The 56,035-nt window shown below is 59.3% G+C and carries 57 protein-coding genes and 4 pseudogenes (2 of these 61 cut by a window edge); 31 read left to right on the forward strand and 30 right to left on the reverse strand.

Annotated features, from left to right (window positions below):
* From JQK88_RS17110 to JQK88_RS17155, 10 genes are all read right to left on the reverse strand, one after another.
* Positions 1-226: the beginning of an aspartate ammonia-lyase gene (locus tag JQK88_RS17110; protein ID WP_192250364.1), read on the reverse strand. 1,190 nt of this gene lie to the left of the window's left edge; only the first 226 of its 1,416 coding nucleotides appear in the window; the start codon lies at positions 224-226; its stop codon lies off the left edge, out of view.
* Positions 227-240: 14 nt separating this feature from the next.
* Positions 241-1,119, reverse strand: a complete 879-nt coding sequence (gene dapA, locus JQK88_RS17115) for a 4-hydroxy-tetrahydrodipicolinate synthase (RefSeq protein ID WP_203278915.1) — start codon at positions 1,117-1,119, stop codon at positions 241-243.
* Positions 1,120-1,167: 48 nt separating this feature from the next.
* On the reverse strand, positions 1,168-2,583 hold the full coding sequence (locus tag JQK88_RS17120) for an aldehyde dehydrogenase family protein (RefSeq protein WP_192250369.1): 1,416 nt from the start codon (positions 2,581-2,583) through the stop codon (positions 1,168-1,170).
* On the reverse strand, positions 2,583-3,644 hold the full coding sequence (locus JQK88_RS17125) for a homoserine dehydrogenase (protein WP_192250371.1): 1,062 nt from the start codon (positions 3,642-3,644) through the stop codon (positions 2,583-2,585). The genes JQK88_RS17120 and JQK88_RS17125 overlap by 1 nt, the downstream gene beginning before the upstream one ends.
* Before the next feature lie 282 nt (positions 3,645-3,926).
* A complete protein-coding gene (locus tag JQK88_RS17130; protein WP_192250374.1) occupies positions 3,927-5,153 on the reverse strand; it encodes a trans-sulfuration enzyme family protein in 1,227 nt (408 codons plus the stop codon).
* Between the two features lie 28 nt (positions 5,154-5,181).
* The gene (locus tag JQK88_RS17135) at positions 5,182-5,883 is read right to left on the reverse strand and encodes an ABC transporter permease (protein WP_192250377.1); all 702 of its coding nucleotides are present in this window, start codon (positions 5,881-5,883) and stop codon (positions 5,182-5,184) included.
* Between the two features lie 11 nt (positions 5,884-5,894).
* Positions 5,895-6,617 (reverse strand): ABC transporter permease, encoded by a 723-nt coding sequence (locus tag JQK88_RS17140; protein WP_192250380.1) that lies wholly within the window; start codon positions 6,615-6,617, stop codon positions 5,895-5,897.
* Between the two features lie 73 nt (positions 6,618-6,690).
* On the reverse strand, positions 6,691-7,452 hold the full coding sequence (locus tag JQK88_RS17145; RefSeq protein ID WP_192250383.1) for a transporter substrate-binding domain-containing protein: 762 nt from the start codon (positions 7,450-7,452) through the stop codon (positions 6,691-6,693).
* A 35-nt stretch (positions 7,453-7,487) separates the two neighbouring features.
* Positions 7,488-8,270, reverse strand: a complete 783-nt coding sequence (locus tag JQK88_RS17150; protein WP_376740424.1) for an ABC transporter ATP-binding protein — start codon at positions 8,268-8,270, stop codon at positions 7,488-7,490.
* Positions 8,271-8,460: 190 nt separating this feature from the next.
* Positions 8,461-9,150 carry a B3/B4 domain-containing protein gene (locus JQK88_RS17155; RefSeq protein WP_192250389.1) on the reverse strand — a complete coding sequence of 230 codons (690 nt, stop codon included), beginning with the start codon at positions 9,148-9,150 and terminating at the stop codon, positions 8,461-8,463.
* Positions 9,151-9,194: 44 nt separating this feature from the next.
* Here JQK88_RS17155 and JQK88_RS17160 point away from each other — a divergent pair, with 44 nt between their 5' ends.
* The 3 genes and pseudogenes from JQK88_RS17160 to JQK88_RS17170 form a co-directional block, all read left to right on the forward strand.
* Positions 9,195-9,818 (forward strand): XRE family transcriptional regulator, encoded by a 624-nt coding sequence (locus JQK88_RS17160; protein WP_192250392.1) that lies wholly within the window; start codon positions 9,195-9,197, stop codon positions 9,816-9,818.
* 111 nt (positions 9,819-9,929) lie between these two features.
* Positions 9,930-10,121, forward strand: a pseudogene (locus JQK88_RS17165) (LysR family transcriptional regulator); the annotation flags it as partial.
* 274 nt (positions 10,122-10,395) lie between these two features.
* Positions 10,396-11,140, forward strand: a pseudogene (locus JQK88_RS17170) (helix-turn-helix domain-containing protein); the annotation flags it as partial.
* Positions 11,141-11,508: 368 nt separating this feature from the next.
* Here JQK88_RS17170 and JQK88_RS17175 read toward each other — a convergent pair.
* On the reverse strand, positions 11,509-12,399 hold the full coding sequence (locus tag JQK88_RS17175) for an alanine-tRNA synthetase second additional domain-containing protein (protein ID WP_203278917.1): 891 nt from the start codon (positions 12,397-12,399) through the stop codon (positions 11,509-11,511).
* Between the two features lie 412 nt (positions 12,400-12,811).
* Between JQK88_RS17175 and JQK88_RS17180 the strand changes: the two genes are divergently transcribed.
* The 6 genes from JQK88_RS17180 (at position 12,812) to JQK88_RS17195 (ending at position 17,045) form a co-directional block, all read left to right on the forward strand.
* Positions 12,812-13,999, forward strand: a complete 1,188-nt coding sequence (locus JQK88_RS17180; protein ID WP_203278918.1) for an amidohydrolase — start codon at positions 12,812-12,814, stop codon at positions 13,997-13,999.
* A 245-nt stretch (positions 14,000-14,244) separates the two neighbouring features.
* Positions 14,245-15,207, forward strand: a complete 963-nt coding sequence (locus JQK88_RS17185; protein WP_203278919.1) for an ornithine cyclodeaminase family protein — start codon at positions 14,245-14,247, stop codon at positions 15,205-15,207.
* A gap of 136 nt (positions 15,208-15,343) precedes the next feature.
* Positions 15,344-15,514: a hypothetical protein gene (locus JQK88_RS37455; RefSeq protein ID WP_376740429.1), complete on the forward strand. Its 171-nt coding sequence runs from the start codon at positions 15,344-15,346 to the stop codon at positions 15,512-15,514.
* A complete protein-coding gene (locus JQK88_RS37460) occupies positions 15,468-15,626 on the forward strand; it encodes a hypothetical protein (RefSeq protein WP_376740425.1) in 159 nt (52 codons plus the stop codon). The genes JQK88_RS37455 and JQK88_RS37460 overlap by 47 nt, the downstream gene beginning before the upstream one ends.
* Positions 15,627-15,639: 13 nt before the next feature.
* Positions 15,640-16,050 carry an amino acid ABC transporter ATP-binding protein gene (locus JQK88_RS37465; protein ID WP_376740427.1) on the forward strand — a complete coding sequence of 137 codons (411 nt, stop codon included), beginning with the start codon at positions 15,640-15,642 and terminating at the stop codon, positions 16,048-16,050.
* A gap of 14 nt (positions 16,051-16,064) precedes the next feature.
* Positions 16,065-17,045 (forward strand): pyridoxal-phosphate dependent enzyme, encoded by a 981-nt coding sequence (locus JQK88_RS17195; protein ID WP_203278920.1) that lies wholly within the window; start codon positions 16,065-16,067, stop codon positions 17,043-17,045.
* 42 nt (positions 17,046-17,087) lie between these two features.
* Here the strand turns inward: JQK88_RS17195 and JQK88_RS17200 are convergent, their stop codons facing one another.
* From JQK88_RS17200 to JQK88_RS36265, 3 genes and pseudogenes are all read right to left on the reverse strand, one after another.
* Positions 17,088-17,729, reverse strand: a complete 642-nt coding sequence (locus JQK88_RS17200; RefSeq protein WP_203278921.1) for a helix-turn-helix transcriptional regulator — start codon at positions 17,727-17,729, stop codon at positions 17,088-17,090.
* A gap of 28 nt (positions 17,730-17,757) precedes the next feature.
* A pseudogene (locus tag JQK88_RS36260) lies at positions 17,758-17,892 on the reverse strand (AsnC family transcriptional regulator); the annotation flags it as partial.
* 184 nt (positions 17,893-18,076) lie between these two features.
* Positions 18,077-18,271, reverse strand: a pseudogene (locus tag JQK88_RS36265) (GntR family transcriptional regulator); the annotation flags it as partial.
* A gap of 524 nt (positions 18,272-18,795) precedes the next feature.
* Here JQK88_RS36265 and JQK88_RS37200 point away from each other — a divergent pair.
* The 6 genes from JQK88_RS37200 to JQK88_RS17235 all read left to right on the forward strand — a co-directional run bounded on the left by JQK88_RS37200 (position 18,796) and on the right by JQK88_RS17235 (position 23,397).
* Complete coding sequence (locus tag JQK88_RS37200) at positions 18,796-19,008, forward strand: arginase family protein (RefSeq protein ID WP_312037295.1); 213 nt, start codon at positions 18,796-18,798, stop codon at positions 19,006-19,008.
* Positions 19,009-19,493: 485 nt separating this feature from the next.
* Positions 19,494-19,862, forward strand: a complete 369-nt coding sequence (locus JQK88_RS17215) for a PAS domain-containing protein (RefSeq protein ID WP_246749878.1) — start codon at positions 19,494-19,496, stop codon at positions 19,860-19,862.
* Positions 19,863-20,054: 192 nt separating this feature from the next.
* Positions 20,055-20,867, forward strand: a complete 813-nt coding sequence (locus JQK88_RS17220) for an ABC transporter ATP-binding protein (RefSeq protein WP_203278924.1) — start codon at positions 20,055-20,057, stop codon at positions 20,865-20,867.
* A 54-nt stretch (positions 20,868-20,921) separates the two neighbouring features.
* Positions 20,922-21,716, forward strand: coding sequence for a transporter substrate-binding domain-containing protein (locus JQK88_RS17225; protein ID WP_203278925.1), 795 nt, complete (start codon positions 20,922-20,924; stop codon positions 21,714-21,716).
* A gap of 158 nt (positions 21,717-21,874) precedes the next feature.
* On the forward strand, positions 21,875-22,588 hold the full coding sequence (locus tag JQK88_RS17230; RefSeq protein ID WP_312037296.1) for an ABC transporter permease: 714 nt from the start codon (positions 21,875-21,877) through the stop codon (positions 22,586-22,588).
* Positions 22,588-23,397: an ABC transporter permease gene (locus tag JQK88_RS17235; RefSeq protein ID WP_192252704.1), complete on the forward strand. Its 810-nt coding sequence runs from the start codon at positions 22,588-22,590 to the stop codon at positions 23,395-23,397. Before JQK88_RS17230 ends, JQK88_RS17235 begins: the two co-directional genes overlap by 1 nt.
* A gap of 522 nt (positions 23,398-23,919) precedes the next feature.
* On the opposite strand, the gene JQK88_RS17240 is transcribed toward JQK88_RS17235, so the two are convergent.
* Positions 23,920-24,591 carry a GntR family transcriptional regulator gene (locus JQK88_RS17240; RefSeq protein ID WP_203278926.1) on the reverse strand — a complete coding sequence of 224 codons (672 nt, stop codon included), beginning with the start codon at positions 24,589-24,591 and terminating at the stop codon, positions 23,920-23,922.
* Positions 24,592-25,370: 779 nt separating this feature from the next.
* Between JQK88_RS17240 and JQK88_RS17245 the strand changes: the two genes are divergently transcribed.
* From JQK88_RS17245 to JQK88_RS17255, 3 genes are read left to right on the forward strand one after another with little or no spacing between them, the layout of a single operon-like run.
* Positions 25,371-26,384 carry an Ldh family oxidoreductase gene (locus JQK88_RS17245; RefSeq protein WP_203278927.1) on the forward strand — a complete coding sequence of 338 codons (1,014 nt, stop codon included), beginning with the start codon at positions 25,371-25,373 and terminating at the stop codon, positions 26,382-26,384.
* The gene (locus JQK88_RS17250; protein ID WP_192255840.1) at positions 26,385-27,599 is read left to right on the forward strand and encodes an iron-containing alcohol dehydrogenase; all 1,215 of its coding nucleotides are present in this window, start codon (positions 26,385-26,387) and stop codon (positions 27,597-27,599) included.
* 45 nt (positions 27,600-27,644) lie between these two features.
* Positions 27,645-29,123, forward strand: a complete 1,479-nt coding sequence (locus JQK88_RS17255; RefSeq protein WP_203278928.1) for an NAD-dependent succinate-semialdehyde dehydrogenase — start codon at positions 27,645-27,647, stop codon at positions 29,121-29,123.
* Between the two features lie 202 nt (positions 29,124-29,325).
* Here JQK88_RS17255 and JQK88_RS17260 read toward each other — a convergent pair whose 3' ends face one another.
* Positions 29,326-30,015: a GntR family transcriptional regulator gene (locus JQK88_RS17260; RefSeq protein WP_192255836.1), complete on the reverse strand. Its 690-nt coding sequence runs from the start codon at positions 30,013-30,015 to the stop codon at positions 29,326-29,328.
* A 148-nt stretch (positions 30,016-30,163) separates the two neighbouring features.
* Between JQK88_RS17260 and ehuB the strand changes: the two genes are divergently transcribed.
* The 6 genes from ehuB to JQK88_RS17290 are packed head-to-tail and all read left to right on the forward strand — an operon-like array spanning position 30,164 to position 35,526.
* Complete coding sequence (gene ehuB / locus JQK88_RS17265; protein ID WP_203278929.1) at positions 30,164-31,030, forward strand: ectoine/hydroxyectoine ABC transporter substrate-binding protein EhuB; 867 nt, start codon at positions 30,164-30,166, stop codon at positions 31,028-31,030.
* Positions 31,031-31,088: 58 nt separating this feature from the next.
* Complete coding sequence (gene ehuC, locus JQK88_RS17270; protein WP_192255832.1) at positions 31,089-31,751, forward strand: ectoine/hydroxyectoine ABC transporter permease subunit EhuC; 663 nt, start codon at positions 31,089-31,091, stop codon at positions 31,749-31,751.
* Positions 31,748-32,401, forward strand: coding sequence for an ectoine/hydroxyectoine ABC transporter permease subunit EhuD (gene ehuD, locus JQK88_RS17275; protein ID WP_192255830.1), 654 nt, complete (start codon positions 31,748-31,750; stop codon positions 32,399-32,401). Before ehuC ends, ehuD begins: the two co-directional genes overlap by 4 nt.
* Positions 32,388-33,185 carry an ectoine/hydroxyectoine ABC transporter ATP-binding protein EhuA gene (ehuA, locus tag JQK88_RS17280; protein WP_192255829.1) on the forward strand — a complete coding sequence of 266 codons (798 nt, stop codon included), beginning with the start codon at positions 32,388-32,390 and terminating at the stop codon, positions 33,183-33,185. Before ehuD ends, ehuA begins: the two co-directional genes overlap by 14 nt.
* 38 nt (positions 33,186-33,223) lie before the next feature.
* A complete protein-coding gene (locus JQK88_RS17285; RefSeq protein WP_203278930.1) occupies positions 33,224-34,312 on the forward strand; it encodes an aminotransferase class V-fold PLP-dependent enzyme in 1,089 nt (362 codons plus the stop codon).
* A 23-nt stretch (positions 34,313-34,335) separates the two neighbouring features.
* Positions 34,336-35,526, forward strand: coding sequence for a M24 family metallopeptidase (locus JQK88_RS17290; RefSeq protein WP_281401921.1), 1,191 nt, complete (start codon positions 34,336-34,338; stop codon positions 35,524-35,526).
* 763 nt (positions 35,527-36,289) lie between these two features.
* Here the strand turns inward: JQK88_RS17290 and JQK88_RS17295 are convergent.
* From JQK88_RS17295 to JQK88_RS17320, 6 genes are all read right to left on the reverse strand, one after another.
* A complete protein-coding gene (locus tag JQK88_RS17295; RefSeq protein WP_192255826.1) occupies positions 36,290-37,078 on the reverse strand; it encodes an amino acid ABC transporter ATP-binding protein in 789 nt (262 codons plus the stop codon).
* Positions 37,079-37,211: 133 nt separating this feature from the next.
* Positions 37,212-37,886 (reverse strand): amino acid ABC transporter permease, encoded by a 675-nt coding sequence (locus JQK88_RS17300; protein WP_203278931.1) that lies wholly within the window; start codon positions 37,884-37,886, stop codon positions 37,212-37,214.
* Positions 37,886-38,545 (reverse strand): amino acid ABC transporter permease, encoded by a 660-nt coding sequence (locus JQK88_RS17305; protein WP_192255824.1) that lies wholly within the window; start codon positions 38,543-38,545, stop codon positions 37,886-37,888. The genes JQK88_RS17300 and JQK88_RS17305 overlap by 1 nt, the downstream gene beginning before the upstream one ends.
* 107 nt (positions 38,546-38,652) lie before the next feature.
* Positions 38,653-39,510: a transporter substrate-binding domain-containing protein gene (locus JQK88_RS17310; RefSeq protein ID WP_203278932.1), complete on the reverse strand. Its 858-nt coding sequence runs from the start codon at positions 39,508-39,510 to the stop codon at positions 38,653-38,655.
* A 565-nt stretch (positions 39,511-40,075) separates the two neighbouring features.
* Positions 40,076-41,029, reverse strand: a complete 954-nt coding sequence (locus JQK88_RS17315; protein ID WP_192255820.1) for a PDR/VanB family oxidoreductase — start codon at positions 41,027-41,029, stop codon at positions 40,076-40,078.
* Positions 41,030-41,033: 4 nt separating this feature from the next.
* A complete protein-coding gene (locus tag JQK88_RS17320; RefSeq protein WP_192255819.1) occupies positions 41,034-41,531 on the reverse strand; it encodes an MOSC domain-containing protein in 498 nt (165 codons plus the stop codon).
* A 149-nt stretch (positions 41,532-41,680) separates the two neighbouring features.
* On the opposite strand from JQK88_RS17320, the gene JQK88_RS17325 reads away from it, so the two are divergent.
* From JQK88_RS17325 to JQK88_RS17345, 5 genes are all read left to right on the forward strand, one after another.
* Positions 41,681-42,286: a helix-turn-helix domain-containing protein gene (locus JQK88_RS17325; RefSeq protein WP_192255817.1), complete on the forward strand. Its 606-nt coding sequence runs from the start codon at positions 41,681-41,683 to the stop codon at positions 42,284-42,286.
* A gap of 262 nt (positions 42,287-42,548) precedes the next feature.
* Positions 42,549-43,265 (forward strand): amino acid ABC transporter ATP-binding protein, encoded by a 717-nt coding sequence (locus JQK88_RS17330; RefSeq protein ID WP_192255844.1) that lies wholly within the window; start codon positions 42,549-42,551, stop codon positions 43,263-43,265.
* A gap of 109 nt (positions 43,266-43,374) precedes the next feature.
* Entirely contained in the window at positions 43,375-44,001 is a 627-nt protein-coding gene (locus tag JQK88_RS17335) for a 2-hydroxychromene-2-carboxylate isomerase (protein WP_192255814.1), read from the forward strand.
* Positions 44,002-44,106: 105 nt separating this feature from the next.
* Complete coding sequence (locus tag JQK88_RS37470; RefSeq protein ID WP_192255813.1) at positions 44,107-44,553, forward strand: glutathione S-transferase N-terminal domain-containing protein; 447 nt, start codon at positions 44,107-44,109, stop codon at positions 44,551-44,553.
* On the forward strand, positions 44,436-44,771 hold the full coding sequence (locus tag JQK88_RS17345; protein ID WP_376740428.1) for a glutathione S-transferase C-terminal domain-containing protein: 336 nt from the start codon (positions 44,436-44,438) through the stop codon (positions 44,769-44,771). Before JQK88_RS37470 ends, JQK88_RS17345 begins: the two co-directional genes overlap by 118 nt.
* A 664-nt stretch (positions 44,772-45,435) precedes the next feature.
* On the opposite strand, the gene JQK88_RS17350 is transcribed toward JQK88_RS17345, so the two are convergent.
* From JQK88_RS17350 to mdeB, 7 genes are all read right to left on the reverse strand, one after another.
* Positions 45,436-45,780, reverse strand: a complete 345-nt coding sequence (locus tag JQK88_RS17350) for a RidA family protein (RefSeq protein WP_192255809.1) — start codon at positions 45,778-45,780, stop codon at positions 45,436-45,438.
* Positions 45,781-46,136: 356 nt separating this feature from the next.
* A complete protein-coding gene (locus JQK88_RS17355) occupies positions 46,137-47,120 on the reverse strand; it encodes a zinc-dependent alcohol dehydrogenase family protein (protein WP_203278933.1) in 984 nt (327 codons plus the stop codon).
* 444 nt (positions 47,121-47,564) lie between these two features.
* Positions 47,565-47,816, reverse strand: coding sequence for a RidA family protein (locus tag JQK88_RS36275; RefSeq protein ID WP_312037297.1), 252 nt, complete (start codon positions 47,814-47,816; stop codon positions 47,565-47,567).
* Entirely contained in the window at positions 47,743-47,955 is a 213-nt protein-coding gene (locus JQK88_RS36280) for a RidA family protein (protein ID WP_246749882.1), read from the reverse strand. Before JQK88_RS36280 ends, JQK88_RS36275 begins: the two co-directional genes overlap by 74 nt.
* A gap of 64 nt (positions 47,956-48,019) precedes the next feature.
* On the reverse strand, positions 48,020-49,735 hold the full coding sequence (gene lpdA / locus JQK88_RS17365) for a dihydrolipoyl dehydrogenase (RefSeq protein ID WP_203278934.1): 1,716 nt from the start codon (positions 49,733-49,735) through the stop codon (positions 48,020-48,022).
* Positions 49,736-49,743: 8 nt separating this feature from the next.
* Complete coding sequence (gene aceF, locus JQK88_RS17370) at positions 49,744-51,042, reverse strand: dihydrolipoyllysine-residue acetyltransferase (RefSeq protein WP_192255803.1); 1,299 nt, start codon at positions 51,040-51,042, stop codon at positions 49,744-49,746.
* Between the two features lie 33 nt (positions 51,043-51,075).
* Complete coding sequence (gene mdeB / locus JQK88_RS17375; RefSeq protein WP_192255801.1) at positions 51,076-53,745, reverse strand: alpha-ketoglutarate dehydrogenase; 2,670 nt, start codon at positions 53,743-53,745, stop codon at positions 51,076-51,078.
* Positions 53,746-53,866: 121 nt separating this feature from the next.
* Here mdeB and JQK88_RS17380 point away from each other — a divergent pair, with 121 nt between their 5' ends.
* Both JQK88_RS17380 and JQK88_RS17385 read left to right on the forward strand, forming a co-directional pair.
* Complete coding sequence (locus JQK88_RS17380) at positions 53,867-54,355, forward strand: Lrp/AsnC family transcriptional regulator (RefSeq protein ID WP_192255799.1); 489 nt, start codon at positions 53,867-53,869, stop codon at positions 54,353-54,355.
* A 37-nt stretch (positions 54,356-54,392) separates the two neighbouring features.
* A complete protein-coding gene (locus JQK88_RS17385) occupies positions 54,393-55,301 on the forward strand; it encodes a LysR substrate-binding domain-containing protein (protein WP_192255797.1) in 909 nt (302 codons plus the stop codon).
* A gap of 214 nt (positions 55,302-55,515) precedes the next feature.
* On the opposite strand, the gene JQK88_RS17390 is transcribed toward JQK88_RS17385, so the two are convergent.
* On the reverse strand, positions 55,516-56,035 hold the 3' portion of the coding sequence (locus JQK88_RS17390; RefSeq protein ID WP_192255795.1) for a hypothetical protein. The gene runs 143 nt beyond the window's last position; only the last 520 of its 663 coding nucleotides appear in the window; the start codon falls outside the window, past its right edge — the gene reads right to left on this strand; the stop codon is at positions 55,516-55,518.

Genomic DNA, 56,035 nt, shown 5'->3' on the forward strand with positions numbered 1-56,035 from the left:
ATATCACTTGCGCCTTTTCCGGCGAGAGCAGTCCGAGCTCCATGTTCGCCAGTGCCGCTGCCTTCTTCACCATGGCCATGGACTGGATGAGTTCAGGAAAGTCCTTCAGGCGCAGCCCCGACACATCGAAGTTCAGTTCGGCGCGACGGGTATGCACGCCGTAGAGCACGTTGCCAGGGATTGCGAGCGGTCCGATCAGATCGGATTCGATGCGTTCAACAGACATCGCTCTTGCCCCGCTCAAGACAGGATTCCGGCGTGCAGCATCGCCTGATCGATCGCCTCCTGGACCGGGAGGCTGACCGTGACCAGCGGCAGTCGCAAGTCCCCGCCCATCCGACCCAGCCGCTGCAATGCATACTTTGGTCCGGCAGGGTTGGTTTCCAGGAAGAGAGCCCGGTGGAGCGGCATCAGACGGTCCTGCAACTCCAAGGCAGCGGCAAAATCAAAGTTCAAGCAAGCTTGCTGAAAGTCGGCGCACAGGCGGGGGGTGACATTTGCCGTGACTGAGATGCAACCATGTCCTCCGTGCGCCATGTAGCCAAGCGCTGTCCCGTCCTCGCCGGAAAGAAGGTTGAAGTCCCTTCCACAGGCCATCCTTTCGAGAGACGGGCGCAGAATGTTGCCTGTCGCGTCCTTGACCCGCGTCACATTTTGGCAGTCCTTATAAATGCGCGCCAACGTTTCGACCTGGATATCGACGACGCTTCGCCCGGGAATGTTGTAGACGATGATTGGAACTGTCGCCTCGGCATCGATTGCCTTGAAATGCTGATAGAGGCCTTCCTGGGTCGGCTTGTTGTAATACGGCGAGACAATCAGCAAGCCGTCGGCTCCAGCCTTTTGCGCATGACGCACAAAGTCGATCGCCTCGTCTGTGCTGTTGGAGCCGGCCCCAGCAATCACGGGGACCCGGCCCTTGGCTGTTTCGATCGTGATCTCGACAACCTCCTTGTGCTCGGCGTGGCTGAGCGTTGGACTTTCGCCTGTCGTTCCGCAGGGAACCAATCCGGAGGATCCTTCCTTGATCTGCCAGTCGATGTGGTTGCGCAGGACAACCTTGTCTACACGACCATCAGTGAACGGTGTAACGAGCGCGGTAATGGAGCCTTTGAACATGGAATACCTCTGGATGCGCTGATTGAATGTGCTAGCCGATGGCAGCGGTCACCGTCTCAAGCGGTTTATGCACACGACCTTGGGCTGCGTCATGTCTTCATAGGCAAACCGCACCCCCTCACGGCCCATGCTGCCATACTTGAAGCCTCCGAACGGCATAGCGTCGAACCGGTAGTCCGAAGAGTCGTTGATCATGACACCACCAGCCTCGATTTCCTTCGCAGCCTCGAGGGCGCCCTCCAGGTCGTTGGTGAAAATGCCGGCGTGGAGGCTGTATTCCGGGCTGTTTGCAAGGACGATCGCATCGGCGAGCTCGTCGAACGGCTCGAGAATAACGATCGGAGCGAAGACCTCCTCGCTCCACGCGTCGCAAGACGCGGGAACGCTCTCCAGGACGGTCGGCGGAAAGAGATTGCCGACGGGTTCGTGGCCGCAAAGCAGCGTGGACCCAGCAGCCAGCGCCCGGTCGATCATGGCGGTAGCGCGACCGACGGCCTTGGTCGATATCATAGGGCCCACGTCGGTATCTGCATCGAGGGGATTGCCAGTCTTGAGCTTTCTTGATGCAGCGACGAATTCGATCCTGAACCGATCGTAGATGGGCCGCTGAATCAGGATCCTTTGTGTGCCGATGCAGTTTTGGCCGGCTGCCCAGTAGGCGCCCGACACGCAACTCTCGACAGCGGCATCGAAGTCGCAATTCTCCATCACGATGACTGGTGCATTGCCGCCGAGATCCATCGCCAGCTTTTTGATGCCTGCGGTCTTTGCTATTGCCTCGCCGGTGGCGAAGCCGCCGGTGAAGGAGATCATGCGAACATCTTTCGCCGAAACAATAGCCTTCCCCAGCTCAGGTCCGCCAACCGCAACTGTCACGATTTCCTCAGGAAGACCGCTCTCGACCAGAACCTCGACGAGCTTGATCGCCGAGAGGGGTGTGAGCTCGGAAGGTTTCAAAAGCACTGCGTTTCCGCCGGCGATCGCAGGGCCGAGTTTGTGGGCAACCAGGTTGAGAGGGTCATTGTAAGGAGTGATGGCGGCAATGATGCCCAGCGGTTCTCGCGTATACCAGCCTTGGCGGGACTCTGAGCCCGCGTAGGAGTCGAACGGAATGACTTCGCCGGCGTTGTGTTTGGCCTCGTCGGCGGAAAGTTTCAGCGTGTTGATGCAGCGGGTCGTCTCTTTGCGCGCCTGGGTGATCGTCTTGCCCGCCTCCTTCACGATAAGCAGCGCGAACTCCTCGCTGGCAGCTTCGATAGCGGCCGCGGCCTTTTCAAGGATTGCCGACCGCTTGTGCCGGGGGAGGGTCTTTGCGATCTGTGCGCCGCGCTTCGCCCGCCCCAAAAGCGTGTTCACGCTTGCAGCGCCAATTTCCGGGACCGCTCCGACAACAGAGCCGTCAAAAGGATTGCTGACGACGATTTCTTCAGGAAATGTCGTTTCGCTGAGAGCAAGATTGCGCATTACGCGGCCTCCTTCACAACAGGCGACGAGGTGGCGGTGTGAATGGCAACGATGTCGGAAAGAAGCGCGTACGCTGTCTCGATCCGGCCGGCGCCCGGGCCGGTGATTGTCACAGCGCCCAGCAGCTCGGTGTTCAGCGACACGGCGTTGGTGGCTCCATTCACTGCTGCCAGCGGATGCTCCATGGCAAGCCGTTTCGGCGCGACGCTGCCAGTAACCTTGCCATCGTCGCCCCGTACAGCTGATCCAATCAGCTTCCAGCGGCTGTTTGCCTTTGCCGCCGCCTCGATGTCGGACAGCGAGAGATCTGATATGCCCTTGCAGGTCACGTCGTCCGGCTTGAGATCTGCCCCCAGCAGCTCGTTAGCCAGAATGACCACTTTGAGGCGTACGTCGAAGCCCTCGACATCGGCGGTGGGGTCCGCTTCGGCATACCCGAGTTGCTGCGCCTCCTTGACAGCGGAAGCGAAATCCAGACCGCCTTCCATACGGCCGAGCACGAAGTTCGACGTCCCGTTCAGAATTCCCTCGAAGCCCGTTACTTCAGCGCCAGCGAGGGTTTTCTCAGCCATCCGTATGACTGGGGTTCCGCTCATGACAGAACCTTCGTACTCGAAACGAACCCCGTTTGCGCTCGCCAAGGCCTTTAGTTCATGAGCTGCAATCGCCACCGGGCCCTTGTTCGTGGTGATGACATGCTTGCCGGTCTGCAGGGCCCACCGGCAATGGGAAACTGCGGGCTCGCCATCCTTCGGATTGGTGAAAGTCGCTTCGACAACTATGTCCGCAGGCGCTGTCTTGATGATGGTCTCATTGTCTGCTTCCGAGCTTCCGCCCGAAAGTTGCCCAAAGCCGCCTTTTGCAAAGTTCGCTTCGACAAGCGTCTTGGCATCAAGGCCGTTGGGTGAAACGACTGAACCCAGATAGAGGTCGCTGACTGCGACGATGTTCAAACGGAAGCCCAGATCGCGCTCCCACAGGTGGTTTTTCGTTGCGATGAGTTCGGCCAAAGCGCGGTTAACGCCGCCGAAGCCGATCAGGGCGATGTTGTAGATTGTCATGACGGTCCTCCGGTGAAGGTCTAGATTCCGCGATTGTGAGGTGCGGACCGCCAAGCCGGAAGCAGGCAAACGGACCAAACTGCTGCGCATGTTGCTCAATCTGCTGCCCGTCTTGGACGCCAGTGCGAGGCTGCTTGGAGCACTGATCGGCTTGGACAGAGGAGTTATGTCAGATTGCATCCGGGGGCCGGAGGATGTCTCGTTCCGGCGAACCCTCCGGGCCATGAGCGAAGACAGCGTCGTGAATAGCGCGCGAGGGGCAATTCACGACGCATACAAACTTTAAGCTTGGTCGCTGCCAGTCCCGACTGACATTTCCTCGAGGGCGTTTTTGATGTCGGCGATGAGGTCCTCGGGGTCTTCGAGACCGATCGAAAGACGCAGGTGGCCATACTTCTGGAAGTTGGGCGGATAGCGATCGGAGCCGCCGCGGCCGCTGCCGCCGACGTGAACGATCAGGCTCTCGTCGTGACCGAGCGAAACGGCGGAGGTGATCACCTTCAGATTTGCGACGAACCGATTTTGTGTATCGGGATCGCCTTCGAGCGCGAAGGCCATCATCGCACCATAGCCCTTGCCGGCGAACTGTTTTTTCGCCAACTGGTGCTGGTCGTGGCTTTCGAGGCCGGGATAGGCGACATAAGCGACGCGCTTGTCGGTGGCGAGGTACTGAGCAACAAGCTCCGCGCTCGACAACTGCTGCCTGAGGCGAAGCGGCAAGGTGACCGAGCCGCGCGTGATCAACCAGGCATTGAAGGGGGAGATCGTCCCCCCCAAATCGACCAGGGCGTCTGCCTTGACGTGATGGATGAGTTCCTTTGAGCCGATGACGACGCCGCCCATCGCATCGCCATGGCCGTTGATGTACTTGGTCAGCGAATGCATGACGAGATCCGCTCCCAGCGCCAGCGGCCGGAAGAAGGGCGGAGGGGTGAAGGTCGAGTCCACGCTCAGTAAAGCGCCGGCTTGCTTGGCGATCGAGACCAGGGTTGCGATATCGGCGACCTTCGTGGTCGGGTTTGCGATCGTTTCGGTATGGATCAACCTGGTGTTCGGCCGCACGGCGGCTCTCACTGCGTCCATGTCCCCCATGTCGACGAACGTCGCCTCGATCTGGTAGCGCTGCGGCAGCAGTTCGCCAAAGAGACGCCAAACCGCCTGATAGGTGACATCGCCGACGATCACGTGGTCGCCAGTCTTCAGGAAGGTGAAGAAGACGGCGTGGAGGGCTGCGATGCCGGTCGCAAAAACGGCAGCATCCTCGCCGCCTTCGAGTGCTGCCAGCTTACGCTGCAGGCAAATCTGGTTGTGGCCGGAATTGCGCGTATAGGACAAGGTTTCGGTGTCGGACCAGTCCATGGTGGAAGGGTCATAAGGAAGGAGATAGGAATTGGCCATGACGATCGGCGTGCGAACGGCACCGGACGTCTTGTCGATCTCATTGCCGCCATGGACCGATAGCGTATTGACTGACAGTGTCGAAAGCTTGTGCTTGTCTGGTCTGGACATTGAATAACCTCTCTATTTATTGAGTGTCTTAAATACTGTGTTGCCGCTGGACCGGCACGGTTTTTTCCAGTTTCTGGAAGGCCTGGGTGATTGCGAAGGTTAGGCCAACGTAAAAGAGGGTGACGAGGAGGAGCGGCTCGTAAATCAGGAGCGTATCTTGGCGGATCTTGTAGGCGGCGCCATAGAGATCCATGACCGTCACCGAAAATACGATCGGGGTGGCCTTGAGCTGAAGGATGACCTCCCCAGCAAACGTCGGCAGTCCGATCCGAATAGCTCTCGGCAGCCAGATCCGGCGCAGGATCATTCTCGCAGACATGCCGACTGCCCTAGCCGCTTCAAGCTCCCCCTTCGGCACAGCCAACATCGCGCCCCGGAGAATCTCCCCTTGATAGGCAGCAAAGTTCAGCGTGAGGGCCAGCGCTGCAAAGAACAATCCCTCACGCATGACAGGCCAGAGAAAGCTAGCCCTAAGCCCGGGGATATAAGGAAGATACGAGCCGAGGCCGTAATAGATAAGCCACAGCTGGATCAGCAAAGGAGTGCCACGGAAGAATGTGCAGTAGCCTCGGGAAATCCATCGGACGATTGCGTTATCGCCTACCTGCGATACCGCGAGAATTATTGCCAGTGAAAATCCGAAAACGACAGAGATAACCAGCAATACGCATGTGAGAAAAGCACCATGCAACAGCAGGTCTCTGTATTCCAAAACCCAGCCGAATTCCATCTCCGCCTCCCTTACGATAGCGGTCTTTGCCCGCGGCGGAAGTAAGCTTCAAGCGCGGAGAAAAGCGTGTTTGAGACGATTGTGATGACCAGGTAGAGCGCGGCAGCGGCCAGAAAGAAAAGCATATATTGCTTCGTGTTGCTGGCAGCGACACGGGCCGCGAGAGCCAGTTCCTGGTATCCGACGACTGCGATAAGGGCACTGTCCTTGATGACAGACATCCACAGGTTTGCAAAACCGGGCAGGGCATTCGGGATAAGAGCAGGCAGTATGATCCTGCGGAAACGCAGTGCAGGGCGCATTCCGAACGCTTTGGCTGCTTCGAGCTGTCCGACCGGAATTGCAAGGATCGCCCCGCGCAGCACCTCTGTCATATAGGCCCCTTGAACGAATCCCAGGACCGCGACCGCCGCGACAAGGCCATTGACCTCGATCGGACCCAAGTCTGCCGCAGCGAGGAGCCGATTCAGGCCATCGGTCCCCGCATAGTACAACGCCACTATGAGAATGAGTTCCGGCACCGCCCTTACGATCGTCGTATAGGCGTTGAAGAGGTACTGAAGCGGTCGAAAACCGCTCAGCTTGCCAAGAGCGCCGCCCAGTCCCAACGCCATGCCGACCAAATACGCGCCAAATGAGATCAACAGGGTCGCCAACGCTCCAACAAGCAACACACCGCCCCAGCCAGGAGGCGATATGGATAGCAGTTGCAGAACCGAATTGGAGGGATTCATGGGAAGCCTTCGCTAATGGGAGTGGCAGATTTGCCGCCAATGGCCGGCGGCAAACCTGCCATCTTCTCAGTGCTCAATAGGGGTCGTAGTCGAAGTACTTCTTGCTGAATTCGGCGTATTTGCCGCTTGCCCTGACGGCTTTGATCGCACCATTCAGCTTTTCACGAAGTTCGTCGTCACCCTTGCGCACTCCTCCGCCGACGCCGGCGCCGAGAATGGCGTCGTCAGGTTCGACATTGCCCTTGAATTCGCAGCATCCCTTGCCGAGGTCCGTTGTGAGGAACTCCTTCAGCGGCCCGGTGTCTGCGAAAACGTAGTCGATCCGCCCTGACGCCAGATCTTGGAAGGATTCATCGACCGTGGAATAGCTCCTCTCGGTCGCGACATCGCTGAGGTGCTTCTTGAAGTACATCGAGTGCGTCGTCGAAACAGCAATCCCGATTGTCTTTCCCTTCAATTGCTCGGGCGCAACGCCCATGACCCCATCCTTAGGGCCGACTATGCCAGCTAGCGCCGAGTAATATTTGTCCGTGAAATCGATGCGCTTCTTGCGCTCGTCGGTGATCGACATCGAGGACCAGATCACATCGATCTTCTTGCTCTCCAGAGCTGGAATGAGCCCGTCCCAGGCGACATCAACTATGGTGCACTTTTCCTTCAGGTCCTGACAGACAGCGTCCATCAGATCGATCTCCCAGCCAATCGCCTTACCGGACGCGTCCTTTGTGGTGTAGGGCGGATAGGCCTCGTTGACGATGCCAAAGCGAATCTCGGCATGCGCGTTCGCCGTGAACATGAAAGCCGCGAGGGCCAGAGCTTTTCCCAAATGCTTCATTTGCGTTCCCCTTTGCTGTTGGGATGGTGGAGTGACTAGTGCGAACCGGCTGCAACAAACTCCTTGCAGCGAGCGCTGGTGGGTGCACCGAAGACCTGGGCAGGCGGACCAACTTCCTCCACCTGGCCACGGTGCAAAAACATGACGCGGGTTGAAACGTCGCGCGCGAACTTCATCTCGTGTGTGACCAGCACCATGGTGCGGCCTTCTTCCGCGAGGCCGCGGATGACCTTCAGCACCTCGCCGACGAGTTCCGGATCGAGAGCTGACGTCGGTTCATCGAACAGCATGACGGAAGGATCGACGCACAGGGCGCGCGCGATGGATGCGCGTTGCTGCTGGCCGCCAGAGAGAAATGCGGGATAAGCGTCCTTCTTGTCGTAGAGGCCGACCTTGGCTAGCAGAGCTTCGGCTTTCTCGATCGCCACATTCCGGTCGACGCCCAGCACATGCACGGGGGCTTCGATGACATTTTGAAGAATGGTCATGTGGGGCCACAGGTTGAAGCTCTGGAAGACCATTCCAAGGCCGCTTCTGAGCCTCTCAATCTGCCGCCAGTTTGCGGGATGGCATTTCCCATCCCGCCCGGTACGGAATGCCACCTCTTCTCCGTTTATCTGGAAGGTTCCTCGGTCGGGGATTTCGAGGAAGTTGATGCAGCGCAGGAACGTGCTTTTTCCCGAGCCCGAGGAACCGATGATCGAAACGACGTCGCCTTTTTCCGCGGCGAGGGAAATGCCCTTCAGCACCTCGTGATTCCCAAAGCTCTTGTGAACGTTCTTCACGAGCAGGGCGGGCGTGGATGTCTCGTTGCGCATCATAACCTCATTGCATTGCGACGGCCGCCTGCTGCTTTGCAGGCATGGCTCCGCCATTGCCGCGTTTGCGCGCGGGGAAGATATTTCGCGACTGGTCAGGGGAAGGAACTGCGCGCGAACAGCCGCTCAGGCGGCGTCGGAACGCCGCACGTTGCGTGACTGATTTTCTGGGTGGGTCGTCGGCCGCCGATTATTGGCCGGCGGCAACCCGGTGTTTGTAGATCTCACATCCTGGCGCCAATTGTCTTAGACCGCCAACCAGCATGTTGCCTGCCTCATCGAGTTCCTCCTCCGGCATCGTTGCCAAGCTTTCCAAAATGAACCACATCCGGCCGCCAACGGTGTCCAGCCGTGTGCGTGTACCCTGTCGCCAGTTCCACCGACGACATGTCACGCCCAGATCATCCCGCCAGACCACTTCTCCCTTGGCAGGATATTCAACGATTGCCTCGCCGTTCATAACCGTGTCGAAGACCTCGGTTCCGTCGGCGACCGACAATCTCGGCTTGCCCACATAGGCATCGAAGTTCTCGCCACCGACTGGAATGGCAAAGCGCAGGCTCACGGCGTTGTAGAGGTCGACAACTGGATTGATCGATGGGATGCGACCATCCTTCTCTACTCGCTTTCTCAAGGCTTGGGCAGAACAAGGTGTCCGGTTTGGTTTCGCGCCGAAGCGACTATATGCTTCAGCCCAACTGGCCATATGTGCCTCTCCCCAGGATGGTCCGCCGGAGGATACGAAATCGCACGCACTCGGCAGAAGATCGGGATCGATTCGTCCCTTCCTGGCGACATTGGCATCGACAAAGATGCTGATTGCCCGGAAGTCAGGGGCAATACCCGCAATCCCTTTATCTATTACCGGAAAACCGTCCATGTCCCTCTGGCTCTCATTGACCATTTTGGTCTATAATATCGACCATGGATAACAAAGTCAATATATCGACCGAACCGGGTGCTGATGTCGAACGTGTCAGCGCATCGGTGTCTCAAAACCTCAGGAGTTTCAGACGGCAAAGCGCCCTGTCCCTCGACGAGCTCTCCCGAAGATCCGGCGTAAGCAAAGGAATGCTGGTTGAGATCGAGAAGGGAACCGCCAATCCTAGCATCGCCATTCTTTGCAGGACCGCAGCAGCTCTCGGAGTTTCCGTTGCTGATTTCGTGAATGTGGCGCCTAGTGTGCCGGCCCGAATCGTGCAGCCGCACGATGCCTCCATATTGTGGCGCGGTCCCCATGGCGGCAGTGCCACGCTGCTTGTGGGAACTCATGGCCCCGACATGTTAGAGCTTTGGAGATGGATAATGTTTCCGGGCGAAACGTTTGAATCCCCTGGACACTCTCCCGGCACCTTGGAGCTCATTAACGTGGAAATGGGTGAGCTCACGCTGAAGCTGGCCGACACGGACCTTATGATCCAGCGTGGCTCTTCGGTGTTGGCGCGAACAGAGGACAGGCACGCGTATCTTAACTGTGGGACTGAGGAGCTTCGCTTCACCATGGCTGTGGCGGAACTGCAACGAACTCGGCTACGGATAGAGGTTTGAAATGTCAGCTAGTTCGCTGGCGGCAGGAGAGCAATGCTGAAAATGCCACTTGCGTCGGGTTGGACCCGCAAGCCCCCTAGACGTGGCACCGGGCGGAGCTGAAGACGAAAGATGAAGAATCTCCGCAACCTGCCACTTCCGACTCTTAGAACGTTCGAAGCTGCCGCCCGACATCAAAGCCTTACAAAGGCAGCGAGTGAGCTGCATCTGACCGACAGCGCCCTCAGCCCTCAGATTAGTCGCTTGGAAGAGGCCTTGGCCTGCACCCTTTTTGTCAAAGCCGGGCGCGGTTTGATTTTGAGCGACGCTGGAAGAATTTTCGCGAAGGCTGTTGCCGGAGCGCTGCAGGACATCTCGATCACTGCGATGCGGCTATCGGATTTGGAGGATGGGGGAGGGCGGCTGGATATCGCGTGCCCGCCGATGTTTGGGAACACATGGCTTGCGAAAAATCTCGGGGACTTCTGCAAGGATCACCCGACAATCGAATGCCACATCACGCTGGCTGAAAATCATCGCGTCCACGAACTAAAGACATCGACATCGGCGTTGCATTCGGTCCTGGCGGGTGGCTGGGGACTTCTTTCATTTTTTGACAACTACATCGATGAGCTTGACCATGCGGCCGAGCATCTGGCGAAAGACTTAGGTGTTCCGGATCGAGATGTCGGTACGGTTGGCAGATCACTTGGAGCGCTGTCATCGCGTTCGCATTGCGCGTGCCGGCAACAGTGATCAGGCGCTTCGACGCTTCCGTGCGCGTGCTGTACTTGAAGCGACAGAAATCTGCCAGGATCGGCCTCCAGAACTATTTTGCCGGCGCGCTTATGTTGCCATACCGTCCCTTCCTGGCTGCGGCAAAAGAACTTCGGCACGACCTGCACCTGCTCGCAATGCGCTTCGGCGCCAGCCTTGAGCAGGTGGCGCATCGCCTTTCGACGTTGCAAAGGCCTTCGGATGAAGGGCGTTCCGGTCTTTTTCGCATCGATCGAGCAGCCTCACCAAGTGCCACAGCGCCGCGAAGTTGCAGTTCGCCCGCTACGGTGCAGCTTGCCCGTTGTGGAACGCTCGTCAGGCGTTCGAAACTCCCGGCCGCATGATGTGCCAACTGGCCGAGACGCCGGACGGCGTTCGATATCTCAGTATCGCCCCTGCAATCACGAAGGCGGACGGTGGATTTGGCTCTCCTTGCCAAACAGGTCAGCCTTCGAGCCTAGTGGCGTTTCATGCCGCATTTGTGCGTGCATGGATTGCATTCTACACGTCGCCCGCTCAAGAGCACGATTACGATCAACCACGACCGACGAAGCGAAATGCTATAAAGCCGTTTTTCGCGTGCTTCGTAAGCCACCTCCGACCAATTGAAAAGTAGCATGGGTGGGCGCTGGGCATGCCGGGTAAGTCCGATCTGCTCCATCCGCTGGATGGCAAGCGTGTATCATAGGCGAAGTCAGCAATGGCGGCTTCGCTCGACCGGACCCGGGCCTTGTTGGTCATGGTACAAAATTGGTTAGCCGGGAGTTTGGTGCGATCATGCAACGGCATGTTGCATCCAGTGCGGTGTCGGACTCCCGGATTCAAACTGCCAGAAGGTCAGCGGTTGTCGGTGGGCGCGCCAGGGTGGCGCAATTTCGTTGGCCGGTTGCGAAGCCTTCAGCCGCCCGCCAGTTCGCAAAAATTCGGCGAAGATTTACGCCTCTCGAGCGTGTGTTGTCATGACAAAGCCGTCCTCTGAGGGCGCCAAAGTGATCTTGACATCACCGATCTCCGAAAGCCTCTCCACATGGGTCCCTCCGCAAGGGATGATGGCCTCGGTACCATCGAGGTTGCATCGCCACTGCCGAATTCCATCAAGCAATCCCTCGGAAGGCGTCAAACTGACCAACGTGTTCGTTTCCAGCCAGCGGCATATCATCCCGTTAATTTCCACACCCACGGTTTCAAGGTTGTTGAGAAAACCATCACGATCAAAGCCCTTCTTCTTGAGCGACTTGCCCAATCGATAGACGTCCGTGGACACAGCTGGTTCGATCGAGGAGTTCTCTATTGCGGCCTTGTCGAGATTTGGCCGCCCAAGCGAATCGAGATCCGCAAAATCCTTGGTCCAGAAAGGAACTGAAGCCGCATTCAGTGCCAACGCGGCAAGATGCGCCGCCGTATGCGGTACCGATAGCGCCTTACGTCTACGCGGTTCAACCGTGAAGCGTGCTTCCTCACCGATATAGGCACCGAGGTCACGATCTGACTGAACAATATGTACTACCACGCCCTGCCACGCGCCCTCACCCTTCCTGACGGCTTTCGCTTCCTCCCCAATCAAAAGCACTCCGGCGCCAGCATCGATCAAGCCTGTCCAGGCATCCGCAATCTCAACCACTACTCCATCCGCGAAGGCGATCTGACCTAGATCGGCGGGTTGGTCCGGCCAACGAAAGCTGACGGGATGCACTGGCGTTCGGTCCGCGATGACGAGCCAACCATTTGCACAAGGCGCTGCAAATTCGATCCTGCCTTGTCCTGCGAGGGCACCACCCGGGAAGGTCACGAAGGTGCCGGCCTTCATCGAAGTGTCGAATTTCATGCTTCTGCTGCCTCTCCGATACGTCGGAATCCATTTTATATTTTTTTGTCTTATAGAAGGAGGTGCACTTCCTCAAGTCCGGTAAGACGGCAAGATTGGTGAGGCGCTCGCCCTAGTCGGCAAGGCGCTTACCGACTTCCCGCAACCAGTTCCAACCGCTTGTCCTGGATGGCAAATTGGAAAGCGATGGTCCTTCCTCCGGAGCGTTGATCAAAGGTGGCATTGGTCGCGTCAATTCGGTCAGCAGAGGCTGCGTTGAGGTTGGGGAATTGCGCGTATCTCTTAAGGGATCATGTCTCAAAAATCTTAAATGCGACCGAAGTGCAAAGCAAAAACGGCGCCCTGACAGAGACCTTTCCTTTGCGCACGTTTTTGTATAATTTGGACTACGCAGTCCACAAAAGGAATCAAAATGGGCGGGTTGACTGAAACAGACATCAGAAAGCTCATCTCGTATCGACATGAGCTTCACGCGCACCCAGAGCTGTCTTTGGAAGAAACCTGGACCTCAGCGTTTGTGAAAGAACGGCTCCTGGAACTCGGCGTTACAGTTCACGATAAGATCGGAGGACATGGCGTTGTCGGTGTAATCAAAGGCCGCCGCCCAGGGCCGGCCGTGGCGCTTCGTGCGGACATGGATGCTCTCCAAATCGACGAGCGTAGCGGCCCCGCCTATGCATCACAGTTCCCCGGTAAGATGCATGCGTGCGGGCATGACGGACATGTGGCGATCCTCATGGGCGCGGGAATGCTTCTGGCGCGGACGCGAGACTTTGCAGGGACGGTTTATCTCGTTTTCCAGCCTGCCGAAGAACGCCTCGGCGGCGCGCGCATGATGATTGAAGACGGACTGCTTGATCGGTTCCCCTTCCAGCGAATATTCGGTCTGCACAATTGGCCCGGCCTGCCTGTCGGCGAAGTGATGGTCCATGACGGCCCGGTCATGGCCGGCACGTCGGAGTTTGACCTGTCGTTTTCCGCCGAGGGCGCGCACGCTGCCATGCCCCATCTGACAGGTGATCCTCTGTTGGCCGGCGGTCACTTCCTTACAGGCCTGCAACAGGCTGTTGGTCGAGCGATCGACCCCTACGAACCCGCCGTCGCGACCGTCGGCTCATTTCAGGGCGGCCACGCGCAGAACATCATCCCTCAATCCGCAGAACTGAAGGGCACGCTGCGTGCCTTCAGGATGGAGACGCTGGAGCTTTTGCGAGACCGGACGCGGAGCATTGCACAGTCAGCAGCTTCGATAGCATCGTGTGGTTTCGACCTGATGTTTGATGACCCTCCCATCCCTCCAGTGGTCAATACTCCGGCTGAGCGAGATCTCATGCGGCAAGCGGTAAAGCAGGCCGGGCTAACCGCATCGGAAGGGGCCAAAAAGCCCACCATGGCGGGCGATGATTTTGGCCTCTTTTTGCAGCACCGACCAGGCGCATATGTCTGGATCGGCAATGGACCGGTGATGCCGGACGGCGGGTTGCATCAGCCGGCATATGACTTCAACGACGCGGCTGTTCGCCCAGGCGCAGAGCTGCTTGCGAAAACCGCAGAGATTGCGCTGGCTAAGGATACGAATCTCAATCGATCGACTAATTAGTCCACTATAGACAACTTAGTATAATCGGATATCCTGGGACCGAGTGGTTGGAGCCAATTGAAGGGTTAAACGGCTCTCCCAAGCAACTAGTTCACGTTTGGCGTCGCCGATCATCTCTTAAGTGACCAATCATCTCTTAAGTGCGGGCGTTCATGGCAGTCGAATGAGGCTCAGCCTGAATGCCCAACGCTCCAGCGTCTCGGAAGCGGCTTCCGGGAGAAGTATTAGCAAACGAGCAGGAACCAATGATCCAGTTGTCACGATCCGAAATCCAAGCGCTTGTATCGATCGATTCCGGGGCCATAGAAGCGATCCGCGATGCCTATGTCGCCGTGACTGACGGTCGGGGAAATGTACCCCCTGTAGGCTATCTCGGCTTCCCGGACAGCAACGGTGACTGTCATATTAAATACGGCTACATCACGGGAGACCCGGTCTTCGTCGTGAAGATCGCAGCCGGTTTTTACGATAATCCGGCCAAGGGGCTTCCATCGAGCAACGGAATAATCGTTGCGATCTCGGCGACCACCGGCCAGATCGTCGCCACTCTGAATGACGAGGGCTGGCTAACGGACCTTCGCACTGGGATCGGAGGTGCCGTTGCAACATTCGCAGTGTGTCGTGAGGACGCCGATCAGTTTCTGATCGTGGGGACCGGAACCCAGGCTCGCTTTCAGGCCCGCGCTATTGCCTCGCTCGCCTCGCGCCCCATCACGATCAGTGTCTGGGGAAGATCGAGAGCGAAAGCCGAAGAATTGAAGGCCAACCTCAAGGAGTATGGTGCCGATGTTGCTGTTGTCGATGATCTCGAAGTTGCTTCTCGCGTCGCTGACGTCATCGTTACGACTACACCTTCAAGTCAGCCACTGATCATGTCGGACTGGGTCAGGGCCGGTACTCATCTGACTGCCATGGGCGCAGATTCCCCAGGCAAGCAAGAACTTGATCGTAAGCTGGTTGCCCGCGCAAACTGCTTGGTGGTGGACATTGCTCGCCAATGCCTCGAGCACGGCGAATTCGCAGGCGCCTTTGCTGATGGCCTCATCAAAGCTGATGATTGCACTCCGTTGGGCGCGATCCTCTCTGGAAAAGTGGTCGCACGCAGAAATCCCACAGACATCACCATCGCCGATCTGACCGGTGTTGCGACGCAGGACATAGCGATCGCGAGAACAGTTCTCGAGAGAATTCCCGGACTGAAACTCTAGGCCGGGCTTTACTTGGCGGTCGGTTTTGTTTTGTCGGAATAATCTCCCAGCTAATAGAGCGCCGCTTTATCGGTGCTGCGGGAAAGACAAGTAGCCGTCAGGAACGGTCAAAACAGAAAGTCTTGGGCGTAACGCCATGATCGTCGCAGAAAATCTTGTCAAATCGTATGGTGCGGTGAAAATTCTTCACGGTGTCAGCCTTTCCGTCGCAGCCGGCGAGCGCATCGTTCCTCTGCGGACCATCAGGATCTGGCAAGTCAATGCTGGTCCGTTGGTTGAATGGTTTGGAGCAGAGGCAGCACGGTGAAGTGCCGACCGCAGGTTGTCCTCCAGCTGTTCAAATGTCTTGGAACTCGGCGGCGACGTCGGAACGGTCTTTCAACAATTTAATCTTTTCTGCATCTAACCGTGCTCGATGATCTGACACTTGCCATGACACGGAAGGAGGCCGAGCAGCAAGCGACAGCAATGGTCACACGCATGCAACTTGTAGACAAGGCGCGCGCCTATCCGCGCCAACTCAGCGGAGGTCAGGAGCAACGCGTGGCTATTGCCCAGGCCCTGTGTATGAAGCCGAAGGTCATGTTGTTCGACGAACCAACGTCGGCTCTCGATCCGGAAATGGTCAAGGAAGTGCTAGACGTGATGACCGACCTCTCCCGCCAGGGGTTGACCATGATCGTGGTCACTGACGAATCGGGCTTCGCTAGGAGCGTAGCCGACCGTATCATTTTCATGGACGGGGGAACTATATTGGAAGAAGCCGATCCAGAAACGTTCTTCCGCAATCCACAGCACGCTCGAACGAAGAAGTTTCTTCGTCAAATTGAGCGCCATCACTGAGGAAGGACGAGATTATGCCAAACACACTATACGAAACCGCAGCAAACGTCGTCCGTGCAAGGGCTCGCATCCACTCTCACATCTTTGAAACTCCGCTCATTCCGGCCAGAAAAGCGGGCAAGGCTATCGGCGCGCAGGTTCTTTTCAAGGCCGAGAATTTCCAGCTGACCGGATCGTTCAAGATCCGCGGTGCAATGTCCAAAATTTCAGCGCAAGCCCCCAACCAGCGTCTGATAACGGCCTCATCGGGCAACCACGGGATCGGCGCAGCTCATGCATCGAAAGTTCTTTTCCAGAACTTGACTGTTGTTTTGCCGGTGACTGTCGTTCCGGCGAAGCTGGAAAAAATCAGATCTTACGGTGTGGACGTAATCCTTCACGGCGTGGAGACGGGTTTGGCCGAGCAGCACGCGCAGCAGCTCGCCATCTCAGAAGGATTTGCCTACATCTCACCCTATAACGATCCGGAGGTGATAGCTGGTCAGGGAACGATCGGCCTCGAGCTTCTGGAACAGTGCGCGGAAATAGATAACATTTTCATCTCTATGGGTGGCGGCGGCCTGATAGGCGGCATCGCCTCCGTTCTCAAGGCTTTCAGCCCTCGGACAAAGGTGTATGGCATCGCAGCTTCAAATTCGAAGGCTTTGGCGGAATCGATGAAAGCCGGACGAATTGTCGATGTCGAACATCACGATACCTTGGCCGACGCCGTTTCGGGGGGCGTCGACCAGGGGGCGATCACACTCGATCTCGCCAGGCTCGCAGTCGACGAGGTTGTCGAATGCGGCGAAGCCGAAATCCGTGCGGGGCTGAAAGCTCTTGCTTTCGACGAGAACATGATCGTGGAAGGCTCGGCCGCGCTCGCTTTCGCAGGCTTCAACAAAGTTGCGGAACGACTCACGGGAAAGACAAGCGTTATTCTGCTATGCGGTGCCAACTACGACAAAAATACTATCATGAATGCGATCTACGACCGGCAAAGAGGTGATACATAATGAAGATGGGTGCTGACAGGTATCCTCTTTTGCGCGCGCTGTTCACTTGAGATCGCGAAGGTAATTGTAAACAGTCGCTCGCCCCATCTGAAGTATCTTCGAAATGTACGCCGCAGCATGTTTGCCGCTGAAAGCACCATCTTCAGCCAGCTCACGAACCAGCTCCTGCTTCTGAGCCCTCGTGAGGTTGCCGATAGGCACCTTTCGTTTCGCTGTCCAGCCATGAACGTACTCGTTGATGCGTTCATGCCAGTCTTCCTTGAAAAGCGCTGCTGGCTTTCCCTCGTCAATTGAAACCGTCGACATCGCGCTCAAGACCTGGATCGCCGACTGTATGTGCGACACGTCGATGTTGATACATAGAACAGCAACCGGGCGGTCATCCGATCCACGTATGACAGCACTCACGGATTTCACTCGTCTTCCGTCAAAGTTGACTTTCTCGTACGGCCCGATTGTTCGATCGTCGGGCTTGAAGTCGATTTCGTGAAGATGAGAAGGCTCGCCAACGTCACGCTTTGAAAAATTGTTGGCGATGTAGCTGATCGTTTCGCTCTCCACATGATGCAAAACAACTTCAGCGTATGGTTGTAGGATCAGTGCGATCGCATCGCACACCGGCTGATACATGATCAGCGGACCGTATAACGTGCTTGACTTGGCTTTTTTGCTGCGTTTCGGCATTCCGTTTCTCATCTTTGACCCACTAACTTCAAAGTCTCGCGCTTGCGCTACGTGGGGTTGCGAGGAGCGAGTTCGTGTCGCTTCCAGAAATTCCTGGAATGTGACGAATGCGCCGTAAAACTGAGCCAAGCTCGCTCAGCGTCCCGGCCCCGAGCTCGACGAGTCTCGTTCACAACTGGCTCTGTTCTCCTTGTGGTCCGTTCTCGATCGGGTTGCAAACTCGTTCGGGGCCGCGAAGGCTGGTGTACGGGCCGGGGCCCAGAAGCCTTCTGCAAGCGATTCCATGATTCTTCGATGTGAAATCTCAACGTGCGTGCTGCAAGCAGATGGGTTTTGGTTACGAGACCGTCGGATATAAGACGCCCAAGGGCCTCACGGATCGGAGTTTGCGATATTCCAAACTGTCGAGCCAGCTCATCGACGGTTATGCGCGCTCCGGGCGGCAGTTGCAGAGAGATCAACTGACCCAAAATCAGGCCATAGGCTTCATCCGCAAGCCTAGGGCCGCGCTGGAGACTGGGGGCGATCCGCCGGTTACTCATCTGGTACTCCGTCAAACTACATCAGGAATCAGCAATCGCCATCAAGGCTATTCATACTGGTGCGCAATTATCGAAACTAGCAGGGATCGCGCAATGCTGCTGCCGACACCAACGTGATCCTGAGATGCATCTGGCGCCCGCACTTTCGCTCGGGTGGGTGGCGTTCAATACCGTCTTTGAGCAACACGCTCAACTTCGGATGTTGCCGTTAAAGGCTGAGCTTCCGGCGCGGGCGATACCAACAGCTCGACGAGGTCTTCCGTTCAACCGGCGCGTCGCCTTGCCCTGTCTCGGGTCTGATAAGAGCGACGGATCGTGATTGAAAGCGGGTTGCCTCAGGGCGCTATGTAGACTTGCGGGTCTGCGACGCGAGCTCATCGAATCACGTTCACCAAGGAAGGTAGCACCGAAGCGGTCAAGTCGGCATCCGCGGTTCGATATTCGAGCCCGGCGAACATGACTGAGCGATCGCCCAGGGCGTCCGCATCATCTCCATGGAGGTCAGGCGGGGCGCGGCCAGCGTCATGGAAGAGGTGCTGGCCATCGTCGGAACCGGGCCGACTTATGTGACCTTTGACGTTGACTGCATCGACCCGTCAAGGGCATCCGGCACAGGCACCCCTGAGCTCGACGGCTTCACCACGCGCGAGGCGCAGGAGATGGTCCGCCTTCTCGACGGATCGAACAACGGCGCCGATGTCGTGGAAATGGCGCCGCCGTTCGATTCCCCGGCGTGACCGCGCTGGCTGGCGCGACGATTATGTTCGAACTGCTGTGCGTGATGCCAAGTCCGTCGAAGGCCATGTCTGATCGTTCTCAAGCAAAGGCAACACCGATCGTTTCGCGAGGGTCGAAATCGGCCACATGTTGTCGCCGTGGCGCGCTTCCACCGAACCGCAGCCGTTGCTCGTCTTGCATCAATCATCGTCTCGAGCGGCCGGAAAGGTAACGCAGCCCCGGACGTGCGCACACAGCATGACGGAATGCCGCTGGTGCTTTCGGCCATGATTGAACCCCTTGCGGTCTGGGATGCCGTCGAACGTCAGCGGCGGTGTCGGTGCACGATTTTCCGGGTCGGGTCGTTCCGCGATGTCGAAGTTTTGCCGGTTGGCGTGCGTGGAGGGAAAATTCTATTGCGATCGTCCCTTGGACATTAAATCTATCGTGGACTTTCTGGTCCACGTATGCATTATACCGCCGACCACACATGGAAAATTGGGACATGAATCCCGAGCTGAGCCGCTACTTTCTAATCTGCGACGCCATAGCGCTGCTCTTCCAGCCGTATTCGGAAGTCGTACTTCACAACCTTTCAACGGAAACGGTAGCGCACATTGCGGGTACATTCTCAAATCGCGAGGTGGGTAAACCGTCGTTGCTCTCCGAGGTCGGATTCAAAGAGGGCGCTGCCCTCATCGGACATACGAAAAGACCCGTGGTGCACCATCTTTTCGCCGATGGCAGCTACCGGAAAAGACTAACGAAGGCACTGGCCGATCTCGGCACGCGGACTATTGAAATCATCAAGCGCTCCGACATGACACTGTCCTATGGGAAGCAGCAATTCATGTCTCAACGTGGCGGAATATAAAAATGCCTCGGTTCTTCAATGCAGTCTAAGTCACGCAATTCGCCCCAGTCTTACTGGGTGAGAAAGTCGTGGATAGGGGGATCGCGTGCTGCTTCGAGACAAGGGACGCGCCGCAATGGCCGACTGGACGGCCGAGAATGAAGTCGCATTTGACGCCTATGTCGATGCTTTGATTGGAGCGCCGGCAAGATAATGACATCATTCGCGGCGTCCGCATTGAAACACAAGGCGCAGAATGGCGCCGCCGAAGCCATCCATGTCGAGAACCTGCACAAGAAATTCGGCCAGCTGCATGTGCTGAAGGGCGTTTCGCTGTCGGCGCGCGACGGCGAGGTGATCGCCATCATCGGCGGCTCGGGCTCCGGCAAATCGACGCTGCTGCGTTGCATCAACTGCCTGGAGAACCCGACCAGCGGCATCATCCGGGTCAATGGCGAGGAGATCGAGCTCCGAGCGGACAGCCATGGTCATACCGTTCCGGCCGACCGCAGGCAGATCGAGCGCATCCGCTCCAAGCTCGGCATGGTGTTCCAGAACTTCAACCTGTGGAGCCACATGACGCTGATCGAGAACGTCATCGAGGTTCCGGTGCACGTGCTCGGCGTCAAGCGCGACGTGGCGATCAGGGAAGCCGAGAAGCTGCTGGCGCGGGTCGGGCTGGCCGAAAAGCGCGATGTCTATCCGGCCTATCTCTCCGGCGGCCAGCAGCAGCGCGCGGCGATCGCCCGCGCTTTGGCCATCAACCCGCGCGTCATGCTGTTCGACGAGCCGACATCGGCGCTCGACCCGGAGCTGGTCGGCGAGGTGCTGAAGGTGATCGGCGACCTGGCGCGCGAAGGGCGCACCATGGTGCTGGTGACGCATGAAATGAAATTCGCCCGCGAGGTCGCGACCCACGTCGTCTACCTCTACAACGGGCTGGTCGAGGAAGAGGGGCCGCCGGAGCAGATCTTCGGCGCACCGAAATCCGAAAGGCTGAAGCAGTTCATCCGCAACATCGGCTAGGAAGGCCGGGACGGAAGAAAACCGGGAACCAACAACAAACTGGGAGTCGTGACTATGAAGACTGTTCTGAAAACCTTCGCCGCAGCGCTGCTGATCGGCGTCGCCGCCATGGGCGTGGCCAAGGCCGATCCGGTCAAGATCGGCGTCGCCGCCGAGCCCTATCCGCCCTTCACCTCGCCCGATGCCTCCGGCAAATGGGTCGGCTGGGAAATCGACTTCATCGACGCAGTCTGCGCTGAAGAAAAGCTCGACTGCGTCATCACGCCTGTCGCCTGGGACGGCATCATCCCGGCGCTGACGACCAAGAAGATCGACCTCATCGTCTCCTCTATGTCGATCACCGCCGAACGCGAGAAGACGATCGACTTCTCGGACAAGTACTATAACACGCCGACCGCCATCATCGGCCCGAAGGACCAGAAATTCGGCGCCACGCCGGACGATCTCAAGGGCAAGGTGATCGGTGTCCAGGTCTCGACCGTGCATGCGGTGTACGCCAAGAAGCATTTCACCGGCGCGCAGGAGATCAAGGAATACCAGACGCAGGACGAAGCCAACAACGATCTGGCCGCCGGCCGTCTCGACGCGGTGCAGGCCGACTCGATCGCGCTCGGCGAATTCCTGAAGTCGGACCAGGGTAAGGCCTGCTGCGACCTGAAGGGCATGGTGGCTCCGGACGACGAGGTGCTCGGGCCGGGCGTGGGCGCCGGCGTGCGCAAGGAAGACACCGATCTAAAGGAAAAGATCAACGCCGGCATCAAGGCGATCCGGTCCAACGGCAAATATGACGAGATTTCGAAGAAGTACTTCGATTTCGATATTTACGGCAGCGCCACGCAGTCGAACTGACGACCCTCGCAAGCCGCGGGGCATGGCGCTGGCGCCATGCCCCTCTTGCCCGAACCTTTCCCATGCATGCTTGCCGCTGACCGCGACCGTCGGCGGCCAGGGCCAGTAATCCGGGGGCGACACTGATCGACGCACTTCTTTCGGCCTCCGCTGCCGGCATCATCGACCTTCTCTCACCCTACCCACCGGGCTGGGGCGGAACTCTTTTGCTCGGACTGCTCCACTCGGTCGAAATCGCGGTCGGCGCCACATGCCTCGGCCTGTTGATCGGCACCGGCGGCGCCTATGGCAAGCTCTATGGCGGCCCGGTGGTGCGCGATCTGCTGGCGGCCTACACCACGATCGTGCGCGCCGTGCCCGAACTGGTGCTGATCCTGCTGCTGTATTACGCCGGAACCGACCTGATCAACCAGGCGCTGACGGCAATGGGCTATCAGCGCGTCGACATCAGCGGCCTTGCCGCCGGTATTTTCGTGCTTGGCTTCGTCCAGGGCGCCTATTCGACAGAAGTCATACGCGGCGCGATCCTGGCCATTCCGCAGGGCCAGATCGAAGCCGCCCGTGCCTACGGAATGTCTCCTGGACTTCTCCTGCGGCGCATCACTTTGCCTGCCATGCTGCCGTTTGCCATACCGGGTCTCGCCAATCTCTGGCTGATCGCCACCAAGGACACCGCGCTGCTGGCGGTCGTCGGTTTCTATGAACTGGCGCTGGCAACGCGGCAGGCCGCGGGCGTGACCAAAGCCTATTTCACCTTCTTCTTCGCCGCGGGTGTGCTGTACCTGCTGCTGTCGCTGTTTTCCAATTTCCTCATCGGCCGTGTCGAGGCCTGGTCGCGACGCGGCATGCCTTCGCTCAAGGAAGCGCGCTGATGGCCAACGAGGCGACCATCATCAACGCCGTCGCGCGAACGTCGCTGTGGCTGCAGCCGCATCGCATCGTGCTGATCCTGATCGCGCTCGGCCTGGTGCTGTCAGCCGTGTTCTTCATGCGCTGGGACTGGCTGCCGCAATATTACGAAATGGGATTGATCGGCATCTGGCGCTCGCTGTGGATCTTGGCCGTCACCTGCATTCTAGGCTTCCTGTTCGCGGTGCCGCTAGGGCTGGCGCAGGCCACCGGCTCGTTCTGGTTCGCGGCACCCGCCAAGGCCTTCTGCACGGTCATCCGAGGCACGCCGCTGCTGATCCAGTTGTGGCTCCTCTATTACGGCCTGGGCTCGCTGTTTCCGCAGAACCCGTGGGTGCGCGAATCCTGGGTGTGGCCATATCTGCGGCAAGCCTGGCCTTATGGCGTGCTGGCACTGACCCTGTCCTTCGCCGGTTATGAAGGCGAGGTGATGCGCGGCGCCTTTGCCGGCGTGCCCAAGGGACAACTGGAAGCCGCCCGTGCTTTCGGCATGAGCCGCTGGAAGGCATTCCGGCGCATCTGGCTGCCGCAAGCCATCTACCGGGCGCTGCCGACGCTAACCGGCGAAACCGTGCTGCAGCTGAAGTCGACGCCGCTGGTGGCGACGATCAGCGTCATCGACATCTTCGCCGTTTCGTCCAAGGTGCGGCAGGACACCTACCTCACCTACGAACCCTTGCTGCTGCTGGCGCTGATCTACATGACGATCACCGGTATCCTGGTCTTTGCCTTCAGCAGGATCGAGGCGCGGATCCCCAACAAGATCGGCTAGTAGGGCGCGCAGGATATTGATCTTGTCATAGCTGATGATCTCGGCAGATATGAACTTCGTTTTATAGGCCATGTTGGGCGTCGCTGGTGGCGAACACTGCCGGGCAGGGTCACCTTGGAGGTAGAGCGGAACTCGAGACCATATCCGGGTTTGCCCGCCTCGCGGCAGAGGGCAAGGATGTCCGGAAAGGGCACAAACTCGCCGTGTCGAACTCATGGATGCAGTGGGCGTTGTCCAGTCGCTTGGCCCTCAATTGTAAGAATGCACTGATGTGATACCGGTTTGGCATTTGATTGTGAGTATTTTGGCGGTCGGATTCTCAACCTCGCAATGCGCTCGCATACGAACCGACAAGGTCTGCAGCCCGCGCAGCTCCAGCAGCAACTGAGTCAAGCTCGCTCAGCGTCCCGGCTCCGAGCTCGACAAGCCCTCGTTCACAACTGGCTCTGTTCTCCTTGTGGTCCGTTCTGGACCGGATTGCAAACTCGTTCGGGGCCGCGCAGGCTGGTGTGCGGCTGGTGCTCAGAAGCCTTTCTGCAAGCGATTCCATGATTCTTCGATGTGGAATCTCATCGTGCGCTCTGCTTCATCCGGATTGTGGCCGACAATTGCATCTACAATTGCTTGATGCTCATGGATCGCGCTCTGGGTTACCCAGTTGTGAAAGTATAGCCGGAAGATGTGCATGTGTGCATGTAGTCGGGACATGGTTTCGTGGATGAGCTGATTGCCACCTATTTGCGCGATCAGATTGTGCAGCTCGCTGTCATGAAGGGCAAATCGGCCGTAATTCACCCTTTTCTCGTTTTCGACCGCTTTGTGCATATCAGCGACAAGGCGTGTCAACGCCACAGCTTCTTTTGGGCTGATCCTTTCGGCGGCTGATCGGGCGGCTGCGGGCTCAAGCAACAGCCGAATTTCGTAGAGGTCCTGGAATTGTTTCCGCGTCCATTGTGGCGTAACGCGATAACCAAGCAGATGGGTTTTGGTTACGAGACCGTCGGATATAAGACGCCCAAGGGCCTCACGGATCGGAGTTTGCGATATTCCAAACTGTCGAGCCAGCTCATCGACGGTTATGCGCGCTCCGGGCGGCAGTTGCAGAGAGATCAACTGACCCAAAATCAGGCCATAGGCTTCATCCGCAAGCCTAGGGCCGCGCTGGAGACTGGGGGCGATCCGCCGGTTACTCATCTGGTACTCCGTCAAACTACATCAGGAATCAGCAATCGCCATCAAGGCTATTCATACTGGTGCGCAATTATCGAAACTAGCAGGGATCGCGCAATGCTGCTGCCGACACCAACGTGATCCTGAGATGCATCTGGCGCCCGCACTTTCGCTCGGGTGGGTGGCGTTCAATACCGTCTTTGAGCAACACGCTCAACTTCGGATGTTGCCGTTAAAGGCTGAGCTTCCGGCGCGGGCGATACCAACAGCTCGACGAGGTCTTCCGTTCAACCGGCGCGTCGCCTTGCCCTGTCTCGGGTCTGATAAGAGCGACGGATCGTGATTGAAAGCGGGTTGCCTCAGGGCGCTATGTAGACTTGCGGGTCTGCGACGCGAGCTCATCGAATCACGTTCACCAAGGAAGGTAGCCCACACAAAATACGATATCCGATCGGATTTGATTTGACATTGCGTTGCCGAGTCCGCTAGGAAGCTACCCGTAGCGAGAGCGTTATTTACGGCATATCTCCGGGTGGCGTCGACATTACCTGAAGAAGTTGCGCAGATGGAGCAAGTGATGGGAGGTCGCGCTGGCGCCGAATATCTTTGGGCGCGCAATCAGGGCTTGGTCGCGTTGTCGTCCTCGTCGAGGAAGCCTTCGGCTACCTCGACCGTATGTTCCTTACCCGCAGTCGTCATCATCTATGCAGCGATAAGTACCTGGCTTGTCGAGCGCGGCTTCACCCGCCTGCTGAGGTGGACTTAATGATGATGCCCTTCCAGAGTTGCTGGGGAGACGGCCGATGCTGATCGAATTGGAGGAGGCGCGATCCGTCGCCTTGCGGGTGCTGCGCGGTGTCGGGACGCCGCAGTCCCATGCCGATCTGCAGGCCGAAGTCCTGATCGAGGCCGAATTGCGCGGGTTGGCTTCACACGGTCTTTTGCGCTTGCCACTTATAGTCGAGCGTGTCCACAACGGTGTGGCGGACCCTCGCGCCACCGGCCGGCAGAGATGGCGCGGCGACGCGCTTCTGGACGTGGACGGCGAGGGCGGTCTCGGGCCGGTAGTAGCGTGCGAGGCCATTGAGCGGATATGCGAGCGAGCCCGCCGCCTCGGCATGGCCGTCGCTGCAATCCGCAACAGCGGCCATCTTGGAGCCATCGGCTGGTACGCGGAAAAGATCTCCCGCGACGGACAGATTGCCATCGTGCTTTCCACCAGCGAGGCACTCGTTCATCCGTGGGGCGGGCGCAAGGCGCTGATAGGCACCAATCCGATTGCCATTGGCGTGCCGGTCCAGCCGGACCCTTTCGTTCTGGACATGGCGACTGGCGTGATCTCCATGGGAAAGGTGCATGACTACGCCAATCGCGGACAGCCGCTCGAGCCGGGCTGGGCGCTGGATGCTGAGGGCAACCCGACCACGGATGCTGCTGCCGCGCGACAGGGCGCCATCGCGCCCTTCGGCGACGCAAAGGGTTATGGCCTTGCGCTTGGATTCGAACTGCTTGTCGCCAGCCTTACGGCCTCGGCACTTGGCGCGAATGTCACTGGCACGCTCGACTCCACTTTGCGGGCCACCAAAGGCGACGTGATCATCGTCATGGAACCGCACGCCGAGAGTGGGGCAAGTCTTGCTGCTTATCTCGACGAAGTACGTGCATGCCCGCCCATCCGCGGAGGCGAGACCGTTGCCGTACCCGGCGACCGCTCACGTTCGCGGCGCGCGGAGAACCTGACGCGTGGTCTCGAAATACCTGATGCGATCTGGTCGAAACTGCGCCGCCTCGCCGATTGTTCATCTCTGGAGAGTTAGATGTTTGGAACATTCCGCAGTCCGAATGCCGTCTATTTCGGTGCGGGGCAGCGCGCCATGTTGGGCCGTGTCGTCTCGAGTTTCGGACGCCGGACGCTGATATGCACCGACGAACGGTTCGCCGCCGATCCGATGTTCAAGGCGATGGTAGAGGACAGCGGAGCGGCCGGTGTCGACGTCTCTGTTTTCAGCCGCACCATACCCGACCTACCGCTCGGCTGCATCGACGAGGCGCTGGCGCACGCGCGCTCGGCAAAGCCGGACAGCATAGTAGCCATCGGCGGCGGAAGCTGTCTCGATCTTGCAAAGACCACCGCCCTTATCCATACCCTTGGGGGACGGCCCCAGGACTATTATGGCGAGTTCAAGGTGCTTAAGGCGGTGTTGCCGGTCATTGCCGTGCCGACGACATCGGGAACGGGGTCCGAGGTTACGCCGGTCGCGGTTCTCTCCGACCCAGACAAGACCCTCAAAGTGGGCATTTCCGATCCGCGACTGATCCCGGCTGTCGCCATCTGCGATCCCGAGCTGACGCTCTCCTGCCCGGCCTCGCTGACCGCTGTCGCGGGCGCCGATGCGCTGACCCATGGCATCGAATCCTTTACCGCGATCCGCCGCAACGAGGGTGCGGACCTGCCACTGGAGCGCGTCTTTGTCGGCAAGAACATCATTAGCGACCATCATGCACTGGAGTCGATCCGGCTGATTTCCGGGGCTCTGGCCGGCGCCGTCGAGGACGGGAGCCGGCTCGATTTGCGATCACAACTCATGTTTGGCGCGATGCTGGCGGGCCACGCTTTCGCCAATGCCGGCAATGCCGCGGCGCACGCTCTGCAATATCCCGTGGGCGCGCTGACTCACACGGCGCATGGCGTCGGGGTCGCCGCGTTGATGCCTTATGTCATGCGCTTCAACCTTCCGGCCCGTCGAGACGAATATGCGCAGGTCGCGGCGGCGATGGGCGTGCCGCCCAAAGGTGACGTGAAGGCCATGGCCGAAGCCAGTATCGATGCGGTCACCGCCCTGTTTGCCGCTATCGGCATCCCGCGCACTCTCGCCGAACTGGGTTTCGAGGAAGGTAGGATCGGCTGGGCGGCGGAACAGGCCATGACCGCGACCCGGTTGGTTCACAACAATCCTATGCCACTCGACGTCGAGAGCATGAAGACCATCCTGCAGGCGGCATATCACGGTGACCCGCGGCTGCTTTCGTAGCTGCAGCCGCCTTTGCGGCCAGTTGACAAGAAACTCATTTAACGGATGAACATCATGGACGAAGCACTGAAGTCTTCCACCTATGCTTTCGACAACCTGCCGACTGGATTGTTGATCGGCGGAAACTGGCGAAAGGGACGGGGAGGCGAGGATATCGAGGTTGTCAATCCGTCGACGGAGGCAGCCATCACCTCCGTCGCCAACGCCTCGGTGGAGGACGGGATTGCCGCGGTCGATGCGGCAGCTGCCGCAGCTGAAAACTGGGCGAAGACCGCACCTCGTCAGCGCGCCGAAGTCCTACGGCGCGCGTTTGAGCTCATGACGGAAAGATCGGATTTTCTTGCCGCGCTGATTGCCACGGAAAACGGTAAGGCACTATCAGATGCAAAGGGGGAAGTCGCCTACGCGGCGGAATTTTTCCGGTGGTACGCGGAAGAAGCAGTGAGGCTTGCTGGCGAACTCGGCCCTTCGCCGTCAGGCGCCTACAAAATTATGGTCCAGCACGAACCTATTGGCATCGCACTGCTGGTCATGCCATGGAATTTTCCGGCGGCCATGGCAACACGCAAGATTGCGCCGGCTCTTGCCGCCGGTTGCACCTGCATTCTGAAACCGGCCACCGAAACTCCATTGACGGCCTATGCCGTCGCGGAAATCCTTGGGGAAGCCGGTGTGCCGGCCGGCGTCGTCAATGTGGTGACAACACGTAACACCGGTAAAGTCGTGAGGGCCATTCTCCGGGATCCGCGCGTGCGCAAGCTTTCCTTCACAGGCTCTACGGAAGTTGGGCGGGTTCTCCTGCGCGAGGCGGCGCACCAGGTGATCAGTTGCTCCATGGAGCTTGGCGGCAACGCTCCCTTCCTTGTTTTCGATGATGCGGATTTGAATGCGGCGGTTGAGGGCGCAATGCTCGCCAAGATGCGCAACGGCGGCGAGGCCTGCACCGCCGCTAACAGGTTCTATGTTCATCAGGCGCATTACGAGCAGTTTGTGGAGGCGTTTGCCGCGCGCATGAGCGCTGTGAAAGTCGATGACGGTTCGCTGCCATCGACACAGTGCGGCCCGCTCGTCAATCAGGACGCTGTCGAAAGAATCGATGATCTCGTCAAGGACGCAGTCGCGTGCGGTGCAAAGGTGGTGACGGGCGGGCACCGACTGAATCGCTCCGGCTATTTTTACGCGCCGACCGTTCTTCGCGATGTCCCGGGGCATGCGCAGATGATGAACGAGGAAATCTTCGGCCCAGTGGCGCCCATTGCATCCTTTGTCGATGAAGGCGCCGCAATTGCCGCGGCCAACGCCACCGAATTCGGGTTGATTTCCTATCTCTATACGAGCAATTTGCAGCGCGGGCTCAGGCTCTCATCGCTGTTGCAGACCGGCATGGTCGGTCTCAATCGCGGACTGGTTTCCGATCCGGCGGCGCCTTTTGGTGGAATGAAGGCCAGCGGCCTCGGTCGCGAGGGCGGGCGTCATGGCATTATGGAATATATCGAAACCAAATACACTGCCGTCGCTTGGTAGGCGCGCCTCACGACCTGCCGCTAGGATGTCCCCTTTGCGCCTAATTTCGGACGTTGGGACAGCTATGCCGGTTCCTGAAAGCAGACCTTGCCGGTGATCACGCTGGACATCAAGGTCGCGCGGCCATGAGTGGACCTCCAGCCCCTCGGCGCGAATGTCTCGATCGGCGCGCCCTCCCTCCAGCCACCGGCACGCGACGCCCTCATCCAGTTTGTTGCACCCCACTAAGGGAGTCGATGAGGGTGGCGACTGCCGTCTTGATATGTTCCTCCATCGCCTCGCAGGCCTCAACATAGCGGCCCGCCGCGCAGAGGCTGAGTATCCTGACCTCATCGCCAATGGCGATGTCCCGACCAAACGAGAGTTGCAGGCGCGTGTGTCGCTCGCTGTCCTGTAGCAGTCCCTTCACGATGCTGAGTGTCTTCTTCTGCCCGGCGTGACGGTACAGCCCGAGATGAAAGGCCGTGTTGAGCTCGGCGCATCCGCCGATATTGCCGGTGCGCTTGGCCTCGACGTAGCGCGCGGCGACTTCCCTGAGGTAGCTATAGTCCTCCGCGATAAGCAGGGGCGCGCTGATCGCGAGCAGGCGAGGCTCAAGCAGCGCGCGAAGTTCGAACACTTCCCGGATTTCTTCCACGGAGATGGTTGAAACTACCGCGCCGCGATGGGGATAGATCTCTACCAAGCCCTCGGATTCCAGCAGCACGAGTGCTTCTCGAAGTGGCACCCGGCTGATACCGAACTCGTTAGCCAGCATGTCTTGCCTCAGTGGAAAGCCACCGGCAAACGTTCCCGATACAATTCGCTTACGCAACTCGCTGGCCACCGCCGAGGCGATAGTCTTGTGTTCCAACCCTTTACGCGGACGAGGGGAACCAGTGTTTTCGATCATTGGGGCTTCAATCATGCCTTGCAAGGTACGTGAGCCGCCGCGCGGAGGCAAGCCAAATCAGCCTTTTTGAAGATTGTCGAAAATATACTTGCAACAAAGACGCATTTGTGGTTCTTACCTAAGTGGCCCAATTCGGAGGAGATGAACCATGACTCTGACGCGTAGGAACCTGATGAAACTGACTGGTGCTGGCCTTGCCGGTGCCGGATTGCTGGTCGTCACCGGCCCCAGCCTTGCCGACGACAAAATTCCCTCGACGTTGCGCGTCGGTATGTCCAACCAACTCCCGTATGCCTTTCTTGATAAGGACGGCAACCTTACCGGCCAGTCCCCTGATGTGCTTCGTGCCGCGATGCGCGATGCCGGCGTCGAAAAGCTAGACGCCTCACTGACAGAATTCGGCGCGCTCATTCCTGGCCTCGTCGCCCGTCGTTTCGACGTTATTTGCACCGGGCTCTTCGTCCGGCCGAAGCGTTGTGAGCTCATTGATTTTGCCAACCCCGATTCGCTAAGCCGCGAGGGGTTGGTGGTAGCTGCCGGCAACCCGATGGGCCTAAAGTCGCTCGGCGACGTGGCCAAGAATGGCAACGCCAGGATCGGCTTCATCCGCGGTTCTGTCGACGAGGAATACGTCAAGAACGCAGGTATTGCCGAATCGAACTGGGTCGTTCTGCCCGACGTGCCGACGCTGTTGTCGGCGGTCAAGGGTGGCCGCGCCGACGCCGTGATCAGCTCGCTTGTCATTATCGCCTCGACAATGAAGGCGATGAACGATTCCAGCGTTCAACTCGTCGACAACTTTGTCGACCCGGTGGTTAATGGCAAACCGGCGATCGATTATGCTGCCATGGGCTTCCACAAGGACAGCAAAGCCCTGCGCGAGGCCTACAATACCGGTCTCGCCAAGCTCGTATCCAGTGGCGAACTCGCCAAGATAAACGAGAAATGGGGCTTGCCGGCCGCGCTGACCCCCACGGCCGAGACGCCGTCCATCGAAACGCTCTGCAAAGCCTGACTGCAAGCGGTCGGGCTCTGCGCCCGACCGCCCACCGGCACCCCCGTGAAAGGCGACGATGACGGCTCTGCTCGACTTGCTTCCGCAATTGATGAAGGGGCTGCAGACGACCCTCCTTGTGACCGCGTTTGCGGCACCGCTCGCGCTGGTAATGGCACTGGTGAGCGGCCTGGCGCGGCTCGCGCCGATCAAGCTACTGCAGTGGCTGGCCATCATCTATGTCGAATTGTTCCGCGGCACCTCGCTGTTGGTTCAGCTGTTCTATTTCTTTTACGTGATGCCTCTGTTCGGAATGTCGCTCGACCCAGTGACCACAGGCGTCCTGGTGCTGGCGCTAAATACAGGCGCCTACGGCTCCGAAGTGGTGCGCGCCAGCATAGGCAGCGTGCCCAAGAGTCAGCGCGAGGCGTGTATCGCCCTCAACATGTCGCCGGCGATGGCGCTGCGCCGCGTGATCTTCCCACAGGCTTTCGTGACGATGCTGCCGCCCTTTGGCAATCTGTTGATTGAACTGCTCAAGGCGACATCACTGCTGTCACTGATCACCATCTTTGACCTCGCCTTTGCCGGCAACACATTATTCCAGACGACGGGCCGCACGCTCGAGATCTATGGCCTGGTGCTGATGATCTATTTTGCCACCGCGATGGTGCTGACCCTGGGGATGCGTTGGTTGGAAAAGCGCATGGGCGCCGGTCGTGACCTAGAGTTCCGCCCATGAATTTCGATCTCACCTATCTTCTGCAGATCGCGCCGCTGCTGCTCAAGGGCGCCGTCGTCACCGTGCAGGCAACGGTGCTCGGCACGCTGCTGGCGGCAGTGCTCGGCCTCCTCATGGCAATCCTCACTCGTTCACGCCTTCGTATCGTCCGCTACGCAACGACGGCGGTGGTGCTGTTCGTCCGTAACACACCGCTGCTGATCCAGCTTTTCTTTCTATTCTACATCCTGCCGCAGTTCGGCATCGCGCTTCCCACTTATCTCACCGGCGTCATCGCGCTCGGAATCCACTACGCCGCCTACATGTCGGAAGTTTACCGCGCTGGCATCACCGCAGTACCGCGCGGCCAATGGGAGGCGGCGCACGCGCTCAACATGCCCCGCGCGCTGGTCTGGCGTCGGATCATCCTGCCACAGGCGCTGCCGCCGATCATTCCCCCACTCGGCAACTACGCCATCGCCATGTTCAAGGATACGCCGGTACTGGCCACCATTGGCATTCTCGAGATGCTGGGCGTCGCCCTTGCCGAGGCGAACCGCAGCTATCGCTACTATGAGCCGCTCACCATGGTCGGAATCCTGTTCCTGATCTTTAGCTTGTTTTCCGCCGTGGCCGTCCGTTTGCTGGAGAAGCGCTATGCTGCCCGTTGACATCCCTCCTTCGCCGGCCCTGCGGCTGCGTGGCGTGTCGAAAGCTTTTGGTAGCCTGACCATTCTCGACAAGCTCGACCTCGATGTCGCGCCGGGCGAGCGCATCTCGATCATCGGGCGTAGCGGCTCGGGAAAGACCACGCTGCTGCGGGTGCTGATGACGCTCGAAAAAATCGACGCTGGCTCCATCGAGGTCTTCGGGCGCTACCTGGGCCAGCGCCCAGAGGGCGGTCGTCTGGTCCCCGCCACCCCGGAGGAGACCCGCGCCGTGCGTGGCGACATCGGCATGGTGTTTCAGCAGTTCAACCTGTTCCCTCATCGCACGGCCATCGAGAATGTCATCGAGGCGCCAATCCACGTTAAGAAGATGGGGTCAAAGGAAGCCCGCGACATGGGCATGGCCTTGCTATGCACGGTGGGGCTCGCCGACAAGGCCGACCACTACCCCAGGCAACTTTCCGGCGGCCAGCAGCAACGGGTGGCGATTGCCCGCGCCCTCGCCATGCAGCCGCGCATCATCCTGTTTGACGAGGTGACCTCGGCGCTCGACCCGGAGCGCGTCGATGAGGTGCTCTCCGTCATCCAGGGCTTGGCCCAGGAAAGCACTATCACCATGCTGATTGTCACCCATGAAATGCGCTTTGCGCGGGACGTGGCGACGCGCACCATCTTCATGGAGGAGGGCCTGATCGTCGAAGATGACGCACCAGCGGTGATTTTCGGCAAGCCCAACAAGGCGCGCACGCAATCCTTCCTGCAAAGTGTGCTGGGGAGGGGGCTTTGATAGGCGATCCGGCCTGTCCGCCTATCGACCCGGCGCGGTTGGCGCTGGAGTCGGGGACGGTGCATTTGCTTTCCGGCGGGGAAGCACCGCTCCCCCGTGCCGGGATCGCCGCCTACTCGCGCTACGCCACTGACAAGGCTGACGGCATTTTCGGCCGCCAGCGTCTTGAGGCCGAACTGGATAAAGTGCGCGGTCGCCTTGCTCGTCTGATGGGCATCGAGCAGCCGGAGCGGATCGGTTTTCTGGCTTCTGTCAGCGCGGCATTGACGGCAGCACTTAACGCCATCGACTGGCGAGAGGGCGACAATGTCGTCGCCCTCTCCGACGACTTCCCTTCCGTCGTCCTGGCCGGCGCCGGCCTCGCACGGTTCGGCGTAGTGCTGCGCGTGGTCGACGCCAATCCGGATGCCGTGGAGGATGCCTTGCTGGCCGCCATCGACAGCCGCAGCCGTCTCGTTCTCGTCAGTCATGTCAGCTATCGTCATGGCCGTCGGCACGACATCGCCGGCCTCGCCTTGCGCCTGCATCAACACGGCGTAGCGCTTGCACTCGACGTGTCCCACTCGCTCGGAGTGCTGCCGGTGCCATCCGATGCTGCCGACATCATGGTGTCGTGCGGCCACAAATTCCTGTTCGGCAGCCACGGCACCGGCATCCTAGTCTGGAACGACGCGCGGCTGGGCGAGCCGAAAACCCCTGCCGCTGGCTGGTTCTCCGTCACCGACTATGCGGCTGCCAGCAACGGCGTTGATTTCGCACCTAAGCGTGGTGCTGCCGCCTTCGAACTCGGCAATCCGGACTTCCCGGCCCTTTATGCCCTTGGCGCCGGTCTTGATGTACTGGCCAGCGCCCAGGCCAGCACCGTGGCAAGCCACGCAATGGCGCTTTCGGGTGAGTTGAGGAACCGTCTTGAACGGCTCGAATGGCCGGTATGGACGCCGGCTGAGGAGGAGCGCCGCGGCACCTCGATTGCGCTTCGCACCAACCACTCCGTTGAACTTGCGACCCGTCTCGCCGAGGCCCGCATTCTGGTGGCGTCGGGTAATGGCCGCCTGCGCATCTCGGTGCACGGCTTCAACAGCATGGCCGATATCGAGACCCTGCTCGTGACGCTTGGTGCCCCCTGATCACCAAATGAAAAGGACGACCAATGACTGCAAAGATACCGTACGGGTGGGCCGATCGTGAACCCTGGCTGGAACTGGATTTCCCCGTCGCCGAGTTCGAGAGTCGCGTAGCGTCGCTGCAAACCGCCATGACGGCCGCCGACATCGATGCTCTTCTGGTCTGGGATGATGCTGATCGGGGGGGCAATATCCGCTATCTCTCCGGGTTCAACATGGTCTGGGGTACCTCGGTTGTGCTCATCCACCGCCAACGCGCGCCGGTGCTGGTGACTAACGCCGTCGCGCACGGCGAACCCATGCATTCAAATATCCAGACGAGTTGGCTCAGGGACGTCCGTGTCTCCTTTGCCAGGTCGGCCGACGACTTGTTTGAAAAAAGCGCTGCAGTGCTGGCCGAGTGGGGCGTTCCCGACGATCGGGTCGTGGTCGCCGGCCACGCGCGGATACCTTACGGAACGGCGCGAAGGCTCGCCAACGCCTATGGCGAAAGGGCGCTGCACGCCGGCGATAGCCTGCTCGCCCGGCAGCGTGCCATTAAGAGCCCGGCAGAAATCGCGGTCATTCGTCGCGCCGCGGACTTGACCTCGCGCGCCATGGATGCGGCGATGCGGGCAGCGGTGCCCGGGGCAAGCGAAAGCGAGGTCGCCGCCGCTGCCAACTACGCCTGCATCGCGGCGGGCGCCGAGCGAATGTCGTTCGGCTGCTTTCCCGCAACTGGCCGGCGGGGCAGCCTCAAAAACGTCTTCGCTCGCCCGGGCGGCATCATCGCGCCAACGGACCTCGTCGTCATCGATCTCGGCTGCAAATTGCTCGGCTACCAGTCGGACATGTCACGCAATGTCGTGGCCCACCCCTCCAAGCAGATCATTGCTCTTCTCGACGCGGTAACGGCGGCCAACGATGCAGCGTTTCGGCATACACGGCCCGGCGTGACCACCATGTCTGTGGTCGAGGTCATGAACGAGGCGATCGCCGAGCGCGGTTTTTCCGCTTGGGATTTTTCGCTCTGCCATGGCTTCGGGCTCGACCTGACGGAAACGCCACTGTTTCGCGATCATCCCCCGATGAAGCTCGAAGCGGGGATGTGCTTTTACGTTGAACCGATCATCGCCGACCACAGCTTTGGCTGCGCGTGTATTGAAGACATGCTCCTTGTCACGGACGATGGCTGCGAAAAGCTATCGCACACGCTCGTTCCCGCTACTGGAACCTAAGATAAAGCTTCCAATTTCAGCGTCGTCCGGCGTCCAATTGGGGCTACCCCCCGGAGTGCGCAAGGGCGTGCAGGCAAGCGAAGAAGACAATGGTTGTCAGGCTCGGGGTGCGGTCACTGCGGTAGCGTCTGTTAAAAGCATGGGATGGATCGTCAAAGCTTCCCCCGGGGAAGTGGCTGCGCCACTCCACGTAAGGGCGCTATGAACTTCAGCTCATGATCGATCTCGCTGAGCGCTCGGCCCCAAAAGTGCGCCGTATCGCATGCTTTAATGCCGATCACGCTGCATTCGAGCTTCGAGAAAAGTCGAGCACCTCGGATCGCCGCAATTTGCAACGGACGACAGGCCTACCCGAAGACCGACGGCGTGAACTTGAACCACATGCTTGGCGATGTCTAATCCAACTGTAGGACCTGACATGTGCGGTTCCTTTTGTATGAGCCGTCTCTGATCTCTGAAGGCGGGTCGGGGAAGAAGAACACCATCTATGCAAGAAAGCCTCGCCCTGGCCGCTCTCTACTGCGCGGCGACGACTCTTCGGATGCGGCACGACGGTCAACGACAGCCATCGAGGTCGCGATGGTGGCGGCCCGAGAAACGAAAGAGGATACGAATACGGCTACCACCGGCAACGGTTTCGTGCGGACCGAGGCGGCGCCGCATGGAAAGAGAATCCCACGAAGCAGACCGCGCGAGCAGAAATTTCGCAGATTTTGCTGACACTCCCCGATTGATCATCAGACTAGCCGTTGTTTGTCCGATTTCACCGCAGAATCTGGTTGAGGAATTGACGGGTGCGGACCTGCTGCGGATTGGCGAAGAAATTGGCCGGCGCGGCGGTTTCTACAATCCGACCATGATCCATGAAGATGACCCGGTCGGCGATCTGTCGGGCGAAACCCATTTCGTGAGTGACGCAAAGCATGGTCATACCATCGTTCGCAAGTGCGATCATGGTGTCGAGCACCTCCTTGATGATCTCAGGATCGAGTGCGGAGGTGGGTTCGTCAAACAACATAATGCGCGGCGACATGCACAGAGCGCGAGCGATTGCGGCTCGCTGCTGTTGACCGCCCGAAAGCTGGCCTGGGTACTTTTTCGCCTGCTCGGGAATGCGTACTCGCGCGAGGAAGCTGCGTGCCAGCTCCTCGGCCTGCGCGCGTGCTATCTTTTTTACCGACATCGGTGCCACAACGCAGTTCTCCAAGATCGTCATATGTGGAAACAGATTGAAGTTCTGGAACACCATGCCGATTTCGCGCCGGGTGGCCTGCACGCGCTTGGGGTCGTCTGTCAGTTCTAATCCGCCAACCGAAATTGAGCCCTGATCATGACGTTCTAGGCGGTTGATGCATCGGATCAGCGTGGACTTGCCGGAGCCTGAAGGCCCGCAGATAACGATCCTCTCGCCGGTCACGACGCGAAGATCGATGTCGTGAAGTGCATGATAGGCGCCGTACCACTTGTTAAGGCCAATTATTTCGACAGCGGCCGGCGGTTTGATGCCGGTCCCAGCCTCGTCTTCGCGGGGGAACTCATCCAAGTTGGTCATAAGGTCACCTGAAATATCCTGCGTGGGGAGCAGCGATAATCGATTGAAGATGATGGGCCTGACAGTGATCGAACTGCGTGGCGACGGAGTAGGGTCATCGAGCGCCTTTTGCCTTGTCGTTAATACGGCGTTTTTAGCCAGTGCGTCGGGCAGTCAAATAAGGTTGGAGATGGATCTCGAGCCACTTCGTCAACGTGGAAACGAGTGCCGTCAGGCCCCAGTAAAGCAATGCGATGATTGTAAAGATTTCGACCGGCGAAAACGTGCGTCCAATAATATCTTGGGCTTCATATGTCAGCTCAGGAACTGTGATGACCGAAAGGACCGCTGATTCCTTTATGAGCCCGATAGCCAGGTTGGTCGAGGTCGGGAGAATATAACCCAGCACCTGTGGCAGAAGGATGCGGCGAAGGATGGTCGCATAGCCAAGGCCGAGCGCATAGCCGGCCTCCGTTTGGCCTGCGGGTACGGAAAGGATTGCGCCGCGGACGATCTCGGCTGCGTAGGCACTGGCATAGGCCGAAAGCGCAATGAAACCAACCACCAGCGGCGACAGGCGCAGGCCGAATTCTGGCAGGACGAAATACAGCAGGAAAACCTGGGTCAGGAAGGGGATGTTGCGAAGCAGCTCAACATAGGCCGCGGCAAATGTTGCGAATACAAGCCCGCCGTGTAGGCGCAGGAGCGCCAGCGCGACGCCGAGAATAAACCCGATTGGTAGGGAGACAGTGCATATGCCGATGGTTCGTGCGAAGCCATCTGCTAGCGGCTGCCAGTTGTCCAGAATTACCGCAACGTCAAACTGCATTAGCGCGGAGCTCCTGACGGCTTGTGTTCCAAACGTTTAGTGAACACGGAGAAGGTGAACAGAATTAAGAAATATATCAGAGCAGCAGTGCAGAAAGCTTCCGTCGGTCGGAAGGTCTCCATCATCACATGTTGAGCTGTGCGTGTTAGTTCCACAACCGAGATGACCGACAAGATCGCAGAGGCCTTTACCAGAATAGTGAATTCACTGGCCATTGGCGGAATGATATTGCGTACGAGTTGGGGCAGGATGACTTTGAGGGCCACAATGTGACGCGGCAGGGCCAAGGCACTGGCGGCCTCGAACTGTCCCGAGGGGATACTGAACAACCCTGCGCGCAGGTTTTCGGCAATGAATGCAGCGCTGTTGAAACTCAGGGACAACACGCCCGCCACGAGCGGCGACAGTTCGATGCCGGTCAGGCCCGGAAGGGCGTAGTAGATGACGAGAATTTGCACCAGCAGCGGCGTACCGCGAATGAAACTCGTGTAGATCGCCACGATCCATCTGGCCAGTGCTATGCGCGATCTCGCGAGCAGGAGCAGGCCAAGGGCGATAACCGTTCCCAGTGTGAATCCGGCCAGTGACACGCCCAGCGTAACAGCAGCACCCCAAATGAACCTCGGGAGCAGTGTCAGAAAAAATGACATGTCGAACATTTCGTGGGACCTGTCCTCGGAAGGCGATGAACTGGCTGAGGCACCGACAGATGCAACAATTCGAACCCTCCGCGCGGTAGCGCGCCGGCGGAGGGGAACTAAATGGATTACTTGGCGCCCTCGGGAAGATAGCCGTGGGCCGGCAATTCCATTTCGTAGCCAAACCATTTCATCTGGAGCTCTTTCAGCTTCCCGCTGTCGGCCAGTTCGCCTATCTGAGCATTGATGAAGTCACGTAGATCGCCGTCTTCGGGACGCACTACCCACGCCAGATAGACGGGGTTCTCGATCGTGCCGATGATCTTGAAGGTGTCGGGCAACTTCTTCATCAGTAACGCGGCCGTTGTTGACGGCACCGCGATTGCGTCAACCTGGCCGGAGGCAAGTGCAACATTGCATTCGGGAAAGGAACTGAAGAGCTTGAGTTCAAAGCCGGCGCCACCTTCCGCCTTCAGGCGTTCGCCAAAACGTTCCGCCTTTGGCTGAGGCGAGGAGGCAAGTTGGGTTGCCACCACTTTGCCATTCAGGTCCTTGGGCTCTTTAATGCTGTCGTCCTTCACGCGCGCAAGGATCATCGTGACGCCCGTGCCAGTCGGTCGCGTGAATGCGAATTTGGCGGCGCGCTCGGGAGTGATCGTTGTCGATGAACCTTTCAGATCAAATTTTTTCGACAGAAGACCAGGCAGCAGCCCCTGAAAAGGCAGATCAACTAGGGTGACCTTGACCCCCAATTTCTCAGCCACGAGATCGAGGATGTCCTTGTCATAACCAAGAATCTTTCCATCCACTCTGAATGCAAAAGGTTCAAAATCGGCTTCTGTGCCAACGATAATCTCGCCGCGCTGTTTAATTTGATTGACAAGGCCATCGGCCTTGGCAGTCACCGATGTGCCCGACCAGATGGTCACAACTGCGAACAACGCGACGATCAACGGGCGGATGCGGAGCGCTTTCTCGGTGATCATCGTTATTTTCCTCCGACTTATTGGCTTCTGCATAGACGCTGCCCAAATCGTGTGATGACACTTCATGTTGTTTCCTCCATTTGGCAACATTTTACGATGTCGCCGGATTGCATTTTTTGACGGTATGCCGATCCAGGACGACATCGAGTTTTGCTCGGATTTTATTGCCCCTCGTCCGCGGATTGCTCAGATGACCTGACCGGTCCTCCCAGATCGCCGCCCCAATGCAACCGGCATGTGGGCTGTGTGCCGTTTTCGCCGCGCCGTTCATGCTCCTTCCAGGGCCGGGGTGAGATCGTCCCAGACGTGGCCCTCATCCTCCAATCCGACGGAAAAGCGGATGAGATCTTCGCCCGCGCCTTTGATGGGTTTGGCTTTCCGGCCTGACTGTCTGCCGGACGCAAGATGCTTGCTGGGTGCGTCACCAGCATCTCGACATATTGCGAGGGGTCGTTGCCGAAATGGATGGCCCGGGTCGCGAAACCGCCCTCGCGTTCGTCGGAGCCGACTGCAGTGTTTTTGGGATGCGACATGACAAGCTCCAGCGAGGAGAACGACGTCTGGTTCACAAATCCAGGATGATTTGCCCCTTGGCCCTCGATACGCATGGTATGAAGCGACGTGTTCTGGCCTCAGGGCTAAGGAAGGCGTCTCGGTGGATCGGTTCGCCGGCGACGAACCCGCATTCGCAACTGCCGCAAACGCCGTTCTCACAGGACGAGAAGAGAAGCAAACCGGCGGCGCGCAGTACGGTGAGCGCCGAGGCGTTCGCAGGAACCTCGAGTTCCTGGCCGGTCGAATGCAATTGGATGGTGAACGGCTCGGGCGCGAAGTTTGGATCTTCTTCGGGCTGGAAGGCCTCGAAATGGACCGTGTCGGGCTTCCAATGCGCCGAAGACGCTCTTGCCCACGCCATGAAACCGGGGGGCCCGCAATAGTAAAGGTGCGTCCCGTCCTTCTGCTCTTTCAGCAGTTCGGCGAGATCCACGACGGTGGCGGGATCGTCGTCGAAGTGCAGTACGAGGCGATCGGCAGGTAGCTCCGCCTCCAGATCGGCCAGCATCGGAGCCATCGAACGGCTGCGTGCAAAGAAATGGAGAACGAAAGCCTTACCCTGCGCCTCCAGCGCGCGCGCCATCGCGATCATCGGCGTTATTCCGATGCCGCCGCCCAGCAGAAGATGCGCCTGGGCCTTGTCGTGGAGCCTGAAGTGGTTGCGCGGCGCCGAGACCGGCATCTCGTCTCCGACCTTGAGGTTGGCATGGAGCCAGGCGGAGCCACCCCGGCCAGTCTCTTCGCGTTTTACACCAATCAGATATCGCGACAGGTCCGCTGGGTGGCCCATCAGCGAGTACTGGCGCACCTTCCCACCCGGCATGTGGATGTCGACGTGCGAACCCGCCTCAAATGAAGGCAGTTGCGGACGTCGTGGATGGCGGAACTCAACGACGCTCACGTCTCCGGCTTCGTGACGCAGGCTCGCAACCTTCATCTTCATGATGAGACGCGGTGAAGCCATCGCCCTAGCTCTCCATCGGAACGATGCGGTCGCCTGGACGAATGACGCCACCGACCTCGATCGCGCAGTTCAGTCCGGATCGGTTAAGCAGCCCGTCGAACAATCGTGGCGCGCCGAGCAGTTCCTCGATGTACTTGCAGGGGAAGTTCAGCCTCGCGCCCCAAAGCACGGTCTCCCCGACCCTGAAGCGTTGGCCGATGAGGTGGTTCAGTGGAACCCCCCTCGTCGTCAGGTTCCGACGATGATCTCCTGGGGCGAGATTCAACTTGATGCCAGGCACCTTGGGCTCCCCCGCCGCGAGTTGCTCCAGGACCTCGGCCTCGATCAGCGTCACCTCGCGCACATCAGGCTTAGGTGAGTAGGTACCGGTCCCGAAAAAGTAGCGATCGCCCTCGATGCCCTTGCCCACGATCAATCGCGCTTCGGCAAGCTCCTCCATCTCATACGAGGCGGCTGGCGCTATGTGGATATGCAAAAGTTCCCCGGACCAGCGCTGCGTCATAATTCCTGTCCTGATATACTTAGTTGGACAACTTGTTGCCCAACCGGTAACAGACTTTTTCAAACGCTGCAATATGGGTATTGCGCCAGCCCATAGATACGGCCCTAGCCATGGGCGAGGCGGCGACATAGTGATAGGCCGCTCACGCAGTGGAATTGGAGCTGAAATTGCCGACTGTTAGATCGATCAGAGATATCGGGCCGACCAAAAACGATGCGGCACGCTCGTTTGGCCTTCACATGGCCGCGATGCGGCGCTCGCGCAAAATGACGCTTGATCAGCTTGCGGGGCTGACCGGCCTCAACAAGGGATACCTGTCGCGGGTCGAAAGAGGAGAGAAGACGCCTTCGATCGCGACGGCATTGAAGCTCTCCCAAGCGTTCGCCGTCTCGGTGTCGGCCCTCTTCGGTGAGGCTGTCGACGAATCGGTGATCCACATCGTCAGGTCGAATGCGCGCCCCGCCCCCGACAACAGCCCAACAGAGACGTATTTCGAGCCTCTGAGCCAGGCAGCGGGCGGAATTGAAGCCTTTTTGCTCTTTGCTGGCCGCGATTTCGGCCCCGACGGTAGGGTCGACCATGGCGGAACCGAGATCATTTTTGTTGTATCGGGCAAGATCGAGATCCAGTTTTCCGATCGCTCGGTGCTTCTTGGCACCGGCGATTTCCTCCAGTTTCCGGGCCATCTCGCACATCAAGTTCGGGCTCCAGATGGTAGCGGCAGCGCCCTGATCGCGATCACCCGGGAGAAATAGGCCGGAAAAAGTCCTGCCTTCCGGTAAGCACCACTGGGACACATGCCGACCTAAAGTTGCAACTGCGACGCTTGCGGTATCCGAACTCGATGCAGTTGACTATGAGTCCGCTCCATGATCTGTTGGACAACTTGTTGCCTACAGCGATCTCGTTGGGCAAACAAATGTCGATGCCCGGTGGTAGAGACCTATGAACACGCTGGAAAACGGATCGTTCGGTGTGCCCAAGCCTACTTCGTTGAACACGCCGACCGCAGTCGAGATGGCCGGTGTGAACAAGTGGTTCGCCGAATTCCACGTGCTGCGCGACATCGACTTGAAGGTCGAGCGAGGTGAGAAGCTGGTGGTCTGCGGTCCGTCGGGCTCCGGTAAATCGACCCTGATCCGCTGCATCAACCGGCTGGAGAAGCATCAGCATGGCAGGATCATGGTCGATGGCATCGAACTCACCAACGATCTCAAGATGATCAGCGAGATCCGCCGCGACGTCGGCATGGTGTTCCAGCACTTCAACCTGTTCCCGCATCTGACGATCCTGGAGAACCTGACGCTCGCCCCGATCTGCGTGCGCAAGATGCCGAAGAAGGATGCCGAGGAGATCGGCATGCATTATCTGCGGCGCGTCAAGATCGCGGAACAGGCGGCGAAATATCCCGGCCAGCTCTCCGGTGGCCAGCAGCAGCGCGTCGCCATCGCCCGCTCGCTCTGCATGAGCCCGAAGATCATGCTGTTCGACGAGCCGACCTCGTCGCTCGACCCGGAAATGGTCAAGGAAGTGCTCGACACCATGGTCTCGCTGGCCGACGAAGGCATGACCATGCTCTGCGTCACTCACGAGATGGGTTTCGCCCGCGAAGTCGCCGACCGGGTGATCTTCATGGATGCCGGCCAGATCGTCGAGATGACCGAGCCCAACGCGTTCTTCAAGAACCCGCAGCACGAGCGTACCAAGCTCTTCCTGAGCCAAATTCTGCACTGAGGGGAACTGGCTCGCGACTCGTGAGAACCACGGCCCGCAAGGTATGCCGATAGAGAGCGAGCATCCCAATGCGACGCATGAATCCTTGAACGCCGATCGGAGGAAGGCGATGGCGCTGCAAAGCATCGACTATTATTTCTGGGTTCTCTCGGACTGGGCTTACTTCGGGGGTCCTCGCCTTGCATCGATCGGCAAGCGGCACGGGCTGAACATCAACTATTTCCCGATCAAGATGCCGTACGTCTACTCCAAGACGGGTGGCATACTTTTGAGCCAACGGTCCAAGCAGCGGCAGGACTACCGGCTTGCCGAACTGCGCCGTTGGCAGGTCAAGTTGGGTATGCCAATCAACGAGTCACCCAAATACGGCACCACCAACGAGGACCTGGCCTCGGGGCTCATCATCGCGGCTAAGCACGACAACCAGCCCGTCGAGGGGATCTCCCACGACATCTTGAAGGCAGCGTGGGTGGACGAACTGGACATTGCGTCTCCCGAAGTCCTTCTAGACCTCGCGGGCCGAAGCTTGAATGGACCCGTGCGCCTGCTGGAGCTGGCAGGCTCGCCCGCTATTCAAGAGGAATTCCGACGCTACTCCGATGCCGCCATCGAAAGGGGGGTATTTGGGTCGCCGTTCTACCTGTTCGAGGACGAAATGTTCTGGGGCCAGGATAGGCTCGACTTCCTTGAAGACGCGGTCGTCGCCTCGAAGATGAGGACGCTCTCGAAGGCCTGAGCAGAAGCGTTCCGGCGTTTGAGCGCCGCCAGTCATTGGGTCACGGAACATTCAAGGCTTTTCGGTCGCGCACGACGACCGTTGTCGGCCGCGCGAGGTTATCGAATGCCGCAAGGACTGGGGCCCCTGCGCCTCTATGACACACAACGCTCGGGGAATGCCTGGAAGGTCCGGCTCCTCGCAGGCTTCATCGCGTGCCCACTCGAGAGAAGGACCCTCTCGATCGACAGGGGCGATCTGAGAACTCCCGAGTTTGCAGCCGTCAGCCGGTTCCGCCAGGTCCCTGTTCTCGAGCTGGGAAATGGTGGAACGATCGTCGAATCCGCGGCGATCCTGTTCTTTCTGGCTCAAGGGACCGCATGGTGGCCCGACGATCCAGGTCAACAGACGTTTTGGCATGGATGTCTTTCGAGCAATCGTCTCACATGCATCCGTTGGCGCAATTGCGATTGCATCGCGCCCTTCATCCGGATCGGCAGGTCGATCCGCGCGAAGTGGCGCAGTGGGATCACAGGGCTAGCCAGGCTCTGGCTTTCCTTGAGGAGAATTTGAGACAGGTTGCGGAAGGGGATTGGCTGGCGACGGCCGGCCATCCGAGCATCGCGGATGTCGCCCTGTATCCCTATACCCGGTTGGCGAGGATGGGAGGCGTCGACCTGGATGGCTCACCTCACGTGTTGAGGTGGCTCGCGCGTATCGAGAGGTTGCCGAATTACACGACCCTCTTCCCCGGCCGGCCCGAACTGAACGAAAGCACCCTCGAAGTCTGACATCGTTGGGCGGGATGTATTAAACTCGAAACGGCTGACTGCCGATCGAGCCACCGCGACCTGCGGTAGCGGCGTCTGATATTGGAGGACTGTGATCGCCCTGTCCTTCGACAGCACGCCCCTCAGATCATCTCAGCATGTATAGAGATCGGTGCTTGCCTTTACGCACTCCGATAGGACCCAGGGCAGGGCGATATCAAGTTTCATGTCCGGCCGCTCCATCAGTGCAGAGAGATGCTGCATCGTTTCCCCCATGATAACCGTGGCAGTTGCACCTCCGCCCACATCGGTGCGCATTCAACGGACGTTGTGAAATGCAAAGGCGAGCGTCTCAAGCTTGTAACTCGGACCACCTAATGCATATCGATAAGGAGGTCCTCTTTGGGGATGGACCTCGTGGGAGAGAAAGTCCGCCAACGGTTGCCTGCGTGGATTAAGGACACCCGGGTTCCCATAAAGATAGCCGCCGCCAATTATTGGTGCATCAGCGTGCCTCTCGGATACTGGTTGACGTTTCCCAAGGGTTGCGGGGCATAGAGATGACAGTGCCTCACTTGGCAAATTGGGAAGGCTGCGGCTGTTGAGGGCGCGCATGAACTAAAGGCCGGAACACACACGTTTCCGACCTTCAGATAGGATGATCGTGACGGTTTAGGTGCTGCCCTTACAGCAGCGCTTGCACCTGGATTTCGACAAGGATGTCTGGAGCGGCCAAGCGCGATTCGACGGTTGCACGAGCGGGCGCGGCCCCTTCGGGTACCCACGCGTCCCAGGCTGCATTCATCTCGTCGAAGGATCCAATGTCTTTTAGCCAGATATTGGCGACGACGATCCGCGACTTGTCGGTCCCAGCCTCCGCCAAGAACGTATCGATCTGATCGAGCACATCTGCAGTTTGCTCCCTCACCCCGCCACTTCGGTTCTTAGGGACCAGTCCGGAAAGAAACGCAAAACCGTTGGCGGTTAGCAAGCTCGTGAGACGTTTTGTCGAGTTGTATCGCGTGATCATTTGTCCTCGCTGCAGGTTGTTGGAGATACGGCGCCAACCCTCCGGTTGCCGCCTGCTGTCATCGCCGGGTCTCCGGCGAATTCGAATTGCTGCGTCCGGCCAGAACCTTGGCGGACGAGCGTAATGGTTCATGGTCTTTTGCGCCGGCCTCTCAAGACTCGCTGCCCGAAGAGGTCAAGGCTGTACGCACGGCTGTGCAGAACCCGAGCCGGCCGTTCGGGAAGATTGCGCTCGCCCCCGAGACATGGCTGACGATATTTTGAGCAGCCATTTCATTTCGTTTCCTCCACGTTGTCTTTGTTGGTCGCAAGGTGTCGTTCGTCCGGGTTGTGTTCGCGAAGCGGAGGCCTCGCCGCTCAATCGATGTCGACCACCACCTTTCCTTTCGACTTGCCGCCAGACAGGTGCCGGTGGGCATCCGCGGCGGTCGCCAGTTCGAACTTTTCGGGATCGATGAGGGGGCGCAATAGCTCGCGATCCGCCAAGGCGGAGATCTCGCGAAGGATCCGACCATGCTTCTCCCGTCCTTCGCCTGATAGCATGGGAAGCAGCATGAATACGAGATGCAGCGAGAGAGCCTTTGCGTGCATCAATCCGAGATCGACCGAGGCTCTGGAATTGGTCGTCGCGATCCGTGCGCGGACCGCGGCCGCCTCGAAGGATTTGACGAGATTTTGTCCGCCCACGGTGTCTACGATGGCATCGAACCCGCGCCCGCCGGTAATTCGCTGTACGAACGACGGGACCGGCTCGTTCTTGTAATTGACGACGTTTGTCGCCCCGAATGCCCTCAGCTGCTCAAAGTCGCGATCGTCGCTGACACTCGCGGCAACGATAGCACCGGCAACGCTGGCCAGCTGAACAGCGATGTGGCCTACGCCTCCCACGCCCCCTTGAACGAGAACGACCTCGCTCTTCTTCGGAGCAATGCGCTCGATAGCCTCCCAGGCGGTGATTGAGACCAAGGGAAGCGCCGCGGCTTCCCGGAACGTCAAGGCGCGAGGCTTCGGTGCAATCAACCTGGCATCAGCAGCGATGTACTCTGCGAGGGTACCCCCGAGGCCCTTCACCCCACCGGCGCAGCCGTAGACCTCGTCGCCGACTTTGAGATCGTCGACGTCAGGCCCCACCACCTCGACCACTCCGGCCAAGTCCGCGCCGAGGATCGCCGGAAGCTCGGGACCGATGGGAAGGCCCTCTCGGATCTTGATGTCGACAGGATTGACGGACGTAGCCCGAATACGGATCAGGACTTGTCCGGGTCCGGCACTGGGGCGCTCGACATCTGCCAGATGCAGCATCTCGGGTCCGCCGTTGCTGTTTAGGATCTGGGCGCGCATGCATTAAACCTCAATTTTCACTCGACTCAGTTTGGTGCTGGCCAATGATGAATCAAACGCATAGTTCAAATAACATCTAGTCGATTTTCAAATAGCTCGGCACTATCCTCCTCTTTGAGGGCTGTTCTGATCGCCGCCTCTGAAATATTTGACCATCTGAAGAATGTTTCCAACTTTGGCCAGCTCCCTGCCATTTGCTGGCGTGAGCGCAAGGCCACTGCACGATTTGGGTCTGGTCTTGAAAAGCGCAAGGAGTGCGTTTGCAGACCAGCACGAGGTTTTAAAGGGCACCCCCGATAAGGGCAACCGGACCGACGCCCTTGCGGCGGCGGTCATATCATCGACGCCCGTGCGGCGAACACATCCAACACAGCAACCGGTTGGGCCCGAAACGCTCGTCTTGCGACGCAACCCTGCCGACAGGCGAGCGGGCGGCGGGCACGGTTAGTTCGAAGGCGCTATCGCGACCATTTCGATCTCGACCCTCGCGCCAAGGGGCAACGAGGCGACGCCTATTGTGGTGCGAGCGGGGAACGGCTCGCGGAAATGGCTCGCATAAACCTCGTTCAGCGCCGGGAAGTCGGCCATGTCGACGAGGAAGACGTTGCATTTGACGACATCGTCAAAGGTCAGGTGAGCCGATGCCAGAACAGTCCCCAGGTTGCTTGAGACACTGACGCACCTGGTCCTTGATATCCCCGACGACGAGCTTCCCCGTCGCGCCGTCCAGTGGCGTCTGCCCGGACAGAAATACGACGTCCCCGCGCGCCCTGACGCCGTGCGAATAGGGTCCAACCGCAGTGGACCCCGGGGCTGAAAAAGCTTGTCGATTCATGAAAAATTCCTTTCTTCAAGTGTGGATGTCCGGGTGTGCGCCCAAAACAGGCTCGCTCTCCAAACTAATTCTTGAGTGGCTTTGGAGGGAGATCGGTGCACGTCCCCAACATGATCTCGGCCGCCATGCCCACCGTCTCGATGAAGGTCGGGTGCGGATGGATCGTCTTGCCGATATCATGGGCATCGGCGCCCATCTCGATGGCCAAACCGACCTCACCGATAAGGTCGCCTGCGCCCACGCCCACGATCCCGCCGCCGACGATCCGCCCCGTCTCCTTGGAGAAAAGCAACTTGGTCATACCGTAGTCCGCTCCGTTGGCGATCGCCCGGCCGGAAGCGGCCCACGGGAAGCGACCGACCTCTATGGATAGTCCCGACGCCTTCGCGCTTTCCTCCGTGACGCCAACCCAGGCGATCTCCGGGTCGAGGTAGGCCACTGACGGAATGACCATGGCGTCGAGGGCCGCCTTCTTACCGGCCGCAACCTCGGCCGCCACGTGTCCTTGGTGGACCGCCTTGTGAGCCAGCATGGGCTGGTCGGCGATGTCCCCCACCGCGTAGATATGAGGGACCGAGGTGCGCATCTGCTTGTCGACGCGGATGAATTCCTTTTTGCACGTGATCCCGGCGGCTGCCAGATTTAGGGTGGAGGAGTTCGGGCGACGGCCGGGGGCCTGCAGGATGAGGTCGTAGGTCCGAGGCGGATACTTGCTTCCGGCAAAGGCGGCGAGAAGTCCTCCGTCGGTTGCCGTGACCGACTCCAGCCGTGTCGCCAGCATAAGGTGATCGAAACGGTGGGCATTCCGCTTCTGCCAGGCCGCCACGAGATCGCGGTCCGCCCCAGGCAACAGCCCGTCGAGCTGCTCGACGATGTCGATCCGGGCGCCAAGCGCGCTATACACGGTGGCCATCTCGAGCCCGATGATGCCCCCACCGATGACGAGCATCCGCTTCGGGATAAAGGGAAGCTCCAATGCTCCCGTGGAATCCACGATGCGAGGATCCTTCGGCAAGAAGGGCAAATGGACCGGCGACGACCCCGCAGCGATAATGCAATGGGCGAAGCCGATCTGCCGCCGCTTTCCGTCTGCGCCTTCAACGTCCACAGTGTTCGGGTCGACGAAGCTAGCCTTCCCGACGACCACATCGACCTTGCGCATCCGCGCCATCTGGGCGAGGCCATCGGTCAGTCGTCGGACGGCCTGTCCTTTCGAGCCCCTCAGCTTTTCGATGTCGATGTGCGGCTCGGCAAACGTGATTCCGTGGAAAGCCATCCGGCCTGCCTCCTCCATGACCGCCGCGACATGCAGCAGAGCCTTCGAGGGGATGCAGCCGACGTTCAGGCAAACCCCGCCGAGGGTGTCGTAACGCTCGATCAAAGTGACCCGAAGGCCGAGGTCCGCGGCCCGAAACGCAGCCGAGTAACCGCCCGGCCCGCCACCGATCACCACGACGTCGAGACGCTCGACGTTTTCCACCTTGGCGCTGGGGGCGGCCTGCTTCGCCGCGGGCGCCGCCGCATTCCGTTTCTGGTCCTCGCCCACGGGTTCCTCGATCATGGCGAGGGCCGAAGACGTGCTGACGCGATCACCGACGTCGACGGCGAACGAGAGAAGCCGACCTGCGACCGGGGACGGGACCTCGATCGTTGCCTTGTCGCTTTCGATGGCCACCAACGGCTGGTCGATCGCCACCGTGTCGCCGGGCTGCGCCAGCAACTCTGCCACCGAAACGTCCTTGTAGTCGCCCAGGTCGGGCACCAGCACTGTCGTTGCCATCGTCTTCCTCAAAGCAGCGCGCGGCGAAAATCGACCAGCAGCCCGGCCACGTGGCCGAGGAAGCGCGCGGCGGCCACGCCGTCGACGACCCGGTGGTCCCATGACAGGCTGATGGGCGTGACGAGCCGGGGCTCGAACGTCGAGCCGTTCCAGACCGCCTGCGTCTGTGATCGGGCGGCTCCGAGGATCGCGACCTCGGGCGCATTGATGATTGGGGTGAAGCCGGCTCCTCCGATGCCGCCCAGGGAGGAGACGGAGAACGATCCGCCTTCCATGTCGGAAGGCGCCAGCTTCCCCTGACGCGCCTTCTCCGAAAGAGACGCCATCTCGTCGGCGATCTGGATCAGTCCCTTCCTGTCGCAGTCACGGATGACCGGAACCATCAACCCCTTGGGCGTATCGACGGCAAAGCCGACATGGACGTATTTCTTCTTGATAAGATTCACGCCATCGAGCGAACTGTTGAAGCGTGGGAACGCTGCCAAGGCGAGAGCCGAAGCCTTTATGAGGAATGCAACCATCGTGAGCTTCACGGGCGGGTTCCTCCTTTCGGCGTTGATAGCGAGTCTGAATGCCTCCAGATCGGTGACGTCGGCGTTGTCGAAGTTCGTGACGTGCGGGATCGTCAGCCAATTGCGATGCAGGTTGGCTCCCGAGATCTGTTGTATGCGCGATAGCGGTTCGCGCTCGATCTCTCCGTACTTGGAGAAGTCGATCGCAGGCATCGCCGCCAACGAGAGCCCCGACGATGTCTGGGTGCTTCCATTATCTGGCGCGCTCAGGCGGCTTTTGACGAAGCCCTGGACGTCTTCTCGCAGAATCCGCCCCTTTGGTCCGCTGGCCGAAACCCGGGAAAGGTCGACGCCGAGCTCGCGCGCATAGGTTCGCACGGAAGGCGTAGCGTGAGCCGTCCTGCTCTCCTCGCGCCCTTCAAGCGGTTGAGCGGCCGAGATCATGGCCTCCGCAGGCTCTTGAGGTGACGTAGCCGCTGCAGTTTCGCGCGCGGGCACGGGCTCGGAAAGAGACTCGCCTATGGGGGCACTCGGCGCGCAGGTTACGGCCGCCTCGTCCACCTCCACAATGGCCACTGCCATTCCTGTGGAGACCTTCGACCCGATGTCGACTAGGAACTCGACGATTCTGCCAGCCGACGGGGAGGGGACTTCCAACGTCGCCTTGTCGGATTCGAGCGTGATGATCGGCTGGTCGACGCCGACGGAGTCCCCCACAGCGACCAGGATCTCGACGACGGGAACGTCCTTGTAGTCGCCGATGTCCGGCAACTCAATCGTCTTTCTTGCGCTCATAATCGCGCTTTCCTTTATCTATTCCAGGCCAAGTCAGCGTGACCAGGGCGGAGCCTGATGGTTGCTCAAGCCGTACTTCTTTGTGGCGGCTGCGATCGTCTTGACGGCGATCTTGTCCTCTGTCGCGAGGGCGGAAAGAGCCGCAAGCGCGATGTGATGCCGATCCACCTCGAAGAAGCTGCGGAGAGCCTTTCGCGTATCGCTGCGCCCAAAGCCATCGGTACCGAGCGCAATGAACCGCGCCCCCACGTACGACGCGATCAGCTGAGGATAAGCTCGCACGTAGTCCGTGGCCGCGACGATCGGAGCGGCACCGTCGAGCAGAAGGGCAACATGGCTCTTTTCCGAGCCGCTGCCGAATATCTGCTGCCGCTCCAACTCTCGCGCCTCTCTGGCCAGCTCGCTGAAGCTCGTGACGCTGAACGTATCGGCGTCGATTTGCCAGTCGTTCTTCAAGAGCTCCGCGGCTGCCACCACTTCCGGAAGGATCGCGCCGGAGCCGAGAAGCCGGATTGCAGCGACGCCAGTGGACGGTCCGGACAGCTTGTACATGCCGCGAATGATGTCGCCTTCGACTCCCGTCGGCATCGAGGGCTGCGCGTAGTTCTCGTTCATGGCGGTGACATAGAAGAACTCGTCTGCGCCTTCCATCATCCGACGGGCGCCGTGGTCGACGATCACGGCCATTTCATATGCGTATGCCGGATCGTAGGCGCGACAGTTCGGCACCGTCGACGCGACGAGGTGACTGCTTCCATCCTGATGCTGAAGGCCTTCGCCGCCGAGCGTTGTACGGCCTGCAGTCGCGCCAATCAGGAAGCCCCGCGCCCTCTGATCCGCTGCAGCCCAGATCAGGTCGCCGATCCGCTGGAAGCCGAACATCGAGTAATAGATGTAGAACGGAAGCATGGGCTCGGCGTGCACGCTGTAGGAAGTCGCAGCCGCCACCCAGGACGAGATCGCCCCGGCCTCGGTGATGCCTTCCTCGAGAAGCTGACCGTCCTTGGCCTCCTTGTAGTAGAGCATCGCTCCGGCATCTTCGGGCTCATACAGCTGGCCGACGGGCGAATAGATGCCGACCTGCCGGAAAAGATTGTCCATTCCGAACGTCCGGGCCTCGTCGGCGACGATCGGCACGATACGGGGACCGAGCTCCTTATTCTTCAGTAGGGTGCTGAACAGCCGCACGACTGCAACGGTGGTCGACATCTCCTTGCCGGCTGCATTCAACGCGAAGTCGGCATAGCTCTCTATGGCCGGAACCGCGTACGTTCTCGCCGCGGCCCCGCGAATGGGGAGATAGCCGCCGAGGTGCTCGCGCCGAGATTTCAGGTACGCGATCTCCGGGGAGTCGTCCGCAGGTTTCAGGAACTCAAGATTCTCGACTTGTGCGTTCGTAAGCGGGAGGGAGAATTTGTCGCGGAAGGCCAGGAGTCCTTCGACATCGAGCTTCTTTGCCTGATGGGCGGTCATCTTGGATTCCCCGGCACGCCCCATTCCGTAGCCCTTCTTGGTCTTGGCCAGGACCACAGTCGGCCGCCCCCTGGTGTCACGGGCTTTCTGGAAGGCGGCGAAGAGCTTGCGGAAATCGTGCCCCCCACGTCTCAACTGGTCGACGTCGTGGTCGGACATATGGGTGACAAGCTTCCGCACCTCTGGATCGACATCGAAGAAATGCGCGACGTTGTAGGCGCCATCTTTGGCCCCGAGCGTTTGGTACTGGCCGTCGACGGTCTCCGCGAACCGCCGGAGCAGGTCGTGGTTGGTGTCGCGCGCGAAGATTGCGTCCCACTCCGAACCCCAGAGCACCTTGATGACGTTCCAGCCGGCGCCCTTGAAGATGGACTCGAGCTCCTGGACGATCTGGCCGTTGCCGCGGACGGGGCCGTCCAGGCGCTGCAAGTTGCAGTTGATGATGAAGGTGAGGTTGTCGAGGTTCTCGCGCGCAGCGAGGGACAGGGCCGCGATCGACTCTGGCTCGTCCATCTCCCCGTCACCGAACACCCCCCAAACATGGCGACCGTCAGTGTCGAGCAGACCGCGGTCGCGAAGGTAGCGCATGAAGCGAGCCTGATAGACTGCGCTGATGGGCCCAATTCCCATCGACCCGGTCGGGAACTGCCAGAACTCGGGCATCAGCCAGGGGTGGGGATAAGAGCACAGTCCCCCTCCGCCGATCTCCTGCCGGTAGCGAGCCAGATGGTCGGCGGTCAGACGGCCTTCAAGGAAGGCCCGGGCATATACGCCGGGTGCCGAGTGAGGCTGAAAGAAAACGAGGTCGCCCTCCCCCTTCTCGCCGCCGCCTTGGAAGAAATGATTGAATCCCACCTCGAAGATCTCGGCGGCGGACGCATAGCTCGCGACATGGCCGCCAAGCTCGCCGTAGGCGCGATTTGCGCGAACCACCATCGCAAGCGCGTTCCAACGGATGATAGAGGTTATCCGCTCCTCCATCGCAAGGTCGCCGGGGAAGGGAGGCTGTTTGTCCAAAGGGATCGTGTTGCGATAGGGGGAATAGGGCAACGCCTCCGAAAGGACACCCAGCTCGCGGGCACGGTGGTCCAGCGACGCGAGCACGTATCGGACGCGGTCCGCCCCTTCGTGACGCGCCATCGCCTCCAGCGACTCCAGCCAATCCGAAGTCTCGCTCGGATCGACGTCGCCAGAGGTTGTGGAATTATCCCGACCGCGGCTCTTAGACATTCTCAAAACTCCATCACGGGCCGAAACTACCAACTTCCGGCCGAAATATCCTGCTGCATATGCCGACTTGAAACCGTATTGCAGCATGCTAGGTTGCAATCTACGCGATACGGAGCACGATATGCTGAAATCAGTCCTCGACCGAGCCGACCGACGCATCCTGGCTGAGCTACAGAATCTCGGGCGCATCTCTAACGTTGATCTGGCGGGGAAAGTGGGGCTGTCCCCGTCGCCCTGCCTCGCGCGGGTGAAGCAGCTCGAGGACAAGGGCGTGGTCAGCAGGTATGTGGCCCTGTTGGATCCCGAGAAGATCGGCAGCACGGTGAGCGTCTTCATCCAGATATCGCTCACAAACCAGACAGAAAAGAACCTCGAGAGGTTCGAGAAGGTGGTCATCGAATTGCCGGAGGTCATGGAATGCTATCTGATGTCCGGCGATTCGGACTATCTTCTGCGTGTGGTGGTCACCGACACGGTGGCCCTGAAGGATTTCATCCTGGACAAGCTGACGAAAATCGAAGCAGTCTCGAGTATTCGATCGAGCTTTGCATTGAAGCAGGTCAAGTACCAGACGGCCCTTCCCATAGAGCAGCTTTGGCCAGAACGCTGAAAGCTTGCGTCGAGTTGCGGCGACTGCGGGAGACTTCATGAGATACGCGGACCTGGAGATTGATCTTCTGAGGGCGTTCGTGGCGGTTGCCGATGCCGGAGGCTTCAGCGCGGCCGCGCCATTGGTGGGCAGGTCACAATCCGCCGTGAGTCAGAAGGTACTGCGGTTGGAGGGAATCCTCGGCCAGCGGATGTTCGACCGCAACAGCCGCTCGCTCGGCTTGACCCTCGAAGGGGAAAAGTTGCTCGCGGCGGCGCGGCAAATGATCGAGTTCAACGACAAGGTCGTGCGAGAACTCCGCGAGCCCAGGGTTGAAGGCACGTTGCGGCTGGCAATCTCGGAGGACGCGATCCCGCGCCAGTTGCCCGGGATCCTTGCCAGATTCGCACGGATCTATCCCCGAGTGCAGGTGGATGTCACCACCGGTCTGAGCTGCAACCTGGTGGCCGCCTTCGACGAAGGGAAGTTCGACGCTGTCATCGCGAAGAAGGATAGAACCAGCCACCGCGGGAGGACTATCTGGCGGGAAGCGCTCACTTGGATGGCCCGCAGCGACTACGTGATGGAGGCGAAGCCGATACGGCTCGTCATGCTGCCCATTCCCTGCTCCTATCGGGCCTTGATGATCGACCGCCTCTCACAGGCCAACCTGGATTGGCGAATATCCTGTACGGTCAGCAGCCTGCTGGGAGCCCAGGCCGCAGTGGAAGGAGGGCTGGGCGTAACCGTCTTGGGCAGTTCCTTCCTTGGGCGCGGCATGCGGGCCCTCACTGCCGACGAGGGCTGGCCGGCGCTCCCACAGATGGAGATCGTGATCCTATCGGAGGGAGCCCAAACAACCGAACTCGTCCGTCCGCTGGTCAACTTCCTGACCGATAACCTGGTCGTTTCCGGTGACAATGCTCCAGACCGCATCGGGCGGGACGTCTCCTACTTGCATGCTTGACTGGCCGATCGAGCCACCGCGGCGTTGGCGGTAGCTGTGCGAACAGCGTTGGGTGCGGTCCTGCCACGACGCCAGTCACAAGCCGCCACTCCTTCGCTGTGTCCACTCCAGTGAATGGCCGCCGATTTTCCAACTTCAATCAATCTGAAGCAGCCTCTCGACGCTCCGCCCTCCAGTTCCCGCGAGACTTTCCAAAACTCCAAGCTCGTAAAATCTAGAGCAATTCAAGAAGCATCAAACGCACCGCGCCATCAGCGGACCGGAGAGAAATCTTCCTCCCCCGGTCCAAAAACAGGACGTTTCCAACATCAAAATTAAGAACCTTTTCGTCAGATTCTTCCATGATTATTTGGCCTGGTGTGACAAATACGATGAATGTATCATTTGGCCAGTACGATCGGTTTATATGCGAATCGGGACCAATCGTGACATCATATTGTTTGTAAAAATAATCCTGCGTTACTAATTTGTAATCGGATTCCGCAATATCGTTCAGCTCAAATACACTCTTGCCATCACCTGCCGGCGCCGTGTCCTTGATATCAACAACTACAATGTGCCTCCCAACCGACGAAACCCCTTTTTCCATATGGGTTAGTCCTTTAGGAAGAATCCACATCCTTCCAGGAAAAGTAACTTTTGTCTCGGAGCTTCCATCAGGGTGTATGACCTCGTAGGCGGCATATGCTAGATCAACGCCCGCATAGTGATAAAGATGTTTATGAAAATTGGAG

This window comes from Mesorhizobium caraganae (genome assembly GCF_016836705.1).
GTDB classification, from domain to species: domain Bacteria; phylum Pseudomonadota; class Alphaproteobacteria; order Rhizobiales; family Rhizobiaceae; genus Mesorhizobium; species Mesorhizobium caraganae.

Coding starts and splice junctions, on each gene's coding strand:
- JQK88_RS17120 (WP_192250369.1), bottom strand. CDS start 2,583: ATGCGCAATCTTGCTCTCAGCGAAACGACATTTCCTGAAGAAATCGTC.
- dapA (WP_203278915.1), bottom strand. CDS start 1,119: ATGTTCAAAGGCTCCATTACCGCGCTCGTTACACCGTTCACTGATGGT.
- JQK88_RS17130 (WP_192250374.1), bottom strand. CDS start 5,153: ATGTCCAGACCAGACAAGCACAAGCTTTCGACACTGTCAGTCAATACG.
- JQK88_RS37470 (WP_192255813.1), top strand. CDS start 44,107: ATGCCGCAAGGACTGGGGCCCCTGCGCCTCTATGACACACAACGCTCG.
- JQK88_RS17315 (WP_192255820.1), bottom strand. CDS start 41,029: ATGGCTTCACCGCGTCTCATCATGAAGATGAAGGTTGCGAGCCTGCGT.
- JQK88_RS17240 (WP_203278926.1), bottom strand. CDS start 24,591: ATGAGTAACCGGCGGATCGCCCCCAGTCTCCAGCGCGGCCCTAGGCTT.
- JQK88_RS17385 (WP_192255797.1), top strand. CDS start 54,393: ATGAGATACGCGGACCTGGAGATTGATCTTCTGAGGGCGTTCGTGGCG.
- JQK88_RS17140 (WP_192250380.1), bottom strand. CDS start 6,617: ATGAATCCCTCCAATTCGGTTCTGCAACTGCTATCCATATCGCCTCCT.
- JQK88_RS17125 (WP_192250371.1), bottom strand. CDS start 3,644: ATGACAATCTACAACATCGCCCTGATCGGCTTCGGCGGCGTTAACCGC.
- JQK88_RS17245 (WP_203278927.1), top strand. CDS start 25,371: ATGCTGATCGAATTGGAGGAGGCGCGATCCGTCGCCTTGCGGGTGCTG.
- ehuD (WP_192255830.1), top strand. CDS start 31,748: ATGAATTTCGATCTCACCTATCTTCTGCAGATCGCGCCGCTGCTGCTC.
- JQK88_RS17300 (WP_203278931.1), bottom strand. CDS start 37,886: ATGCAGTTTGACGTTGCGGTAATTCTGGACAACTGGCAGCCGCTAGCA.
- JQK88_RS37465 (WP_376740427.1), top strand. CDS start 15,640: ATGACACGGAAGGAGGCCGAGCAGCAAGCGACAGCAATGGTCACACGC.
- ehuA (WP_192255829.1), top strand. CDS start 32,388: ATGCTGCCCGTTGACATCCCTCCTTCGCCGGCCCTGCGGCTGCGTGGC.
- JQK88_RS17355 (WP_203278933.1), bottom strand. CDS start 47,120: ATGCGCGCCCAGATCCTAAACAGCAACGGCGGACCCGAGATGCTGCAT.
- JQK88_RS17215 (WP_246749878.1), top strand. CDS start 19,494: ATGAATCCCGAGCTGAGCCGCTACTTTCTAATCTGCGACGCCATAGCG.
- JQK88_RS17290 (WP_281401921.1), top strand. CDS start 34,336: ATGACTGCAAAGATACCGTACGGGTGGGCCGATCGTGAACCCTGGCTG.
- lpdA (WP_203278934.1), bottom strand. CDS start 49,735: ATGGCAACGACAGTGCTGGTGCCCGACCTGGGCGACTACAAGGACGTT.
- JQK88_RS17225 (WP_203278925.1), top strand. CDS start 20,922: ATGAAGACTGTTCTGAAAACCTTCGCCGCAGCGCTGCTGATCGGCGTC.
- JQK88_RS37460 (WP_376740425.1), top strand. CDS start 15,468: ATGCTGGTCCGTTGGTTGAATGGTTTGGAGCAGAGGCAGCACGGTGAA.
- JQK88_RS17305 (WP_192255824.1), bottom strand. CDS start 38,545: ATGTTCGACATGTCATTTTTTCTGACACTGCTCCCGAGGTTCATTTGG.
- JQK88_RS17235 (WP_192252704.1), top strand. CDS start 22,588: ATGGCCAACGAGGCGACCATCATCAACGCCGTCGCGCGAACGTCGCTG.
- JQK88_RS17185 (WP_203278919.1), top strand. CDS start 14,245: ATGATCCAGTTGTCACGATCCGAAATCCAAGCGCTTGTATCGATCGAT.
- JQK88_RS17310 (WP_203278932.1), bottom strand. CDS start 39,510: ATGATCACCGAGAAAGCGCTCCGCATCCGCCCGTTGATCGTCGCGTTG.
- ehuB (WP_203278929.1), top strand. CDS start 30,164: ATGACTCTGACGCGTAGGAACCTGATGAAACTGACTGGTGCTGGCCTT.
- JQK88_RS37200 (WP_312037295.1), top strand. CDS start 18,796: ATGGAAGAGGTGCTGGCCATCGTCGGAACCGGGCCGACTTATGTGACC.
- JQK88_RS17200 (WP_203278921.1), bottom strand. CDS start 17,729: ATGCCGAAACGCAGCAAAAAAGCCAAGTCAAGCACGTTATACGGTCCG.
- JQK88_RS17135 (WP_192250377.1), bottom strand. CDS start 5,883: ATGGAATTCGGCTGGGTTTTGGAATACAGAGACCTGCTGTTGCATGGT.
- JQK88_RS17295 (WP_192255826.1), bottom strand. CDS start 37,078: ATGACCAACTTGGATGAGTTCCCCCGCGAAGACGAGGCTGGGACCGGC.
- JQK88_RS17255 (WP_203278928.1), top strand. CDS start 27,645: ATGAACATCATGGACGAAGCACTGAAGTCTTCCACCTATGCTTTCGAC.
- JQK88_RS17180 (WP_203278918.1), top strand. CDS start 12,812: ATGGGCGGGTTGACTGAAACAGACATCAGAAAGCTCATCTCGTATCGA.
- JQK88_RS17150 (WP_376740424.1), bottom strand. CDS start 8,270: ATGCGCAACGAGACATCCACGCCCGCCCTGCTCGTGAAGAACGTTCAC.
- aceF (WP_192255803.1), bottom strand. CDS start 51,042: ATGAGCGCAAGAAAGACGATTGAGTTGCCGGACATCGGCGACTACAAG.
- JQK88_RS17250 (WP_192255840.1), top strand. CDS start 26,385: ATGTTTGGAACATTCCGCAGTCCGAATGCCGTCTATTTCGGTGCGGGG.
- JQK88_RS17155 (WP_192250389.1), bottom strand. CDS start 9,150: ATGGACGGTTTTCCGGTAATAGATAAAGGGATTGCGGGTATTGCCCCT.
- JQK88_RS17335 (WP_192255814.1), top strand. CDS start 43,375: ATGGCGCTGCAAAGCATCGACTATTATTTCTGGGTTCTCTCGGACTGG.
- JQK88_RS17160 (WP_192250392.1), top strand. CDS start 9,195: ATGGATAACAAAGTCAATATATCGACCGAACCGGGTGCTGATGTCGAA.
- JQK88_RS17260 (WP_192255836.1), bottom strand. CDS start 30,015: ATGATCGAAAACACTGGTTCCCCTCGTCCGCGTAAAGGGTTGGAACAC.
- JQK88_RS17350 (WP_192255809.1), bottom strand. CDS start 45,780: ATGATCACGCGATACAACTCGACAAAACGTCTCACGAGCTTGCTAACC.
- JQK88_RS17380 (WP_192255799.1), top strand. CDS start 53,867: ATGCTGAAATCAGTCCTCGACCGAGCCGACCGACGCATCCTGGCTGAG.
- JQK88_RS17320 (WP_192255819.1), bottom strand. CDS start 41,531: ATGACGCAGCGCTGGTCCGGGGAACTTTTGCATATCCACATAGCGCCA.
- JQK88_RS17175 (WP_203278917.1), bottom strand. CDS start 12,399: ATGAAATTCGACACTTCGATGAAGGCCGGCACCTTCGTGACCTTCCCG.
- JQK88_RS17195 (WP_203278920.1), top strand. CDS start 16,065: ATGCCAAACACACTATACGAAACCGCAGCAAACGTCGTCCGTGCAAGG.
- JQK88_RS17145 (WP_192250383.1), bottom strand. CDS start 7,452: ATGAAGCATTTGGGAAAAGCTCTGGCCCTCGCGGCTTTCATGTTCACG.
- mdeB (WP_192255801.1), bottom strand. CDS start 53,745: ATGTCTAAGAGCCGCGGTCGGGATAATTCCACAACCTCTGGCGACGTC.
- JQK88_RS37455 (WP_376740429.1), top strand. CDS start 15,344: ATGATCGTCGCAGAAAATCTTGTCAAATCGTATGGTGCGGTGAAAATT.
- JQK88_RS17220 (WP_203278924.1), top strand. CDS start 20,055: ATGACATCATTCGCGGCGTCCGCATTGAAACACAAGGCGCAGAATGGC.
- ehuC (WP_192255832.1), top strand. CDS start 31,089: ATGACGGCTCTGCTCGACTTGCTTCCGCAATTGATGAAGGGGCTGCAG.
- JQK88_RS17330 (WP_192255844.1), top strand. CDS start 42,549: ATGGCCGGTGTGAACAAGTGGTTCGCCGAATTCCACGTGCTGCGCGAC.
- JQK88_RS36280 (WP_246749882.1), bottom strand. CDS start 47,955: ATGAATCGACAAGCTTTTTCAGCCCCGGGGTCCACTGCGGTTGGACCC.